This is a genomic window from Paraoerskovia marina, assembly GCF_900105445.1.
GTDB classification, from domain to species: Bacteria; Actinomycetota; Actinomycetes; order Actinomycetales; family Cellulomonadaceae; genus Paraoerskovia; species Paraoerskovia marina.
Window position 1 is genome coordinate 2,856,730 of the sequence record NZ_LT629776.1, and the last position, 57,671, is coordinate 2,914,400.

The window sequence follows — 57,671 nt, forward strand, 5'->3', positions numbered from 1 at the left end:
GGAGTCCTCCATGAGCAAGGTCTCGGCCCGCGGTCTGGTCAAGGTGTACGGCCAGGGCGACACGCTTGTCCGCGCCCTCGACGGGGTCGACGTCGACCTCGACGGCGCCCATCTGACCGCGGTCATGGGCCCCTCCGGGTCGGGCAAGTCCACGCTGATGCACTGCCTCGCGGGGCTCGACCGTGCGACCGCGGGGACGATCGTCGTCGACGGCACCGAGATCGGGCGCATGAGCCAGCGGCGCCTGACCGCGCTGCGCCGGACCCGGGTGGGGTTCGTCTTCCAGTCCTACAACCTGGTGCCCACGCTCACCGCCGAGGAGAACATCACCCTCCCCCTCGACATCGCCCGGGCGACCGTCGACCGCGCGTGGTTCGACGAGGTCGTGGCCGCCGTCGGGCTGGAGAACCGCCTGCACCACCGACCCGCCGAGCTCTCGGGCGGTCAGCAGCAACGCGTCGCCTGTGCACGGGCGCTGGTCTCCCGCCCGTCGGTGGTCTTCGCGGACGAGCCGACGGGCAACCTGGACTCGCGCTCGTCGGCCGAGGTGCTCGGGTTCCTCCGACGCTCCGTGGACGAGCTCGGCCAGACCGTGGTGATGGTGACGCACGACCCGCGTGCGGCGTCGTACGCCCACCGGGTCCTGTTCCTCGCCGACGGCCGGATCGCCGGTGACCTGATGGACCCCACGCAGCAGACCGTCCTCGACGCGCTCGGTGAGATGGCGTCATGATCCGCGTCGCGCTGCGCGGCGTGCGGGCGCACCTCGTGCGGTTCGTCCTGTCCGTGCTCGCCGTGACGCTCGGTGTTGCGTTCGTCGTCGGGAGCTTCGCGTTCCGGTCCGTCCTCTCCGCGACGTTCGAGGACATCATCGCCACGACCGTCGTCGCCGACACCTACGTGCGCGGCTCCGAGCCGCTTGCGCAGGCCCCGGCCGCCGGCGGCGGATCCGTCACCGGGTTCGGGGACCCGCGCGAGCCGGTGCCGCTCTCGGTGGTCGACGACGTCGCCGCCGTCGACGGGGTGGCTCGCGCGTCGGCCGACGCCTCGGGTCCTGTCGTCCTGGTGGGTGCCGACGGGACACCGGTGGTCACCACCGGCCCGCCCAGCACCGCGCTTCCCGTGTACGACGACGACCCTGCCCTGACGCTCTCGGGCGGGACCTGGCCGCGGGGTCCGGACGAGATCGTCCTCGAGGACTCCGCCGCCGCGACAGCCGGGCTCACCGTCGGGGACGCCACCCAGGTGGTGCTCGGCGACGCACCGCAGGACGTGACCGTCGTCGGGACGTTCTCGATCGAGGCGTCGGCCGCCGGGGCGATCCTCGTCGGCATCGACGAGGAGACCGCGCTCGCGACGTTCGCCCCCGACGGCGTCGTGCCGACGATCAGCGTCTTCGCCGAGGACGGGGTCGGCGAGGAGGAGCTGACCGCGCGGGTGGCCGAGGTGCTGCCGTCCGGCGCCGAGGCCGTGACCGGCGACGAGGCCCGCGCCGAGGCGAGCGCCGGCGTCGAGCAGATCCTCGGGTTCGTCGAGACGTTCCTGCTCGTGTTCGCGGCGATCTCCCTGGTGGTGAGCACCTTTATCATCGCGAACACGTTCTCGATGTCCGTACGCGAGCGCATGCGCGAGCTCGCGCTGCTCCGCGCGCTGGGCGCCTCCCCGCAGCAGGTCTTCCGGTCGATCCTCACGCAGGCGCTGGTGGTCGGCGTGCTCGGCGCAGGGGTCGGCATCGTGGCCGGCGCCGGGCTGGTACGGCTCATCCAGGTGGTGCTCGCCGCCCAGGGGATGGAGTTCGGCGGGACCGTCCGTCTCGGCTCGGACGACATCACCGTGGCCGTCGCCGTGGGCGTCGGGGTCAGTCTCGCCGCGGCCGCGGTGCCGGCACGCCGCGCGGCCACGATCCCGCCCGTGCAGGCGATGCGCGACGAGGTCGCCCCGGAACGTCAGACACGCGTCCTCACCGTCGTCGGCACGCTCGTGCTCGTGGTGGGAGCCGGCCTGCTCGCGCTCGCCTCGGCACTCGGTCGGTCCGTCGACGGCGTCGGCGTCTCGTTCCTCGACGACCTCGATCCCCGGTGGCTGCTCGGCCTCGGCGCCGCCGGGGTCCTGCTCGGCGCTCTGCTCGTCTCGCCCGCGCTCGCCCGCCCTGTCCTGACCACGCTCGCGTGGCCGTTGCTCCCCCTGCGCCCGCTCGGCCGACTCGCCCGCGGCAACGTCACGCGCAACCCCCGACGCACCGCCAGCACCGCGGGGGCCCTGATGATCGGCATGGCACTGGTCAGCGTCACCGGGGTGATCGCGGCCTCCACGCAGGCCTCGGTGCGCTCCATCGTCGAGAACGAGGTGGCCGCCGACTACGTCGTCGACTCCGCGACCCTCACCGTGCCCGAGGACGCCGTCGCCGCGGTCGAGAACGTCGCGGGCGTCGAGCGCACCGATCCCGTGCGGCTCGGCGGTGTCGCGTCCGACGACGGCGACGTCACCCTCGCGGGCGTCGAGCCCGGGTTCTTCTCGACGGCGCTGGACGTCGTCGTCGACGACGGCGACCCCGACGGGGCCCTCGACGCCGGAGAGGCCGTGGTGGGACGGATCGCGGCACGCGAGCGCGGCTGGGCGGTCGGCGACACCCTCACGCTCGGGCGGGAGGCCTCGACGCAGGTCACGGTCGGGGCCGTCGTGGACAGCCAGATCGTGACCACCGACCTCGTGCTGCCCCAGAGCATGGCCGACGACCTCCTGCCGCCCAGCCAGCAGACGGTGCGCGTGGTCTACGTGACGGCGGCAGACGGGACCGATCTCGCGACGCTCCGGACCGACCTGCAGACCGCCGTCGAGCCGTTCGTGGTGCTCACGGTCCTCGACAGCGAAGAGCTCGCCTCGTCGTTCGCGGACCAGGTGACCCAAGTGCTCGCGATCCTGTACGCGCTGCTCGCGCTCTCGATCGTCATCGCGCTCCTCGGGATCGTGAACACCCTCGCACTGTCGATCATCGAGCGGACCCGGGAGATCGGGCTGCTGCGCGCGGTGGGGCTCGGCCGACTACAGCTTGCGGGCGTGATCGCCATCGAGGCTGTGATGATCTCCCTCTACGGCACCGTCCTCGGCGTGGCCGTGGGCATCGCGATCGGCGCCGCGCTGCCGGGGGTTCTCGCTGACGAAGGCCTCTCGACCCTGGCGATCCCCTGGGACCAGGTGCTGGGCGTGCTCGGCGCCGCGGTGGTGATCGGGCTGATCGCGAGCGTCTGGCCCGCGATCCGGGCGGCACGCCTGCCGGTGCTCGACGCGGTCACCGTGGACTAGAGGCCGCGCCGTCCCGTTCCGTCGAGCTCGCTGAGAACTTCGAGGGCGGCGCGCCGGCCGACAGCAGCAAGCGCAGGGTTTGTCACCTCGTAGTAGTGCCATGCCCCGATTCCGAAGCAGAACGCCCACCCTCGGCCACGCGCCCACGTCCCGTCGTCCACGCCGCTGGCCGCCCGGAACACGGGCCTCGACGCAGCATCGAAGAGCGTCCACCCGGCCATCAGGTCGCAGGCAGGGTCACCGATGCCGCAGCCACCGAAGTCGATCACCGCGCTCAGCCGACCATCGAGCGTCAGGAGGTTCCCCGGCAGCAGGTCGCTGTGCAGCCACACGGGGTCGCCCTGCCACTGCGGACGTCCGAGAACGCCCTCCCAGTACGCCAGAGCCAGTTCACCGTCGATGGCGCCGCGATCCCCGAGCGAGCCGATCTCGTCACGCGTGCTGACATCCCTGGTCGACAGCGGGCCACCCCGGAACGAGGCGGGTCCACCCGTCGCCGGAACCCGCTGAAGCGCGTGAACGAACCGGCCAAGATCCTCGGCGGCCACCGCCAGGTCGTCGGGCGGTGCCACGAGGGCGTCGTCTCCGTCCAGCCACCGGTAGACGGACCAGGGCAGGGGGAACGCCTCGGTCGCGGCCCCAGCTCCTACGGGCACGGGCAGGTGCAGCGGCACGTGGGGAGCGAGGTACGGCAGCCACCGTTGCTCCTTGGCGACCTGATGCGCTGCACCGGGGACCCGAGGCAGCCTGACGACAAGGTCGTCACCGAGCCGGAACATGGCGTTGTCCGTGCCGGCCGAGGCGACACGGACCACCCGGCGCCGTCCCCACGCGGGGAACTGCTCCGCGACGAGAGAGGCGACAAGGACCTCGTCGACATCGAGCTCGTCAACGTGCATCTTCTCCACGGGACCGCGCTATTCCTTGGCCGCCGCCTTGGTCGACGCCGCCTTCTTGGCCGCGGGCTTCTTGGCGGTCGTCTTCTTGGCCGGAGCCTTCTTCTTCGCAGCAGGCTTCTTCTTGGGGCCCTGGGCCCGCTTCTCGGCCAGCAGCTCGAACGCACGCTCGGGCGTGATCGACTCGACCGTCAGCTCACGCGGGACGGTCCGGTTGGTCTCGCCGTCGGTGATGTACGCGCCGAACCGGCCGTCCTTGATGACGACGGGCTTCTCGGTCTCCGGGTCGGTGCCGATCTCGCGCAGCGGCGGTGCCGCTGTCCGGCCGCGCCCGCGCTTGGGCTGCTTGTACAGCTCCAGGGCCTCCTCGAGCGTGACCGTGAACATCGACTCCTCGTCGGGCAGCGTGCGCGAGTCCGTTCCCTTCTTCAGGTACGGGCCGTAGCGGCCGTTCTGCGCCGTGATCTCGACGTCGGTCTCCGGGTCCTTGCCGACGACGCGGGGCAGGGAGAGGATGCGCAGCGCGTCCTCGAGCGTCACGGACTCGAGCGTCATGTTCTTCAGCAGCGAGCCGGTCCGCGGCTTCGGGGCCGCGGCCTTCGCCTTCTTCTTCGCGGCGGCGGACAGGCTCGGGTCGATCTCGGGCTCCGGGAGCACCTCGGTGACGTACGGCCCGTAGCGGCCGGACTTCGCGACGATCGGGTGGCCGCTCTCCGGGTGCGTGCCGAGCTCCTTGCCGTCGTCGGCGCCCGCGGCGAGGAACTCCCGTGCCATGTCGAGCGTGAGCTCGTCGGGCGCGACGTCGTCGGGCACGGAGGCGCGCGGCGGGTTCTCCCCCTCCTTCACCTCGACGGCCAGGTCCTCGACGTACGGCCCGTAGCGGCCGACACGGAGCTGGACGCCCTCGCCGAGCGGGATCGAGTTGATCTCGCGCGCGTCGATGTCGCCGAGCTGCTCGATCAGGCCACGCAGGCCGCCGGAGTCGCGCGAGCCGCTGCCGTCGCCGCGGTAGAACTCCTCGAGCCACGCGACCCGGTCCCGCTCACCCGCGGCGATCGAGTCGAGGCCCGCCTCCATCGTGGCGGTGAAGTCGTAGTCGACGAGCCGGTCGAAGTGCTCCTCGAGCAGACGGACGACGGCGAACGCGACCCAGCTGGGGACCAGCGCCTGGCCGCGGGACAGGACGTAGCCGCGGTCCTGGATCGTGGAGATCGTGGACGCGTACGTCGAGGGTCGGCCGATGCCGAGCTCCTCGAGAGCCTTGACGATGCTGGCCTCGGTGTACCGGGGCGGGGCCGACGTCGAGTGCCCGTCGGCGGTGAGGTCCTCGCCGGTCAGCGCGTCGCCCTCGGACATCTGGGGCAGTCGCGCCTCGCCGGCCTTCTTGCCACCCTTGCCCGAGCCGCTCGTCACGGCCTCGACGGAGTCGTCGGCGTACCGGTCGACGTCGGAGGACTCCTCGTACGCCGCGAGGAACCCGCGGAACGTGATGACGGTCCCGGAGGCCGCGAACACGGCGTCCCCGTGGTCGGGCGTCGCGGCCGCCAGCCGGACGGACGCCGTCGAACCCTTGGCGTCGGCCATCTGCGAGGCGACCGTGCGCTTCCAGATCAGCTCGTAGAGCCGGAACTGGTCGCCGCTGATCTCGGAGGCGACCTGCGCGGGCGTCCGGAACGTGTCGCCCGCGGGACGGATCGCCTCGTGGGCCTCCTGCGCGCCCTTGGACTTGTTGGCGTACGTGCGCGGCTTCTGCGGCACGAAGTCCGCGCCGTAGAGCTCTGCGGCCTGACCGCGGGCCGCGTTCATGGCCTCGGTGGACAGCGCCGGCGAGTCCGTACGCATGTAGGTGATGTACCCGTTCTCGTACAGGCCCTGCGCCGTGCGCATCGCCTGGCGCGAGGTCATCCGCAGCTTGCGGCTGGCCTCCTGCTGCAGGGTCGAGGTGGTGAACGGTGCCGCCGGGCGTCGCGTGTACGGCTTGGTCTCCAGGCTGCGGACGGTGAACGAGGACCCGTCGAGCCCGGCCACCACGGCGCGGGCCGTCGCCTCGTCGAGGTGGCTCACACCCTTGGCCGACGACTTGAGCAGGCCCCGGTCGTCGAAGTCGCGACCGGACGCGACCCGGGTGCCGTCGAGCTCGACCAGACGTGCCCCGAAGGCCGTCCCCGCGTCGTCGTGCGTGGTGTCCGCGAGGGAGAACGACCCGGTCACGTCCCAGTACTCCGCGGAGACGAACGCCATGCGCTCGCGCTCGCGCTCGACCACGAGGCGGGTGGCGACGGACTGCACGCGACCCGCACTGAGGCCCTGACGGACCTTGCGCCACAGCACCGGGGAGACCTCGTAGCCGTAGAGCCGGTCGAGGATCCGCCGGGTCTCCTGGGCGTCGACCAGGTCCGTGTCCAGCTCACGGGTGTTCTCGAGCGCGCGGGTGATCGCGTCCTTGGTGATCTCGTGGAACACCATGCGCTTGACCGGCACCTTGGGCTTGAGCGCCTCGATCAGGTGCCACGCGATGGCCTCGCCCTCGCGGTCCTCGTCGGTGGCGAGGTAGAGCTCGTCGGCGTCCTTGAGGTAGCGCTTGAGCTCGGCGACCTTCTTCTTCTTGTCGCCGTAGACGGAGTAGTACGGGTCGAAGCCGTTGTCGACGTCGACGGCGAACTTGCCGTACGGGCCCTTCTTCATCTCCGTCGGCATCTCCGACGGCTGCGGAAGGTCACGGATATGGCCGACGCTGGCCTCGACGACGTAGTCGTCCCCGAGATAGCCCTGGATCTTGCGGGCCTTGGCGGGCGACTCGACGATCACGAGCTTGCGTCCTGCGGGCATCCGTTCCTGCTCCCTTGGGTTGTGCGACGGGCGTCGAGCCCGTACGCATGCTGTGGCAGAACCCGACGGTACGCCACCTGGTCCGGCCGTGTTGCCGTTCGTGGACGGCTTGCACACTACTGGTGGCGAGCCACCTGTGCCGCCGCGCCCGGATGTCCGGTCGCCTGGCGCAGCACCAGCATGAGGCCGAACGCGACCGCGGTGCACCCGATGACCCCGAACGCGCCCCCGACGTAGGCCACCGTCTGCGGCTCCTGCCACGGCGCAGCCGCGAGGACCCGCTCGAGCGCGAGACCGGCGCCCGCGAGCGCCGCGCCGCCACCGACCCAGAGCAGCACGGCGGTGGTCCAGGACCCGGCGCCGACCGTCGGCTCGGAGGGGCTGACGCGGTCCAGCCCCGAGGCGGGGGTGAAGGCGAGGACGATCCCCGTCCACGCGAGGACGACGAGCACCGCCGCGATCACGTCGCTGGGCCGGTGCCACTGCCCCACCAGCGTCGACACCCCCGTCGCGGCGGTGTAGCCGGCTCCGAGGAGCGCCGTGAGCGGGCGACCCCTGCGCGGTACGACGAGGAGGAGCGCGACGGCGACCGAGGCCGCGACGGTGGTGTGCCCGCTCGGCAGGGTGTTGCCCGAGTCCCAGGTGCCGAGGAGGTTCGTGCGGTCGAGGACGACGTGCTTGAGGAGCTGCGTCGTCACGTTGGCCCCGGCCACGAGGAAGGCGACCTGGATCGCGAGCGCCCACCGGCGTCGGACGAGCGCGATGCCCATCGCGGCTCCGACTCCGAGGACGACGAACGAGATCGAGACGACGTCGAGGACGGGCTCGGCGACGCGCCAGAGCCTGCCCTGGCCGTACGTCGCCCCCTCGAACGCGGCCCAGTCGGCGCGCTGACCGTCGTAGGTGCCGACGAAATACCTCCACACGACCCACACGAGAACGGCGGCCGCGATCCCCGCCACCCCGGCGAGGACGCGCGCCGCGACGCTTCCGGCGGCGGGCTCGAGGGGTTGCAGCGGGACGCTTCCCGAGGGCGACGCGGCTCGCTGCGGGCGCGCGGTCCCGGCCCCGGGGAGCGGGACCGTGGGTGGCAGCTCACCGGGCATGCCGTTCGACCCGGACGGGCCGGAAGGTGTGGTCATGCGATCACCGTAGGCCACCATGCTGGCTCGTCGCTGGGACACGCGACTACCGTCGTGCGAGCTCCTCGGGGAGAGGTTGCGGGTCGAACCCGGCCTCGACGACGGAGCGCGTGTCGTGCCGCAGGCAGGCCACGCGCCGGAAGGGGGCGTCCCCGGGAACGCCGGTCTCCGCCAGTTCCGGGACCACGTGAGCACAGGCGTCGTACGCGAAGGCGCACCGGGCGCGGAACGGGCATCCCGTGGGAAGGCGGGCGAGATCTGGCGGCGACCCGGGGATCCCGCCCAGCTCACGACGAGGCCCCCGCAACGGCGGGAACGAGTGCAGGAGCGCATCGGTGTACGGGTGACGGGGCCGCCGGTAGACGTCCTGGGCGGCTGCCTCCTCGACGATCTCCCCGGCGTACATGATCGCGATCCGGTCGGCGATCTCGATCAGCAGGGAGACGTCGTGGGTGATGAAGATGACGGCGAAGCCGAGACGTTCGCGCAGCTCGGCGATCTGCTCGACGATCTGCCGCTGCATCACCACGTCGAGGGCTGTCGTCGGCTCGTCCATGATCAGGACCTGCGGGTCCAGGGACAGCGCCATGGCGATCATCACGCGCTGACGCATGCCGCCCGACAGCTGGTGCGGAAAGTCCCGACGGCGGTCGGGCGAGATGCCCACCATCTCCAGCATCGCGGCAGCCCGCTCCGTCGCGTCGGCCCGGCGCATGCCCGGCGAGTGGGCGAGGATCCCGTCGGCGATCTGTCGTCCGATCCGGAAGACGGGGTTCAGGGAGTTCATGGCTCCCTGGAAGACGATCGCCATGTCCCGCCATCTCGAGGCACGCAGGGCGGCGTCGTCGAGCGCGAGGATGTCCGACCTCGTGCCGTCCCGGTCCGTGAACCACACCTGCCCGCCCGTCACGAGACCGGGCGGCGGCAGCAGCCGGGTCGCTCCGTAGGCGAGCGTCGACTTGCCGCAGCCGGACTCTCCCGCGAGGCCGAGGACCTCGCCCCGGTGAAGGGTCAGCGAGGCCTGACGCAGCACATGGGTCGGGTCGGAGCCGTACCCGTAGTCGACCGAGAGGTTCCTGATCTCGAGCACCGGTTCACCGGTGCGGGCGTCCCCCTCCCGAGGGGCTGTGCGTGGGATTGCGGACGTGCTCATGCGCGGTCCTCCTGCGCCTCGTGCACGACCGGCGTGAAGCCGACGCGCGGACGGATCTTTCGACGTCGCAGCGACCGTGCGTGCATTCCGGTGCTCCGAAGTCGGGGGTTGACGAACTCGTCGATGCCGAAGTTGATCAAGGTCAGCGCCATGCCGAGTCCTGCGATGCAGAGGCCGGCCGGGACGAACCACCACCAGGCCCCCCGCTGGAGGGCGAGGTTGTTCTGGGCCCAGAAGAGCACGGTCCCCCAGTTCCAGGTGTCGAGCGGGAGGATCCCGATGAACGAGAGCGTGATCTGCGAGAGCACCGCGAACGTCACGGTCCCGACGAAGCCGGCCGCGATGATCGCCGTCAGGTTCGGCAAGATCTCGGCCAGCACGATCCGCCACGTCCGCTCGCCGTTCGCCCGTGCGGCCTCGATGAAGTCGCGCCGTCGCAGGGAGAGCGTCTGGGCGCGCAGGACCCTCGCTCCCCACGCCCACCCGGTCGCGGCTATCACGAGTGCGACGGTCAGCCCGCCCGCCGTCGGCAGCTGCCCGGCGATGATGATGATGAGGGGCAGCTGCGGGATGACGAGGAAGACGTTCGCGAGCGCCGAGAGCGTCTCGTCGCCGACCCCGCCCACGAATCCGGCCGTGACCCCGACGACGACGCCGATGAAGGTCGCCGCGACACCGGCCACGAACCCGACGACCAGCACGCTCCGGGTCCCCACGACGAGCTGCGACAGCACGTCACGCCCGAGGTGGTCGGTACCCAGCCAGTGGGAGCCCGAGGGCGGTTGCACGAGGTCCGGCGAGATCTGGTTGGGGTCGTACGGGGCGATCCAGGGACCGACGATCGCGAGCACGGCGAAGAAGCCGAGAATCGCCAGTCCGGTGATCGCCTTCGAGTTGCGCAGGAAGAGCAGGTTCTTCTGTCGGGCTCTCTTCGGCCGTCCCGAGGTCTCGAGATCCGGGATCTGCTCGACGAGCGTCGTGTCCGTCGTCATCTCATGCCTCCTGGCGGGTGCGCGGGTCGAGTGCGGCGTAGACGAAGTCGGCGACGATGTTCGCCGCGAGCACGGAGAGCGTGATCACCAGGAAGCAGCCCTGCATCAGCGGGTAGTCCTGCGTGGATACCGCCTGGTAGAGGGTGTAGCCGATCCCCTGGTACGAGAAGACCATCTCCATGATCAGCGTGCCCCCGACGATGAAGCCGAGGGACAGGGCGAAGCTGGAGATCTGCGGGAGGATCGCGTTGCGAGCCGCGTAGCCGAACATGACCTTGCGGCCCGGGAGCCCCTTCGCGTGGGCGACGGTCACGTAGTCCTCCGACGAGACGGTCACCATCATGTTCCGCATCCCGAGGATCCACCCGGCCACGGACGCGAGGACGACGGTCAGCGCGGGGAGGAACCCGTAGTAGATGACGGACCCGACGAACTCCCAGCTCCACCCCGGGATGAGTCCCCGGTCATAGCTCCCGCTCGAGGGAAACCAGCCCAGCGTCACCGAGAACACCGTGATGGCGATGAGCCCGAGCCAGAAGTAGGGCACCGCGGAGAAGAACGTCGTGATGGGGAGCAGCGCGTCCGCCCACGTACCGCGGCGCCAGCCGATCGCCATGCCGAGGCCGGTGCCCAACACGAACGCGATGATCGTCGCGATACCGACCAGCCCGACCGTCCAGGGCAGCGACTGCCGGACGATGTCGGCGACGGGCGTCGGGAAGAACGTGAACGAGAGCCCCAGGTCGCCCTGGAAGAGCAGTCGCCAGTACTCGACGTACTGCTGCCAGACGTTCGTGTCCTGGTCGAGCCCGAAGAGCACACGGATCGAGTTCTCGGCGCTCGAGTCGATCCGACCCTGCATGCGCCCCATCAGTGCGGTGACCGGGTCCCCCGGCATCATCCGGGGAATCAGGAAGTTGATCGTGACGGCGGCCCACGCCGTGACGACGTAGAAGGCGAGTCGTCGGGTCAGGAACTTCATGACGCCGCCCCCTCTCCCGGCGACGACGTCCGGCTGCCGTAGGCCTCGAGCACGGAGCCGAGGCGGGGCCGGTCCGAGCGGTCGGAGTAGCCCCAGCAGGCCGCTGCCCGGCCGTCACCGACGTCGAGCAGCTCCGGGACCTCCTCGCGGCACAGGTCGGTCGCGAACGGGCATCGGGTGTTGAACCGGCAGCCGGGCGGCGGCGAGACGAGGCTCGGAGCCTCGCCGTGCGCCCCGCGCGCCCGCGTGCTCATGTCGTCGGGGTCCGGGGCCGAGCCCACGAGGAGCTGCGTGTAGGGATGCCTCGGGTCCTGCGTCACGGACTCCGAGTCACCGACCTCGACCACGCGTCCCGCGTACATCACCATCGTGCGGTCGGCGAAGTAGCGCGCCGACGCGATGTCGTGCGTGATGTAGAGGATCGCGATCCCCATCCGGTCACGCAGGTCCCGGAGGAGGTTGAGGATTCCCAGGCGGATCGAGACGTCCAGCATCGAGATCGGCTCGTCGGCGAGCAGCACCTCCGGGTCCGCGGCGAGCGCCCTGGCGATGGCCACGCGCTGCCGCTGACCTCCTGAGAGCTCGTGGGGGTACTTGTCGACGTACCGCTCAACGGGTGCAAGGTGCACCCGCTCGAGCAGCTCGGCGAGGGCCTCCTCGAGCGCCTCGCCCCGGAGCCTGCCTCGATGGATCCGCAGGCTCCGGGTCAGGATGTAGCGCACCGTGTGGACCGGGTTCAGCGAGCCGAACGGGTCCTGAAAGATCATCTGGACCCGGCCGACGTACCGGCGGAACGCGCGACGGCCACCGCCGGTGACGTCGCGGCCGTCCAGCTCGATCGTCCCCCCCGTGGCGGGCATCAGCCGGGCGAGCAGACGCGCGACGGTGGACTTGCCCGAGCCGGACTCCCCCACCAGCGCGACGACGCTTCCCGCATGCAGCTCCAGGTCGACGTCGTCGACCGCGTGCACGACCTTCTTCGACCGAAGGCCCCGGACGGGGAAGTGCTTCTGCAGGCCGACGACGCGCAGGGCAGGCGGGTCGACGCTGGACGGTGCGGGCATGAACATCACCTTGATCGGGACGGCCGGCAAAGCCGGCGACGGAGCGGCACCACGTGGCGCCCTGGCTGTGGTCGAGAGGTGCGGTGCGACGGCCGGGCCGTCGCACCGCGACACCCCTAGTCGGTCGCGACCTCGAGGTTCATGACGATCTCGGCGGCCTGCGGACCCGTGGGCTGCGCCTGGTTGTACGGGTCGTCCTCCGACGGCCACCCGGTGTAGTTGAGCGACGAGTACTGTGCCGTCGCCGGCCGCGACCAGATGGCGATCGCCGGCACCTCGTCGACGAAGACCTGCTGGACGGTGTCCATCGCCTCGTTGCGGGTCTCGTCGTCGGTGGCGCTGGCGTAGTCGGCGAGCGCCGCCGTCACGTCGTCGTTCTGGAAGCGCCCGAAGTTCCAGTTCGCGGGTTCGCCGAGCGGCACGTACTGGCCGCCGTCCATGATGTCGGCGTACATGTCCCACGGGGTAGCGCCTCCGTCGGTCCAGTGCAGGCTCGCGTCGAAGTTGCCCGGCGGGATGATGTCGGCGAACCAGCCGTCCTGGTTCGCCGGCTGGACGGTGGCCTCCGCACCGAGCTCCGCCGCCGCTGTCTTGATCAGGTCGAGCGCCGTCAGGTAGTCGTTCCAGCCGGCCGGGTTCGTCAGCTCGAAGGCGACCGGCTCGCCGTCGGGGTCGACGAGCGACTCACCGACGCCGGTGTAGCCGGCCTCGTCGAGGAGAGCCTTCGCCCCCTCGACGTCGACGGCGTAGTCCTGCCCCTCGAGGTCCGACGCGAGGAAGTCCTCGCCGGCCGGCATCGGCATGCCCGAGACGCTCGTCAGCGCGGGGTTCACCCCGGAGGTCGCGATGTCGACCAGCTGCTGGCGGTCGACCACCATGTTGAGCGCCCTGCGGAAGGCGATGTCGTCGAACGGCTTCTGCTCGTTGTTGAGGAAGAGCGCGTCGATCCCGAGCCCGGCGGCCGCGTACTGGTGGTAGTGCTCCGGGTCCTGGGCGATGTAGACGTTCTCGTAGTCGGCGATGAACGTCCACCCCCACTGCGCCTCGCCCGTCGTGAGCGCGGTCGTCAGCGCGTTGTTGTCGTTGTACGAGGAGTACCGGATCTCCGGGACGGCCGGGGTCCCACCCCAGTAGTCCGGGTTCGCGACGACAGTGGCGGCCTGCGGCGTCCACGACTCCAATGTCATGGGACCTGTTCCGACAGGGTCGGTGTTCTCGAACGTCGTCGGGTCCTCGACGTCCTTCCAGAGGTGCTCAGGGACGATCAGGAGGTCGTAGAGCTTGGTCTGGTTGACGAACTGCGGGGCCGAGAAGGTCACGGTCACCGTCGATCCGTCGGTCGAGACGTCCTCGTACGGCAGTGCCGCCGTGTTGAGCCCCTCGAACTCCTTCCGCAGGTTGATCGAGAAGGCGACGTCGTCCGCGGTGAACTCCTCGCCGTCCGACCACGTCACTCCCTCGCGCGGGGTGATCGTCGCCTCGGTGAAGTCCTCGTTCCAGTCGACGGACTCGGCGAGCCAGGGCTTCGGGTCGTCGGACGGGATCGCGTCGTTGACCATCATCAGCGGCTCGTAGATGACGAAGGCGTACCCGAGAGACAGGGCGGACGATCCCGTGGCGAAGGGACTCTGGTTCTCCGTCTGTGTGCCGTTGGGCATGCCGACCGTGAGCACCTCGCCCTGAGAGACGGCGCCGTCGGCGTTCGTCGTGTCGTCGGCCGACTCGTCACCTCCTCCCGAGCATGCGGTCACGGTGAACAGGGTGGTCGCCGCAGCGAGGGCGACGAGCGGCATGAGCTTGCGATTCTTCACGAGTGCCTCCTTGCACTGATGTCGTCCACGGGGTCGTCCCCGCGAGCGGTCCTACGGGTTGTTCGGGGACAGGGGCGGTACACCCACCGTCAGGCGAAGGTCTCGGACCGACCGACCGACACGAAGCGTGTGACGACCGACGGGCGTGACCCAGGTGTCGACGGACCAGACCTGGAACACACGGAGCGGAACGCGGACACGTGCCGTCGCCGACTCTCCCGGATCGACGTCGACGACCGTGAAGCCGCCGAGCCACCGCCGCGGGCGGTCGTCCTGCGACCCCGGCGGGGGCTCGACGTAGACCTGGACGACCTCTCGGCCCGAGCGCTCGCCGTCGTTGCGGATCGTGACGTCCACCGTGACGTCGCCCGGGTGATCCGGATCGACGACGAGCGTGACGCCGTCGTACGACCAGGTGGTCCACCCCAGTCCGTGGCCGAAGCACGCGGCCGGTGTCAGACCGTCGCGCTCCCAGGCGCGGTAGCCGACGTGGACGCCCTCCGCGTACTCGACGATCCCGTCGACGGGTGTCGCGTGGGGCACGGGGACGTCCGACGCTCGCGCGGGCAACGTCCACGGAAGCCGGCCCGACGGTTCGGTCTGTCCGGTCAGCACGTCAGCGAGCGCCGCACCGCCTTCCTGGCCGGGCAGCCAGGCCCACAGCACGGACGGCGCGTCATCGAGCCACGGCAGCAGGACGGGCGCCCCGGCGTTGACCACGACGACGGTGCGCGGATTCGCGGCGACGACCCGCCGGACGAGCTCGTCCTGGTTTCCCGGCAGGTCGAGCGACGTGCGGTCGAACCCCTCGGACTCCACCTCCTCGGTGGTGCCGACGACGACGACCGCCAGGTCGGCGGCCCTCGCGGCCTCGACCGCCTGCGCCATCACCTCGTCGTCGCCCGGCCCTGGCAGCCGGTGGACGAGGGCAGCGCGGACGAACGAGTCGTATCCGACCGGATGGACCACCTGGAGCTCGGCGGCCAGCACCACGTCGGTCGGCTCGTCGACGTCGATCACCACCGTGGTGGCGACCGGGTGGTTGTGACCGCTGCTGAGGATGATCTCCTCGGCGACGACGACGTCTCCGGCACAGACGAGCTGGCCGTCGACGAGGACACGGTGCACCCCGACGGTGCCGGCGCCGAGCGCGTGGCGTCCGGGCTCGGCCAGGTGGACGGAGGTCGTGAGTCGCAGGGTGCGGGCCTCCGGTACGACCTCGGCGAACCACCCGTTCCATTCGTCGTGGACGACGGACGACAGGACGTGCCCGTCGGCGGAGAGCAGCTCGATCCGTACGCCGGGCAGCCCGCTCTCGGGGTCGGTGCATCGAGCGCCGACGTCGAGCGCGGGCGGGTTCTGCCGGGCCCTGGCGCCCGGATGGACGTCGACCCGCGTCGCCGGCAGCGCCGCCTGCAGCTCGGACGGCAGGTGCGTCACGTGGTCCGGTCGGACGAAGGAGGACCCGCCGCCCTGGAGGAAGAGCTCGGCCGCGTTCGGTCCGACCAGGGCGATCCTCCGCGCGTTCCGCACACCCGTCGGGATCAGCCGCGGGTCGTCCTTGAGCACGACGACGGAGCGGGCGGTGACCTCCCTCAGGATGCTCTGCGGCGGTGGCGCAGCGTCGCACGGTCGCTCGCCGACCGCGTCGGGCCAGGCAGTGCCGGCCGGTGCCGCCGCAGCGTCGGCACCGGCCAGCGCGCCGACCCGCTCCGCGAGGAGCAGGATCCTGGAGACCTTCTCGTCGAGCTCGGCCTCGGTGACCTCGCCCGCCGCCACCGCGTCGTGCAACCCGACTCCCCACGGACCATCCGGGCCCGGCATCTGCAGATCGAGACCGCCGCGGACGGCGGGCAGGACCGACTTAGTCGCGACCCAGTCGCTCACGACCACGCCGTCGAAGCCCCACTCGTCCTTGAGGACTCCGGTCAGCAGCGGGCGGTGCTCGAGCGCCGGTGCAGCGACGCCGCCGACGTCGACGCCGGAGTACGCCCCCATGACGGACCACGCGCCCGCCTCACGGACGAGCCGTTCGAAGGGCGGGAGATACACCTCGCGCAGGGCACGCGCCTCGACCCGAGCGACGTACCTGGTCCGGTCGGTCTCGGAGTCGTTGGCGACGAAGTGCTTCACGCACATGCCCACGCCGCGCTCCTGTGCCGCGCTCACGACGGCGACGGCGATCTCGGCGGTCAGGTGCGGATCCTCCGAGTAGCACTCGAAGTGCCTGCCGCCGACCGGGGTCCGTTGGAGGTTGACCTGGGGTGCCAGGACGACGTCGACCCCGTGACGACGCGCCTCGGACGCGAAGAGCGCGCCGACACGCCACGCGAGCTCTCGGTCCCACGTCGCCGACAGCGCGCTCGGCGCGGGGAGCATCGCGGAGCGTACCGACTCGTCCGTGCTGGTCCCGCGCACGCCGACCGGACCGTCGGAGAGAGCGATCGGCCGGAGCCCGACCCTCGGCAGGCCACGGGTGGTCCACATGTCCCGGCCGACGACCAGGGAGATCTTCTCCTCGAGCGTGAGGGCGCCGAGCACCGATCGCGCAAGCAGGCCGGTCTCGGGCCTCGTCCGGGTCGACACGCATGTACTCCTTGACGTCGTTGTCTTCGGCTTCGTCCGGGCATTTGCTGACTACCCAGTAAGTGACTGTGCTCACATAGAACCACACTTACTGACGAGTTAGTAAGTTGATCTAGATCACAGTATGGTTGCGACATGGAATCGACCACAGCCGCCGAGGAGAGGCCCGCCTCAGGCACAGCCCGCGCGCGGCGCCCGCGGGCTGCGACCGCAGAACGCCGGGAGGAGATCCTCAGCGCCGCCATGCGAACCTTCGGGTCTCGCGGCTACCACAACGGCTCCCTCGCCGAGGTCGCCGAACAGGTCGGGATCACCCATGCCGGCGTCCTGCACCACTTCGGGTCCAAGGACCGCCTGCTCATCGCCGTGCTCGAGTTCCGCGACCGCGTCGACGTCGAGCACCTCGAGGGGCAGCACATTCCCGAGGGACTGGAGCTCTTCCGTCACCTCGTGCGCACCGCGCGGATGAACGAGGACCGCCCGGGTATCGTCCAGGCGTACACCGCGATCACCGGCGAGTCCGTGACCGACGGGCATCCGGCGGCCGAGTGGGTCACGGAGCGGTTCCGGGTACTTCGAGAGTCGATCGGCACCGCCCTGTCCGAGGTCGCGGCGGAGCGGAGCGTCGAGGTCGACCTCGACCGCGCGACGCTCGACCGCGCCGCGAGCGCCATCATCGGCGTGATGGACGGCCTGCAGAGCCAGTGGCTCCTCGACCCGGAGGCCGTCCGGCTCGCGGACAGCACCGCGTTCGCCATCGAGGCGATCATGAGCGCGACGCTTGCCGGCAGCGCACGGGCGACCCTCCCCCTCGCCCAACCGGAAGAGCACACAGGGGACTCATAGACCCCGCACAGGCAGACTCGATGTCGGGGGGCGACGATGGATCCGTGGCCATCGACAACCTCACCCGCCCCGACGGCAGCCCCCTGCGCGTCCTCGTCGTCGACGACGAGCCGAACCTCGCCGAGCTCCTCACCTCGGCCCTGCGCTACGAGGGGTGGGACATCTCGACGGCGCTCGACGGCCAGACCGCGGTGCGGCTGGCCCGCGAGGTGGACCCCGACGTCGTCGTGCTCGACGTGACGCTGCCCGACATCGACGGGCTGACGGTGCTGCAGCGGATGCGCGCGCACTCCCCCGACGTCCCCGTGCTCTTCCTCACGGCGCGCGACTCGGTGGAGGACCGGGTGGCGGGCCTGACGGCCGGGGGTGACGACTACGTCACCAAGCCGTTCAGCCTCGAGGAGGTCGTCGCCCGCCTCCGCGCGCTCATGCGACGGGCCGGGGCGAGCGCCGCCCGCTCGGACGCGACCGTCGTCGTCGGCGACCTCGTGATGGACGAGGACTCCCACGAGGTCACCCGCGGGGGTGAGGAGATCCACCTCACGGCCACCGAGTTCGAGCTCCTGCGCTTTCTGATGCGCAACCCACGACGCGCGCTGTCGAAGGCACAGATCCTCGACCGCGTCTGGGCCTACGACTTCGGCGGGCAGGCGAACATCGTCGAGCTCTACATCTCCTACCTGCGGCGCAAGATCGACGCGGGCCGCGAGCCGATGATCCACACGCTGCGAGGGGTCGGCTACGTGCTCAAGCCCGCGGCGACGGACACCCCGTGACCGAGCGCTCCCGTCGTGCGGTGACGCTGCGCCGCCGACTGGTCGGCGTGCTGATCGTCCTGCTGCTCGCGTTCTCCGCGGCGCTGGCGTTCGCCTCCGCGGTCGCCATCCGCGACAACCTCTACAGCCAGCTCGACAGCGAGCTGCACGCGGCGAGCGAGCGCGCCGTACGGTTCCCGCTCGACAACGCCGGGGGCGGCAACGGCGACGGCGCCGGGACACTCGGACCGCCACCCGGACAGAACGCCGGGACCATCAACATGATCGTCGTCGACGGGACCGCGAACGGCGGCTACGTGAACACGAGCGGAACCTGGGTGGCCCTGACCGACGAGCAGGCCGACGCGCTGTCCGAGGTGAGCACCGACGGCGCGGCGCACGACGTCGCGGTCCCCGACCTCGGCGACTACCGCGCCGTCGCCGAGTCCGTCGGCACCCCGGACGGAGCGGGCCCCGGCGAGGACTCGCAGGACGGCATGACGGTGGTCACCGCGATGAGCACGTCGACCGTCAGCAGCGTCGTCTCGCAGTTCGTCCTCGTCGAGGTCCTGCTCGCGGCGATCGGCGTGGTGATCGCCGGCCTCGTCGGGGCATGGCTCGTCCGCCGCAACCTGCGTCCGCTCGAGGCCGTCGCCGGCGCCGCGGCGCGTGTCTCCGAGCTTCCGCTGGACCGTGGCGAGGTGGCCGAGATCCCCCGCGTCGACGAGTCGCTCGCCGACGAGCGGACCGAGGTCGGCCAGGTGGGCGCCGCGCTCAACCGGATGCTCGACCACGTCGAGACGTCGCTGACCGCCCGCCACGACTCCGAGACCCAGGTCCGGCAGTTCGTCGCCGACGCCTCCCACGAGCTCCGCACACCGCTCGCCTCGATCCGCGGGTACTCCGAGCTCGTCCGGCGCTCGCCCGACGAGGTGGCCCCGGACACCCAGCGCGCGCTCGACCGCATCGAGTCCGAGGCGGCACGCATGGGTTCCCTGGTCGAAGACCTGCTGCTGCTCGCCCGACTGGACGCAGGGCGCCCTCTCGTCCGCGAGCCCGTCGACCTCTCCATCCTCGCCGTCGACGCCGTCACGGACGCCCACGCGGCCGGGGCGGACCACCAGTGGGAGCTCGACCTGCCCGGCGGCCCCGACGACGCCCCCGACCTCGTCGTCCTCGGCGACGAGATGCGCCTGCGCCAGGTGTTCACCAACCTCGTCGGCAACGCCCGCGTGCACACGCCGGCCGGGACCCGGGTCGTCGTCGGGCTCCGCGCCGCGGGCGACGACGTCGTCGTGACGGTCACGGACGACGGCCCGGGCATCCCCGCCGAGCAGATCCCGCACCTCTTTCAGCGCTTCAGCCGTGGCAACGCCGGCCGCACGGGGGCCACCGTCTCGACGGGCCTCGGCCTCGCGATCGCCGAGGCGGTCGTTCAGGCGCACCACGGCCGGGTCCGTGTGACGTCGGTGACCGACCCGGGCGCCGAGACCGGCACCGTGTTCGAGGTCCGTCTGCCCGCGCAGACGTAGTCCCGGACCGTCGCGAAGGACGCCGGGCTCAGGCCCGGGGATCCGCCGGAAGCGGGGCCAGGAAGCCGTCGCGGACGAGGTTCCGGACGGCGGGCAGCAGCTCCGCGGCGAGCTCGTCGGCGCGGACCTCGAAGAGCGCGGCGAGCGCGCCGACGATCTGCCCGACACCCAGCTCTCCGTCGCACACCCCGACCAGCGCGGCGAGCGGAGACGACGCGTGAATGCCGCGCCCGAGCCCGTCGCCCTGCCGCACGATCACAATGTTCGGGTCCTGGGCGCCCGGGGTCAGGTAGCGCTCCTCCGTGACGTCCCCCGCGACGACGAGGTGCGCGGCCGCCAGCTCCGCGTCGTCGCGCGCGGCGAGCCAGTCGTGCGCGGCCAGCGAGGCCGCCATGTGGGCGCCGAGCGGCTGCCGGATCGAACCCGTGTGCTGCTCCAGTCGCCGCAGCCGCCCTCCGGTCCGACCCTCGGAGGGACGGCGCAGGGTGACGATCCCGAAGCCGACCGACTCGACGTCACGGGCCGCGAAGTCGTCGAGCCACGCGCCGTAGGCGGCGTCCCACGCGGCAGGGTCTCGCTCCCGCGAGCTGCCGCCGTCGCGGATCCAGGTCTCTGCGTACTCGGCCGGGTCGAGTGCCTCGCGCTGGATCACCCAGCCGTCGAGCCCCGACTCGTCGAGCCACGCACCGACCCGCTCGGTCCAGTCCTCGCCGCGTCGCTGCTCCCAGTTGCCGAGCATCTGCGCCACGCCGCCCGGGGCCAGGACAGACCCGACGCCCGTGATCAGGGAGCGGACGACGTCGTCCCCCGCCTGACCACCGTCGCGGTACTCGTAGTCAGGGACGGCCTCTGCTCCCGACCCGCGGCCCGCGCGGGGCGTGATCACGAAGGGCGGGTTGGACACCACGAGGTCGAACAGCTCGCCGGCGACCGGCTCGAGCATCGACCCCTCGCGGAGCTCGACCACCCCCGGGTCGACGCCATCGAGCAGCGCGTTGAACCGGGCGAACCCGAGCGCGCGACGTGAGATGTCCGTTCCGACGACGTGGCTCGCGTGCCGGGAGGCGTGCAGGGCCTGGATCCCCGAACCGGTCCCGAGGTCCAGGACCCGGTCGACCGGAGTGCGCACCGTGACCTGCGCGAGGGTCGCCGCCGCCCCGCCGGCGCCCAGCACGTGGTCGGCGCGCAGACGCCGCCCCGTCTGGAGCTCGCGCAGGTCGGAGGCGAGCCACCACGACACCGGGCCCTCGGCGTCGGTCGCGGCATACGGGCGCAGCTCGACGCGGGCGCGGACCGCGTCCTCCGGGCCGCCGCCAGAGCGCTCCACCAGACCGAGCCGCACCGCGCCCTCGAGCCCCACCGAGGGCAGAGCCGTCTCGACCGTGGCGGCCGCGATGTCGTCGCCGAGGAGGAACAGCGCGGTGAGGGCCGCTTGCCGCTCGGTCCCCGACGCGCGGCCGCCGTCGAGGACGGTGCGCGTGGCCCGGCGCGCCGGCAACGGCTGCTCCCGGTCGAGCGCCGCGGCGGCGAGCGGGCCCAGCAGGGACTCGACGCCGTCGACCGTGAAGTCGGCCGAGCCGAGGTCGTCGCGCAGCGCCGCGACGAGCGCGGCGTCCGAGCTGTCGGGGACGGTGGGATCAGGAACCGGGTTGGCCATGTCTCCATCCTCCCCCGCGACGCCGCGCACCAGAAGTCACCCGAAGCCGAGACCGTCTCGTCCTGGTGCCGTGCGCCGACCCTCAGCCCCAGGGGCTGTGCTGGTGCGCGGCGTGCTGGCGAAGGTGGTCGCGCATGGAGGGCAGGGAGAACGTCACAAGTCCGTACCCGGCAGGCTCGATCACCCCAGCCTCGATGAGGCGGTTGCGGTACACGGTGACGTAGTTCGAGTCCCGGCCCAGGCGTTCGCGCACGTCGCCGACACGGGAGGGGCCGTCGTCTCGGACCATGGCTATCAGGAACGAGCGGTCGACGTTGGACAGGTCCGCCAGGGCGGCGTCGTGGACGGTCGCGCCCGGGCGTGTGAGCGCGGCGGCGATGCCCGCGCGCGCTGCGTCGGCGTCGATGTGCTAGTCGCGCGCGCGCCGCCAGACCTGGTAGCCCACGAGCTGGATCAGGTAGGGGTAGCCGCCGGTGGCTTCGACGGCGAGTTCGAGGGCGTCGGCGTCGATCGCGCGCCCGGAGGCTTCGATGGGGTCGGCCAGGGCTGCGCGTACGTCGTCCGGCGAGACCGCGCTGAGGGTGATGGGCTCGGCTCGGCGCAGGAAGGTCAGCACGGAGTCGTTGAGCACGTCGGAGACTGCGGAGGGCAGCCCGGCCAGGATCAGTGCGTGGTTGCGACCCCCGCCGGTCAGGTGCTGGAACGTGGCCGCGACCTCGCGTAGTTCGCCGAGGCGACCGCCCTGGACCTCGTCGATGGTCGCGATCAGGCCGGTGTCGTAGCGGTCGAGGGTGTCCAGGAGCCGCACGAGTGCGGTGCGCATCGTCTCGGCGGGTTGCCTGGGCGCCTCGCGATGCAATCCGATGTTCCCGGGCAGGGTGATGCCGGTGATGCGTCCGACGTCAGGATCGTGGGTGGTCGCGGCGTCACGGCGTAGTGCGGTCTCGCGCAGTCGCTCGGTCAGGCCGGGGTGGGCGGTCTCGGTGATGGTGACCCACTGCGCTTTGGTGGCGACGAGGTCGGCAATGGCGGCGAGCATCGCCGTCTTGCCGACCCCACGTGCGCCGGTCACGAGCGCGAGGCGCCCGGGCGCGCCGGGGCCGCTGTCCAGGGACTCGTCGATCAGGTCGAGGTCGTCCTGGCGTCCGGCCAGGACAGGCGGGCGTGCGCCTGCGGTGGGCTTGAACGGATTCTTCGGGGCCATGCGCCCGGTCTTTCACAGGTCTTTACATCTTTCACAGGTCTTTACATCTTTCACAGGTCCGGCCGGCCGCCCCGGCACGGCCGCACCATCCCCCGGACGCGACAGCGGGCCTGCCTACCGACCGCAGGCGCCGTGAATCCCCCACCCCGAGACCCGGTCCTGACCAGTGACCCAGGTCACCTACGATGTGCCCGTGACCGACGACGCCTCACGCCGCACCCGGCGACGCCCCTGGACCGCCGCGATCGCGGCGGTCGTCCTGCTCGCCCTCGGGCTGGCCACCGCCGTCCAGCTCTCCGGCTTCCTCGGCATCGAGACCACCGAGGTCAGCCCCGCGCCCGAGGACCCGCAGGCTGCCCCTGTGACCGCAGCGGTCCCGGCTCCCGCGGTCGAGCGGGTGGAGATCCCCGACGACAAGCACGTCCGTACCGCCGCCGACACGCTCCTCACCGTGCTCGGCGCGCGCGGCGTCACCGCGACGACCCAGACCAGCACTCCGTCGGCCGACGCCGAGCCCGACGCCGGGACCCTCCTCGTGACCATCGAGACACCGATCGAGGACCTGGCCACCGGTACGCCCGACACCTCGGGCTCGACCGAGGCCTACCGCCTGACGACCGTCGGGGACGGCTGGCTCCTCGAGTCCGCCGACGCCACCGGGGCCGCCCGCGGCATCTACGACCTCGCCGACCGCGTCCGGACCGGCGCCGACCCCGTACCCGCCGACATCGACGGCACCGTCCAGACCCCCACGCTCGACATGCGCCTCGTCTCCCTCGGGGCCACCGGCGTCGTCCCGGACGCCGAGACGTGGATGGAGGGCGACCCCTACTCCCACAACGCGGGCGGATTCTCCGACGCGGTCCTGGCGGACCCTCCGTACGTCGACACCGAGGCCCTCGCGGTCCACGCCGACGAGCTCGACACCTATCTCAAGCGGCGGCTCGCCCAGGGCTACACCGGGTTCGTCGCGGGCGGGTTCCTGGAGTACCTGACGTTCTCCGGCGTCGAGGACGGGGCGGCCGTCTACGGGCCCGACGACGAGCACGTCGCCCGCGCCGAGGCCATGCAGGCCACCTTCGGGCAGATGTGGCAGGACGCGGACGAGATCGGGATGGACGTCTACCTCGCGACCGACATGCTGGTCCTGACCACCCCCCTCCAGGAGTATCTCGACGAGAACGGGTGGGACACGTCCGACCCCGAGTTCTGGGACGTCTACTCCGCCGGCCTCGACGAGCTCTTCACCTCGATGCCCGCGATCGACGGCGTCATGGTGCGCATCGGCGAGGCCGGCAGCATCTACGACCAGGACGGCTGGGACTACTGGTCCGAGCTCGCCGTCACGGACGAGGAGTCGGTCCGCGCGATGCTCACGGCGTTCACCGACGTCGCCGAGGAGCACGGCAAGGACGTCATCTTCCGCTCGTGGTCCGTGGGCGTCGGTGCCGTCGGGGACATGCACACGAATCCCGAGTCCTACTCGGCGGTGCTCGACGGGCTCGACTCCCCCGCGCTCGTCGTCTCCACCAAGCACGTCGCGGGCGACTTCTACTCGTGGCTGCCCCTGAATCCGACCCTGGAGATCGGCGACCAGCGGCGCATCGTCGAGATGCAGTCCCGGCGGGAGTTCGAGGGCTTCGGTGCGCTGCCGAACGACCTCGGCTCGGCCTACGCGGAGGCGATGCAGCACTACCTCGAGACCAACCCGAACGTCGAGGGGGTCTGGGCCTGGCCGCAGAGCGGCGGCCCCACCAAGGCGGGCCCGATGATCTTCGACGGCAAGACCGGGTTCTGGGAGCTCTACGAGCTCAACACCTACGCGTCCGCACGTGTCGCCGCCGACCCGACGGTCGCCCCCGGCGAGATCACCGCCGCCTGGGCCTACAGCACGTTCTCCGAGGACCCGCAGACGGTCGCCGCGATCGGCGAGGCGATGGCGATGTCGCGCGACGCGATCACGGACGGGCTCTACATCGGGCCGTTCGCCCAGTACCAGACCAAGGCGCTGGGGCTCGAACCACCACCGATGATGTGGATCTTCGAGTGGGACATCCTCTCCGGGGACGCCGCGGCGCTCGACTCGATCTCCTCCGTCGTCGGCGACGACCTCGACGAGGCGCTGGCCGAGGGGCACCAGGCGGTCGCCACGTCCGAGGAGATGCGAGACCTGGTCGCGGGCACCGACCCCGCCACCTGGCGCGACGCCGAGCTCCGGGACGAGTTCCTCGCCGCTCTCGACTACCAGGTGGACCTGTTCACGGTCCTCGCGGACTACCGCGACGTCTTCCTGCAGCACGGCCGGTGGCTCGACACCGCCGACGCCGACGCCCGCGCCGCCTGGGCGCAGGCACGGGACGCGTACGAGGTCTCGCGCGCGCACCACGTCGAAACGTACGGGGAGAACGTCTACCTGCCCGCGTACACGTTCGACGCCGCGGACCTGGGGGTCGAGCGGGCCGAGCGGGACCACGCGGTGGCATGGGTCGCCCGGGTCCTGGGCCTCCTTCTCGTGCTCACTCTCGCACTCGGCACGTCCCGTGGACAGCGGCTGCTCGCACGGACGGGGCTGCCGGGCGGCGTCGGCCTGCGCGCCCTGTGGATCGGGGCCACGCGCCCGTGGCGGGTGCACGAGCTCGCCGTCGACGCCGGACGCACGGACCGCGTGCTGGTCTGGGCCGTGCCCGCGGCCGCCCTGGTGCTCAGCCGCGTCGCGTACACGTGGGCCCTGTCCTGGGTGCACCTCGCCCTCGTGCTCGGTGCATGGGCGCTGTTCGTCGGTGTCCTGTGGGCGAGCCTGCGTGGGCGGGACGCCTTCGCCCTCGCCGGTGCCGTGGGCGGCGCGGCCGTCCTGCGCACGGTGATGCTGATGGTCGCCCTCGTCCCGACCGGCCCGGGCGGCTACTGGTACGGCCTGTGGGCGGAGCCCGTCGCGCGCACCGTGTACGTCACTGTCGCGGTCGCGGCGTTCTGCTGGGTGCTGCTCGCCGCCGCGTGGGCGATGCGGGGACTGGGTATCGGCCGCGCCGGGGCGGTGGGCCGCGTACTGCTCGCCGTCGCCGCGCCGCTCGTCGTCGGAGGTGTCGCGGTGGGGGCGGTCGGACTCGAGACGACGCTGACCGCGTGGAACGACCAGATGATGATCCTGCCCTGGGGCCTGTCGCGGATCCTCGGCCTGACCGTGCACCTGGGGATCCCCGTCGGCCTCCCCTGGACGGTCGCCACGCTCGGTGCCGTGCTCGCCGGGGCGGGCGCGCTCCTCTGGGCCGCGGGGGTGCTCGTCTCACGGCGACGTCGACGGATCTAGACGGCTCGGGGCTCACACCGACGGCGTGAGCCCCGAGCCGGGTCGGTCAGGAGCAGTTCTCGGCGGTGTAGTCCTCGATGCGCTCCGCAGCGGCGTTGAAGTCGTCGGACTGCAGGCCCTCGGACGCCGCGAGTGCCGTCTCGACATAGTCCGGGTCCGCCGGGTCCATGTCGACGAGCGACGCGAACGACTCCGAGGCGCTCTCGAACCCGCCGGCGACGGTCTCCACGTCGGCGGCGATCTCCTCGGGCGCCTCGACGGACCGCAGATCCGTGGCGAGCGTGCCCAGGGCGTCACCCGTGGCACCGATGTCGGACGGGTCGACGTCGCTGAACGCGCTGGCCATCCCTCCGCCCGAGGTGCAGAACGCGGCGACGTCGATCTGCTCGGAACATCCGCTCACGGCGGTCAGGGCGGCGAGGACGCCGACACTTGCGACAATTCGTTTCATGCCGGGATCCTTCCACTAGCGCTCGGGCCGACCGCACGCGTCTCACGATGCGACGGGAGACACCCGGCCGGTGGGCCGCTCCGCTACCCCATCGTGTTGACGATCAGCCCGATGTGGGTGAAGAAGTTCATCGCACCGAACAGCAGGAAGGCGATCCCGGCCAGCAGCCATGCCCAACCGATGACGACGACGGCGCGGTGGCGGGCGGTCTCGCTGCCGCCCCGGCGCACGGCGAGCGGGAAGAGGATCGCCCCGAGGCCGACGAGCGCGATGAGGCCGGACATGAAGATCGCCTCGACGAGGGGGTACTCGGCAAAGGCGCCGGAGATCGGCTCTTCCGGGGGTGCCGCGAAGAGCTGGTAGGTCACTCCCGCGACGGCGATCGCGAGGAGACCGAGGCCCATGCCGAGGACGAAGACGGAGACGGGGCGTGCGGTCTCCCGCAGGTGCTCGACCGCGTCGTCGCGCTCGAGAGCGGCGGCCCCCCGGTGCCAGAGGAAGATCGACGCCGCGAGGAGCAGGACGCCGAACGCGAGGCTCGTCTCCCCGAAGATGATGTTGTCGAACGGGAAGCCCCCGGCCGCGAGCGGCCACGTCAGCGTCATGTGCAGGCCCGTGGCGGTGAGGATCGTCCCGAGCACGCCGAACGCAAGCGCCCATCCGGTGGTCACGACCGTCCGCGGGGAGCGCAGCAGGTCGCGGCCGAGCGCGACGAGAAGGATCAGCCCGGCGCCGACGGCCACGGACATGACGGTGTTGTACGTGGGCATCTGTGCCCAGTCGATGACGAGCCCCTGTGCGGGGATGGTCGTGCTCATGAAGTACTCCTTGATCGAGGCGCCTGCGGGTCGGGCGCGCAAGAACCATACGCGCGTATTGGTTCTGATGCACGACCCTGCGGCCACCTAGACTCGACAGGGTGACGGTGCCGAGCGAGTCCAGCCCTCAGCGCGAGCCGCAGCAGCGGCGGAGCCGCGACCGGCAGGGGGCGATGGCCGACGCCGCCGGACGCCTCCTGATCGAGGAGGGCTTCGAGGCGATCACCCACCGCCGGGTTGCCGACGCCGCGAGTGTCCCCCAGGGTTCTGCGTCGTACTACTTCCCCTCCCGCGCGGCGCTGGTCGCAGCCTCCGTCCGCGCCGCCGAGGGTCTCCGCGCCGCGTCGGCCGAGACGTTCTCCCGATCCCTCGAACCTGGACGGCGGTCATCGCCCGAGGCGGCGGAGCTCGTCATTCGGACGCTCTTCGCGCCCCGGGTCGACGACCGCGTCGTCGCCACCCGCCTCGACCCGATGCTCACGGCGCTGCGCGACCCCGCGCTGCGCCCGCTCATGGCCGAGCACCGCCCCCGGCTGCTGGGGTCGGTGCGCCGGACGCTCGAGGCGTCGGGGTACGCGACGGTGACCGACGTCGACCTGGTGGCGCACCTCGTCGACGCCTCGCTCCTGACCGCCGCGGCGACCGGCGAGGAGCAGGTGATCCGGCGCGCCGCCGCCGTGCTCGCGCGCTACCTCGACGCCGTCGGGTAGCCGCAGCCCGGCTCAGGCGACCGACGCCTCCTCGGCCTCCGTCTGCTCCCGGTCCACGCGGGCCGCCCGCAGGCGGGAGGCGATCACCGCGCCGAAGGCGATGGCTGCGGCGACGAGCGCGATGCCGATCCGGACCGCCGGATTCGCATCGGCCGGAGCGCTCATCGCCACGACCGCCGGTGCGATCAGGACGGCGACGAGGTTCATCACCTTGATCAGCGGGTTGATGGCCGGGCCGGCCGTGTCCTTGAACGGGTCACCGACCGTGTCACCGATGATCGTCGCCTCGTGGGCGGGCGAACCCTTGCCGCCGTGCGCGCCGTCCTCGACGATCTTCTTCGCGTTGTCCCAGGCACCGCCGGAGTTCGCCAGGAACACCGCCATGAGGACGCCGCAAGCGATCGCCCCGGCGAGGAACCCGGCGAGCGGACCGACCCCGAGACCGAAGCCGACGGCGATCGGGGCGAATGCCGCGAGCAGTCCCGGCGTCGCGAGCTCGCGCAGCGAGTCCCGGGTGCAGATGTCGACGACCCGACCGTACTCGGGTCGCTCGTCGTAGGTCATGATCCCCGGGTGCTCGCGGAACTGGCGGCGCACCTCGTAGACGATCGCCCCGGCGGCGCGGGTGACCGCGTCGACGGCGAGGCCCGAGAAGAGGAACACGGTGGCGGCACCGAGGATCACGCCGACGAGCGTGATCGGCGAGATGATCTCGTAGGAGAGCATCGACGAGACGAGCCCGCCGCCGATCTCCTCGACGTCCGCGAGCGCCTCCTGGACCGCGCCGGCGTAGGAGCCGAACAGTGCCGTGGCCGCGAGGACCGCCGTCGCGATCGCGATCCCCTTGGTGATGGCCTTGGTGGTGTTGCCGACGGCGTCGAGGTCGGTGAGGATCTGCGCCCCCTCCTCGTCGACGTCCCCGGACATCTCGGCGATCCCCTGCGCGTTGTCGGAGACGGGGCCGAAGGTGTCCATCGCGACGATGACGCCGACCGTGGTGAGCAGCCCGCACCCGGCGAGCGCGATCAGGAACATCGCGAGCCAGACCGAGCCGCCCGAGATCAGGAAGACCGCGCAGATCGCGGCGGCGATGATGCCCGCCGTGTAGACGGCGGACTCGAACCCGACCCCGATGCCGGAGAGCACGACGGTGGCCGCACCCGTCCGGGAGGTGGCGGCGACGTGGAGGGTCGGCTTCGACGTCGTCCCCGTGAAGTACCCGGTGATCCACAGGATCACGCCGGCGAGCACGATCCCGACGAGGACGGCGAGGCTCGCGACGACGCGGGGGTCTGCGGTGATGTCGCCGAGGTCGGCGGTCCCGGACAGCTCGGCGAACGTCGACGGGAGGTAGACGAAGGCGGCGACACCGGCGAGGATCGCACCGACGAGCGCCGAGAGGTAGAAGCCGCGGTAGATGGCCGTCAGCCCGCTCTCGGTGCCGCGGACCTTCGTGATGTAGACGCCGAGCACGGCGACGAGCGCGCCGATCGCCGTGACGATCAGCGGGAAGACCAGCCCCTCCTCGCCCATCACCGCCTTGCCGAGGATCAACGCCGCGACGAGGGTCACGGCGTAGGACTCGAACAGGTCCGCGGCCATGCCGGCGCAGTCGCCGACGTTGTCGCCCACGTTGTCGGCGATCGTGGCCGCGTTGCGCGGGTCGTCCTCCGGGATGCCCTGCTCGACCTTGCCCACCAGGTCGGCGCCGACGTCGGCGGCCTTGGTGAAGATGCCCCCGCCGACGCGCATGAACATCGCCAGCAGCGCGGCACCGAAGCCGAAGCCCTCGAGGACGGCGGGCGCGTCCCCCTCGTAGATCAGGACGACGCCCGCGGCGCCGAGAAGGCCGAGCCCGACCACGGACATGCCGACGACGCCGCCGGTGCGGAACGCGATGCGCGCCCCCTCGAGCTTGCCGTTCGGCCGCGTGGCGGCGGACGCGACGCGCACGTTGGCCCGGACCGCCAGCCACATCCCCAGGTAGCCGATCGCGGCCGAGAACCCGGCGCCGACGACGAAGGCGATCGACCGACCGACCTTGACCCCCGAGTCGCCGGGGAGCAGGAACAGGAGCCCGAAGACGATGACGACGAAGAGGGCGAGCGTCCGGAACTGGCGGCTGAGGTACGCGGACGCGCCCTCCTGCACCGCCTGGCCGATGTCGTTCATCGCGGGCGTGCCCGTGGGCTCGGCCAGCACCTGTCTGCGCAGGACCATCGCGAACACCAGGGAGAGCGCCGCGATCACGGCGATCACTCCCACGACGGTCGTGCTGGTCGACCCGAGCTCAAGCATGCGTCCTCCTCGACGGTGCCGGAACGCCCCGACCCCTGCGTCGACGCGTTGGCCCGAGTGTAGGGGTTCGTGACGTGCGTCACTACCCCATCGTCGAGGTCTGTGGACTCAGGGGTCGAACGGCTCCGGCTCCGGCGGGTGCGGCGTGGACAGCACGCAGAACTCGAGCCCCGCGGGGTCGGCCAGCACCACCCACGAGACCTCCCCCTGCCCGATGTCGACGCGGCGTGCGCCCAGCGCCTCGAGCCGTGCCACCTCCTCGTCACGCGAGGAGCCGTGCACCGGCGAGAGGTCCAGGTGGATCGGCGTCTTGTCGCGCTTGACGTCGGTCGTGCGCAGCAGCAGGAGCGTCGGGGTTCCCGGCGCCCCCTCGAGGACGACACCCTCGTCGTCCCGCTCGACCTCGCGGTACCCGAGCGCGGCGGACCAGAACCTCGCCGACGCGTCGGGGTCCGGCGAGTCGAGGGCGATCTCTCTCAGTCGCAGTCCCATGGGTCGATCGTGGCCCCGTCCGGGCCGACTCGCACCACGGCCCGGTCCTGCCCGTCGTACGACATCGGCCCCGGGACGCGCCATGATGGGCGGGTGGCTACCGAACCTCCGCCGTCCAGCGGTCCCGTCGCCGACGAGCTCGAGCTCATCCGCCGCTCGGGGGTGGCGCTGCGCACCGGCCGCCTCAGCCTCTCCGCCGGCACCGGCTCGTACCGGGTCAAGGCCTCGATGGCGCGCGTGGCCCGTGCGGTGGGCATCGAGAACCACCAGGCGCACGTGACCCTGACCGAGATCACCGCGACCTCGCACCGCGGCAGCAGCTTCCGCACCGAGGTCACGGAGGTCCGCACGGTCGGCATCAACTCCGACCGGCTCGCCGAGCTGGAACGGTTCGCCCAGCGAGCCGACCGCGCCGAACGGATGAGCGTCGAGCAGGCCACCGCGGAGCTCGACCGGATCGCCGCGAAGCCACCCCTCTACCCCGTGGCGGTCAACGCCCTGTGGGCCGCGATCGCGTGCGCGGCGTTCGCGTTCCTCAACTCGGGCGGCCTCGTCGAGGTGATCGGCGCCTTCGTCGGTGCAGGCCTCGGCCAGGCGCTGCGGCGCGTGCTCGTCCACCGCGGGTGGAACCAGTTCGGTGTCACGATGCTCGCGGCGGCGCTCGCCTGCCTGGCCTACGTGGGCACGCTCGCCCTCCTCGAGACCGCGGGCGTCGAGTCGCTCAGCCACGAGGCCGGCTACGTCTCCGCGGTCCTGTTCCTCGTGCCCGGGTTCCCGCTCCTGACCGGCGCGCTCGACCTCGCCAAGCTCGACTTCTCCGCCGGCATCGCACGGCTGACCTATGCGTTGATGATCCTGACGTCGGCTGCGCTGTCCGTCTGGGGCGTGTCCGTGATCGGCGGCCTCGCCCCGGACCCGATCGCCGCGCCCGTGCTCGGGTCGGGCGTCGAGCTGAGCCTGCGGTTCGTGGCCAGCTTCTGCGCGGCCGCCGGGTTCGCGCTCATGTTCAACAGCCCGTGGCGGATGGCGCTGTGCGCCGGCGGCATCGGGATGATCGCGAACGTCGCCCGCCTCGCGCTGGTCGACCTCGACGTCCCCGTCCAGGCAGCCGCCGCCGCCGGGGCGCTGATCATCGGCTTCCTCGCCGCCTGGCTCGCACCCCGGTTGAACATCCCGCGCACGACGGCGTCGGTGCCCGCCGTGGTGATCATGGTCCCCGGGGTCACGGCGTACCGTGCCGTCTTCCACATGTCCGAGGGGGACACGACGACGGCGCTCGCCTACGGGTTCGAGGCCGCACTGATCGTCATCGCCCTCGCGATCGGGCTGGCCGTCGCACGGATGGTCACCGACCGGACGTGGGGGCTGGAACGCTGAGGTGCGCACCGATGCCGTCGACGACGCGGGTCAGCCCGAACTCCAGCTCCGCCGTCGCCGACCACCCGGCCGCCTGCGCCTCCCCCACCGCCGCACCGACGCGGGCCGCGCGCGCGTAGGTGCTGCGCTCGCCGACCAGGGCCAGCAGTGCCGCGTTGCGCTCCCACCACGCCTCGTCGGTCTGGCCTCCGAGAGCACGGACCTGCTCGGCCTCGCGCTGGCGCCGCACCGCGTGGGTGGCGGTGGAGACCACGAGCGTGACGGCCGCGTCGAGGGCCACGTCCGAGAGCCCGGCCTCCTCCCCCGCACCGAGCTCCAGGTCGTACCTGCGCGTCTCCCCCGGGCCCAGCACGGGGCGTGAGAGATCCACGTCGAGCAGCCACGGGTGGCTCATGAGCAGTCGCCAGTTCTCCCAGCCCACGGCGAGCAGCCGGTCCCGCCAGGTGTCGCCCGGCACGACGTCGTCGGAGTACATCTCCGCGTACGCACGGTCGACGACGAGGTCCACGAGGTCGTCCTTGTTCTGCACGTAGGTGTACAACGACATGGTCCCGACGCCCAACGCGGAGGCGAGCCGGCGCATCGACAGCCCGGCCACGCCGTCGGCGTCCGCGAGCGCGACCGCGGCGGCACCGATCTCGTCGACCGTGCGCGACGGCCGCGGCCCGCGCGACGCACCGACCTCGACGCCCCAGAGCATCGCGAGCGTGCGGGCGGGGTCACGGGACGGATTCACGGCCCCATCGTGGCACGTCCCCACGCGGCACCGGTGCGAAGATGGACGGGTGACGAACGCCGAAACGCACATCGCAGACCTCGCCCGCCTCGTCGAAGCAGCACCGTCGTCGTTCCATGCAGCCGCGGAGGTGGCCCGACGCTGCGAGGACGCGGGCTTCACCCGGGTGCACGAGACCGAGGCGTGGCCGCAGGGCCCCGGCCGCTACGTCGTCGTGCGCGACGGCGCCGTGATCGCGTGGGTCGTGCCCACGGGCGCCGGCCCGCTGACGCCGTTCACGGTCCTGGGCGCGCACACGGACTCCCCCGGGTTCAAGCTCAAGCCGCGGCCGACGACCGGCCGCGATGGCTGGCTCCAGGCCGGCGTCGAGATCTACGGCGGACCGCTGCTGAACTCGTGGCTGGACCGCGAGCTCGAGCTCGCGGGCCGCGTCGTCACCCGGGACGGCACCGAGCACCTGGTGCGGACCGGCCCGATGCTGCGGATCCCGCAGCTCGCGATCCACCTCGACCGGCAGGTCAACGACGGGCTCAAGCTCGACAAGCAGCGCCACACCCAGCCGGTGTGGGGCCTGGGCGACCGCTCCGAGGCCGACGTCCTCGCCACGCTCGTCGACGGCGCGTGCTCCCCCGAGGACGTGGCGGGGTACGACGTGGTCGTGGCCGACACCCAGCAGCCGCGCACCTTCGGTGCGGACGGGGCGCTATTCGCCTCGGGGCGGCTCGACAACCTGCTCTCGGTGCACGCCGGACTGTGCGCCCTGCTCGACGTCCCGGACGACGCCGAGCGGGTGGCCGTGCTCGCGGCGTTCGACCACGAGGAGATCGGCTCCGACACGCGGTCCGGGGCCGGCGGCCCGTTCCTCGAGGACGTGCTCGGACGGGTCCAGCGCTCGCTGGGTGCCGACGCCGTGGAGCGCCGTCGTGCCCTCGCGGCGTCGCTCGTGGTCTCCTCGGACGTCGGGCACTCGGTTCACCCGAACTACGGCGAACGTCACGACGCGGCGAACCGGCCCCTCGCCGGGGGCGGCCCGATCCTGAAGATCAACGCCAACCAGCGGTACGTCACCGACGCGGTCGGCGCGGCGCTGTGGAACGGGGCGTGCGAGCGGGCGGGCGTCCCGGTCCAGGAGTTCGTCTCCGACAACACGATGCCCTGCGGCTCGACGATCGGCCCGATCACCGCCACCCGCCTCGGCATCCGCACGGTCGACGTGGGCGTGCCGATCCTGTCGATGCACTCGGCGCGCGAGCTCTGCGCCGTGGCGGACCCCTGGTACCTGCGGCAGGCGGTGGCAGCAGCCTTCGCGGGCTGAGCGTCACCCGTCGGCGGTCACCCCGCGGCGAGCGCCAGCCGGTAGCCCCGCTTGACCACGGTCTTGACGAGGGCGCGGTCCCCGGCGGCGTCCCGCACGCGGGCGATCGCGACCTCCGCGGCGTGCGCGTCACGAGACTCACCGGGGAGCGCCGCGAGGACGTCGTCGCGGCGGACCACGTCCCCGCGGGCGACGGCGAGCACGCGGAGCACGGCCAGTCCGCTCGGCGAGAGCGGGAGCACCCGGCCGTCGAGCACCGCGCTGCGCGAGCGGATCAGCAGCCGCCCGGCGACCGTCTCGATCGCGAGGGTCTCCGCGTGCTCGTAGTGCCCGACAAGGGTCCGGACCAGGGCCCCGAGCCGTCCGCGCTCGGGCTGCAGGGTCTCGATTCCTCGTGACTCGAGCGGACGTGCCGTGATGGGACCGACGGCGGCCGCCACCATGCTGCCGTTGCCGAACCGGCCCCGGACGGACGGGAGGACGCCCTCCGACTCGACGGCGCGGAGCCAGGCCTCGGAGCCCGGCGCGGAGGTGAAGACGACGGCGTCGATCTCGCCGTTCGCCGCCGCCTCGACGGAGGCCCGCAGCGCGGCCGGGTCGGGGGGCGGGCCCCAGCGGTAGACGACGAGGCTGAGGACGTCCGCCCCGGCCTCGCCGAAGACGACGTCCAGCCCGTCGGCGCCGGCACCGTGGTGCTGGACGGCGATCCGCAGCCCGTCGACCCCCTCGGAGAGCAGGACGTCGGCGATCTCCCCCGAGGTCTCCGACTCCGCGACCCAGTCGGCGGTCAGGCCCGCGGCCTGGATCGCCCCGCGCGCCTTGGGCCCCCGCGCGACGATCCGGCAGTCGGCGAGGGTGTCGAGCAGGTGGTCGGCCAGGCCGTGGGCGTCCGCGGCCTCGACCCAGGCGCGGAACCCGATCCCGGTGGTGACGACGACGACGTCGGGCGGGGTCGTGATCAGCGAGCGCGTGCCGTCGACCAGGGCGTCGTCGTCGGCGTGCGGGACCATCGTCAGCGCGGGCGCGTGCCGGACCGTCGCCCCCCGGCGCTCGAGGGCGGACGCGAGCTCCGAGGCGCGCCGGTCCGCGGTGACGAGCACGGTGCACCCGGCCATGACCTGCCCGAGCGCGGGACGTGCCGTCGTCCCCTCGTCGGCGGCCTGCGCATCCTGCGGCCCGTCAGTCACTCGCACCCTCCAAGATCTCCTCGGCGGCGACGTCGCCGACCACCACGACGGCAGGGTTGCCGACGCCCACCGCGGCCGCACGTGCGACCGCGGTGCCGATCGTCGCACGAGTCAGGCGTTGTCGCGGCGTCGACCCGTTCTCGACGACCGCGACGGGCGTCTGCGGGTCCGCCCCCGCGTCGAGGAGCTCGTCGACGATCCGTGGCAGCGCAGCCACCCCCATGAGGACGACGAGCGTGGCCGAGCGGTCCCGCACGGCCGTCGTCGCCGCGGCGCCGAGGGCCGCGTGGCCGGAGACGACGTGGAACGCCGCCACCACCCCGCGGTGCGTGAGCGGGATCCCCGCGAGCGCCGGGACGGAGAGCGCGCTGCTGACCCCGGGGACGACGTCGGCGCTCACGCCCGCCTCCCGGCACGCCACCAGCTCCTCGCCGCCACGTCCGTAGACGAACGGGTCGCCGCCCTTGAGGCGCACGACGGCGCGGCCCCGCCGGGCGTGGTCGACCAGGATGGCGTTGATCTCGTACTGGGGGACGGGGTGGTTGCCGGGCGTCTTGCCGACGTCGATCACCTCGACGCCGGGAGCGAGCTCGTCGAGCACGCCGACGGGTCCGAGCCGGTCGGTCACGACCACGTCGGCCTCGGCGAGGGCGCGCCGGCCACGGATCGTGAGCAGGTCGACCGCACCCGGCCCCCCGCCGACGAGGGTCACGTGCCCGGTCCCGGGGCGTCGCCGACGCTGGTCCCGCGCCCCCGACCGCAGGTGCTCGGCGACCGAGTCCCGCACCTCCCGGACACGGCGCGGGTCGGCGGCCACCGACCCGTCCGCCGTGTCGGTCACGACGCCCACCAGCACGTCCCCGCTGCGGGTGGTCGCCGGCGTCCGTGCGGTGCCCGCGTCCGCCTCCCCGGCGTTGACGCACCAGATCCGGCTCTCCGCGGCCCAGCGCGCGACCTCGCGGTTGGCGCGTGCGTCGTCGGTGGCGGCGTGCACGAGCCAGGCCCCGCGCAGGTCGCCCGGGCGGACGTCGCGCGGGACCCACATCACCGACTCCTCGTCCGCCGCACCCGCGAGCAGGTCGGTGACGTCCTCGCAGATCCACGGCGCGACGAACCGCACGTGGGCGCCGTCGGCGAGCAGCGCCCGTCCTCGGCGGGCGGCCACCGGACCGCCACCCGCGACGACGACCAGCCGGCCCGCGACGTCGAGCCCGACCAGGGTGGTCATCGTGCTGCCCCGACGTGCACGACGCCGCCGCGCACGTCGACCGGGTACGTCACGAGGACGGGCTCGTGCCCGGGCCGCGGCTCGTACCCGACCGGGTCAAGGCAGAGCCCGGAGCGGAGCGAGTAGACCTGCTTGTACATCGGCCCCGCCACCGTCGGCTCGCCGCCGCGGGTGCCCACGATCCCCCGCGACATCACGTTCGCGCCGCTGAACGGGTCGAGCTGCTGGACGGCGTGCACCGTGCCGTCCGCGAGCCGGAAGAGGGCGACCTGCACGTCGCCGAGCAGCGCCGCCGCGCCGCGCTCGACCGCCAGGTCCGCCAGGGGGCACACAGCCACCCAGGTCGTGTCCGCCGTCGTGGTCATACCCGCACCTCCAGGACAGGCCCGGCGATCACCGGGGCATCAGCACGCTCGTCGGCCGTCGCGGGCCGGCGCTGGCCGCGCTCGGCGACGTAGGCCAGGTCGGGGTCGGGCGTGGTCGGCGCGTTGACGAACGAGCCGAACCGCCGCAGCTTCTCGGGGTCCTCGAGGACGGCACGCCACTCGTCCTCGTACTCGCCCACGTGCCGCACCATGGCGGCGTCGAGGTCCGCGCAGATCCCGAGCGAGTCCTCCATGATCACGGCGCGCACGCCGTCGAGGCCGCCCTCGACGTCCTCCATCCACGCCGCCGTCCGCTGCAGGCGGTCCGCGGTGCGGATGTAGTACATGAGGTACCGGTCGATCGTGCGCAGCAGCTCCTCGCTGCTCAGGTCCTCGGCGAGCAGCCGGGCGTGCCGCGGCGTGAACCCGCCGTTGCCCCCGACGTACACGTTCCACCCGTTGTCCGTCGCGATCACGCCGACGTCCTTGCCGCGGGCCTCCGCGCACTCCCGGGCGCAGCCCGAGACGCCGAGCTTGATCTTGTGCGGGCTCCGCAGGCCCCGGTACCGCAGCTCGAGCTCGACCGCCATGCCGACCGCGTCCTGCACGCCGTACCGGCACCACGTCGACCCGACGCAGGACTTCACCGTCCGCAGCGACTTGCCGTAGGCGTGCCCGGACTCGAAGCCGTGCTCGACGAGCCGCCGCCAGATGTCCGGGAGCTGCTCGATCCGTGCACCGAACATGTCGATGCGCTGACCGCCCGTGATCTTGGTGTAGAGACCGAAGTCCTTGGCAACCTGCCCGATCACGAGCAGGCCGTCCGGCGTGATCTCCCCGCCGGGGATCCGCGGGACCACGGAGTACGTGCCGTCCTTCTGCATGTTGGCCATCACGTGGTCGTTCGTGTCCTGGAGCGAGGCCTGCTCCCCCGCGAGGATGTGGCCGTTGCCGAGCGACGCCAGGATCGACGCGATCGTCGGCTTGCAGATGTCGCAGCCCCGCCCGGGCCCGACGGGCAGGTCGTCGGCCGCCGCCTCCGGGACCCGCCCGAACCGCTCGATGATCTCGCTGAACGTGTGCAGGTCCGCCACCCGGACGGCGTCGAACAGCTGGGCGCGGGAGAGCTCGAAGTGCTCACAGAGCGCGTTCGAGACCTCGATCCCGGCTCGTTCGAGCTCCGCCGTCGTGATCTTCTTGACGAGCGGCAGGCAGGACCCGCAGCTCGTGCCCGCCCGCGTGCACGCCTTGACGGCGGCGAGGTCGGTGCACCCGTGCTCGGTCACGGCCCCGCGGATCGTGCCGGCCGAGACGTTGTTGCACGAGCACACGCCGGCGCCGTCGGGGAGCTCGAGCTGCGGTGCGCCGCCGCCTCCGCCCTCGGGGAGCAGGAACGCCCCGGGGTCGCCGGGGAGCTCGGCCCCCAGCATCGGGCGCAGCGACGCGAACGGGGCCGCGTCGCCGACGAACACGCCGCCGAGCAGAGTGCGGGCGTCGTCGGCCAGCACCAGCTTCTTGTACACCCCCGCGACCGGGTCGGCGTGGACGAGCTCCATCGCGCCCTCGGTGCGGGCGAACGCGTCGCCGAAGCTCGCGACGTCGACCCCCTGCAGCTTGAGCTTCGTGGCCGTGTCGGCGCCGGGGAAGGTCGCCGGGCCGCCGAGCAGACGGTCGACGACGACCTCCGCCATCGCATACCCGGGAGCGACCAGACCGATGCACCGCCCCTCGATGCAGGCGACCTCCCCGACCGCCGAGACGTGAGGGTCCTCGGTCCGGCACGCGAGGTCGACCACGGCGCCGCCCCGCTCGCCGACCGGCAGGTCGGCCGCCCGCGCGAGCTCGTCGCGAGGGCGTACGCCCGTCGCGACCACGACGATGTCGACGGGGAGCCTGCCGCCGTCCGCGAAGTCGAGGCGCGAGACGTGCCCCGAGGTCCGGTCCGCGCGCATCCGCTCGGTCGCCGACGAGCAGCGCACCGCGATGCCCTTGTCGTTGATCAGCCGCTTGAGAGCCTCGCCGCCACCGAGGTCGATCTGGACGTCCATCAGGTGCGTGCCGAACTGGACCACCGTGGCCTGGGCGCCCAGCGCCCGCAGCGCCCCGGCGGCCTCGAGGCCCAGGAGACCGCCGCCGATGACCGCGCCACGGACCGGGCGCTCCACGGTGTCGTCCGCACGCCCCGCCCGCACCTGGTCCACCCAGCCGCGCAGCGCCGCGACGTCGTCGACCGTGCGGTAGACGAACACCCCGGGAAGGTCCGCGCCCGGGATCGGCGGGACGAACGCCGACGACCCCGTCGCCAGGACCAGCTCGTCGTACGCGTGCACCCGACCGAGGCGGTCCGTGACGGTCCTCGCCTCCCGGTCGATCCCCTCGACCTTGCAGTCGCGGTGGAGCGTGACCCGGGGGTCGTCCCACATCGCCGGGTCGCCGAGGACGAGCTCTTCCGGGTCCCGCGCCGAGAAGTACGACGTGAGCGCCACCCGGTCGTACGGGAGCCGCGGCTCCTCGGCGAAGACGGAGACGTGCCAGCCCCCGGTCTCGCGCTCGAGCAGGGCCTCGACCAGTCGCTGCGCAACCATGCCGCCGCCGACGACGACGAGGTGCTGGGTTTCGGTGGCTGCTGTCATGCCCCGAAACTAGGCGGGCCGGATTTCACCCCGGTGCTCCCGCCGTTCCGGGGCCGTAACAGTTTTCTCACGGTCGCGCCGTCCCCGCCGTGAGGTCCGTGGCCGACGGCTGGGTGGCCGCCGCCCACTCGAGGATGCCGCAGACCGCCTCCGTGCAACCGCCGCAGCCGGTGGTCGCGCGGGTCTGCCGCGCGACGTCCTCGAGCGTGCCCGCGCCGGCCTCGCAGCAGTCGGTGATCTGCCCCTTGGTCACGGTGTTGCACCGGCACACCACCGCGTCGGCCGGCATCTGCGCCGGCGACGACGCCGGGGCCGTCTGCGGCGCCACCGGCGCGAGGAGCAGGTACGCCGGATCCGCGGGCACGGGAGTGCGCCGGGTGTACGCGGCCGTGAGGTCGGCGGCGACCCGCGCGTCCCCCAGGCACGTGGCCCCGACGAGAGTCGTGCCCTCGACCACCACCTCGACGTGGCGTCCGGCGCCGGGGTCGGAGAGCACGACCGTGCGGTGCGCCGGGTTCGGCTCCCGACCGGCGCCACAGACGCCCATCGTGACGGCCGCCATCCCCTTGACGGTCACGACGTCGGTACCGCGGACCCCGGGTGCGCTCACCTCGCGAGTCGCGAGGGTGGCCCCCACGCGCAGCGCGAGCGAGGGACGTCCCCAGGCACCGGGGAGCCGGGTGGTCCGGGCAGGGGCGTCCTCGGTGAGAGCCGCCAGGTGCTCGGCCACCCGACGGGCGTGGTCCCATCCCTCGGCGACCAGCCCGTGCGCGCCCTCGGGGGGCTGTGCACAGTCGCCGATCGCGAAGATCCGCGGGTCCCGGGTCGTGGCGAGCTCCGCCCCGACGACGACCCCGTGCCCGGTCTCGAGGCCGGCGCGGGCGGCGAGCCCGGTCTCCGGGACCGCCCCGGCCGCCAGGACGACGAGCTCCGCCGCGAGCACGTCCGCGCCGTCGAGCCGCACGCCGGTCACGCGACCGTCGGCGAGCAGGACCCCGGTGGGGCGGCAGCCGGTCCGGCTCCGGACGCCGGACCGACGCAGGGTGCCGGCGAGCACGCCGGCCGCCGCGGCGTCGAGCTGGCGGTCCATGAGCCCCGGGCCGCCGTGCGCGACCGTGACGTCGAGACCGCGCGCGGCGAGGCCCTGGGCCGCCTCGACCCCGAGCACCCCACCGCCGACGACCACGGTCCGTGGCACGTTGGAGGCCGCCGCCAGGATCTCGCGGGCGTCGTCCAGGGTGCGCAGCGCGTGCACCCCGGCGGGGAGCTCCGGGCCCAGGCCGTCGATCTCGGGGACCCGGGCGCGGGCGCCCGTGGCGAGGACGAGGGCGTCGTAGCGGTGGCGTCCCCCGGAGCTGTCCAGCACCGTGCGGGTCCGCCGCTCGATCGCGACGGCCTCGACCCCGCGCAGCACGCGGGCCCGGTCGCTCGTCGGGGCCGGGAGCGTGAGGGAGCCGATGTCGCTGCGGCCCGCCACGACGTCGCTCAGGAGCACCCGGTTGTAGGCCTCGTAGGGCTCGGCGCCGAGCACCGTGACCTGCGCGTCCGTACGGGCGAGCAGGTCGTCCACGAACCGCGAGCCGACCATGCCGTACCCGACCACCACCACGTTCAGCATCATCGGGCTCCGTTCGCCGTCAGGGCGGCGGACGTCTCCGCGTCCACCGGGGAGGTCGGGACCGCCGGTTCGAGGCGCACCGCGCAGACCTTGAACTCCGGCATCTTCGAGGTCGGGTCGACGGCGTCGGTCGTCAGGCGGTTGACGCTTCCCTCCCCGGCCCAGTGAAAGGGCATGAAGACGGTGTCGGGCCGGATGTCCGTGGTCCAGCGCGCCCGCGCCAGCGCCGTGCCGCGCGACGTCGTCAGGCGCACCGTCTCGCCGTCCTCGAGACCTACGCGCAGGGCCAGCAGCGGGTGGACCTCGACGAACGGCTCGGGCTGGGCGTCCTCGAGCTCGGGGACGCGGTGCGTCTGGGCACCCGTCTGGTAGTGCTGGAGCACCCGACCTGTCACGAGGTACGTCGGTGCGTCCTCGCGCACGTCGTCGCTCGGCCCGCCGTGGTCGACCGCGGTCATGCGTGCGCGACCGTCCGGTGTGGGGAACCCGTCGAGGAACATCCGCGGCGTGCCGGGGTGCGGCGCGCCCTCACCGTCGGGACAGGGCCAGTAGAGACCGTCCCCCCGCGACTCGGCCGCGTCGAGCCGGCCGTGGCTCAGCCCGCTGTAGTCCGCGGGTCCTCCCGCGGAGGCTCGGGCGAGCTCGTCGAAGACCTGCTCGGGATCGGTGGCGAGCTCGACCCCGGAGCCGAGCCGTCGTGCGAGCTCCGCCCACACCCACAGCTCCGAGCGCACCTCGCCGGGAGCGTCGACGGCGCGGCGACGACGGATGACCCGTCCCTCGAGCGAGGTCATGGTCCCCTCCTCCTCGGCCCACTGCGTCACCGGGAGCACGACGTCGGCCATCCGCGCGGTCTCGGACGGCACCACGTCGCAGACCACCAGCAGGTCCAGGGCACGCAGACGCTCGACGACCCGGTCCGCGTTCGGGGCGGAGACCACGACGTTGCTGCCGTGCACCAGCAGCGCGCGCGGACCGCCGTCGCGTCCCAGTGCGTCGAGGAGCGCGACGGCGGGCAGCCCGGGCCCGGGGATCGTCTCCTCCTCGACGCCCCAGACCGCCGCGACGTGCGCCCGTGCCGACGGGTCGGTGATCATCCGGTACCCCGGGAGCTGGTCCGCCTTCTGCCCGTGCTCGCGACCGCCCTGCCCGTTGCCCTGCCCCGTGACCGCCCCGAACCCGCTGCCCGGGCGCCCCGGAAGCCCGAGGGCGAGGGCGAGGTTGATCGCGGCCGTGACCGTCGCGGTGCCCTGCGTGGACTGCTCCACCCCGCGCCCGGTGAGGATGTAGGCACCGGCACCACCGTGCCGGCCGGACGCCGCCGCAAGCAGCCGCGCCGTCCGACGCAGGTCGTCCGCCGGGACCCCGCACACCGCCGCGGCGCGTTCCGGCCACCAGGCCGCGACCGATCGCCGCACCGCCTCGGCCCCCGTCGTCCGGGTCTCCAGGTACTCCGTGTCCGCGAGCCCCTCGGCCAGGACGACGTGCAGGAGCCCGAGCAGCACCGCGAGGTCCGTGCCGGGCACCGGCGCGAGGTGGACCCCCTGCCCGCCGTCGGCGAGCTGCGCCGTCGTGCTGCGCCGCGGGTCCACGACCACCAAACCGCCCGCGGCCCGGGCACCGGCCAGGTGCCGGACCGAGGGGGGCATCGTCTCCGCGAGGTTCGAGCCGAGCAGCAGGACCGCCTGGGCGCCCCCGAGATCCGTCAGGGGGAACGGCAGCCCTCGGTCGACGCCGAACGCCCGGTTCATGCCCGCGGCCGCGCTCGCCATGCAGAACCGGCCGTTGTAGTCGATGTTCGGCGTGCGCAGCACGGTGCGGGCGAACTTCCCGAGCGTGTACGCCTTCTCGTTCGTCAGCCCTCCACCGCCGAACACGGCGACGGCCTCAGGCCCGCTCTCCACCGCGATCCGGGCGAGCCCCCGCGCGACGACGGAGAGCGCCTCGTCCCAGGACGCGGTGCGCAGCTCTCCGTCGGCCCCGCGCAGCAACGGGGTGGTGAGCCGGTCGGGCGCGGCCAGGACGCCGGCCGACGTCCATCCCTTCTGGCAGAGCCCCCCGCGGTTGGTGGGGAACTCCCGGCCACCGACCACCACGGGCACGCCGCCGGGAACGGCGGGCCGTGCGGCGGTCAGCGACATCCCGCACTGCAGGGCGCAGTAGGGGCAGTGGGTCTGGACCGGGGTCGGCGTCGGGCTCATACGCGGGCAGCACCCATCACGGAGCTGCGGCGCTCGTACACCGTCCAGCAGACCGCGGCCATCACCGCGTACACCGCGACGAAGACCCAGAGAGCAGGCACGATGCTGCCGGTGGCGGTGGTCGAGGCGGCGAAGCCGCGCGGGATCAGGAACCCGCCGAACGCCCCCACCGACCCGGCGATGCCGATGCACCCGGCGGCTGCCTTCGTCGCCGCGAGCCGGGCCGACCGCACGACGTCGTCGCCCGCTCCCGCCGTGCTCCGTGCTGCCTCGACCTGGAACACCGCCGGGATCATCCGGTACACCGACCCGTTGCCGATGCCCGTCGCGACGAAGAGGAACATGAAGGACCCGAAGAACAGCGCGAAGCTGTGCGAGCCCAGCGCGACGACGGCCCCGACCGCACCGAGCGCCATCGCGGCGTACGACCAGATCGTGATCCGCGCCCCGCCGACGCGGTCCGCGAGGATGCCGCCCAGCGGCCGGGTGACCGACCCGACGAGCGCTCCCATGAACGCGATCGACAGCCCCACCTCGGGGAACTCGTTCTTCAGCAGCAGGGGGAAGGCCCCGGCGTACCCGATGAACGAGCCGAAGGTGCCGACGTAGAGGAACGAGATGATCCACGTGTGCTTCTGCCGGGTGGCCGCGGCGAACGAGCGCGGGTCGGCCTTCGCCTCGGCGAGGTTGTCCATGAACCGCCAGGCCAGCAGCGCCGCCAGGAGGATGAACGGGATCATCATCAGGCCGGCACGCTCCAGGGCGACACCGGCACCGACCGTGATCACGATCGGGACGGCAAACTGCACCGCGGCGCTGCCGAGGTTCCCGCCCGCCGCGTTCATCCCCAGCGCACGCCCCTTCTCCCGCTCCGGGTAGAAGAACGAGATGTTCGCCATCGACGACGCGAAGTTCCCGCCGCCGAAGCCCGCGAGCGCCGCGACGACCACCATCACGCCGAACGGCGTCTCCGGGCGTTGGACGGCGACCACGAGCGCGGTGGTGGGGATCAGGAGCAGCAGGGCCGAGACCACCGTCCAGTTGCGGCCGCCGAAGACGGGGACGGCGAACGTGTACGGGATCCGCAGCGTGGCCCCGACGAGGGCCGGTGCGGAGATCAGCCAGAAGAGCTGGTCGTTGGTGTACGTGAAGCCCGCCGCGCCGAGCTGCGGCACGACGATCGACCACATGCCCCACACGGCGAACCCGAGGAACTCGGCGAAGATCGAGATCCACAGGTTGCGGTTCGCGATCTTCTTCCCGCCGTCGTTCCAGAAGGTCTCGTCCTCCGGGTCCCAGTGGTCGATCCACCGGCCGCTGCGACGCGCGATCGCGACCTCCGGCCGGGTGGTGGCGGTCTGTGCGGGGGTGGTGCCGTCGTCGTGCGTCGTCGGTGCGGACATCTGGTCCTCCATCGATCGTGCCGGTCAGTAGGCAGGACGCTAGGGAGCCGATGTTTCGCCGCCGCGCGGGGACGGTTAATCGAGCGTAAGGAAGTTCGCACACACGACCGGCCCGGCGTGTGAGGTTTCCGGGCCCCGGCCCCTCGCACCCCGGATGGCTACAGTGACGGCATGCCCGACCCCGTCGCCCGCACCCTTGACGAGCATCGCGAGCACGCCGTGGCGATGGTGAGCCCGCTCCCCTCGCTGGACGTGCCGCTCGACGACGCCGTCGGGTCCGTCCTGGCCGCCGACGTCCGCGCACACCTGGCGGTGCCGCCCTTCGACATGGCCGCCATGGACGGGTACGCCGTCCGGACCCGCGACCTCGACGTGCTGGACGGCGTACCCGTCTCGCTCGCCGTCGTCGGCGAGGCTGCGGCCGGGACGGGGACCGGCACGGAACTGGGGGCCGGGGAGGCCGTGCGCATCATGACCGGCGCCCCGCTGCCGCCCGGCGCCGACGCGGTCGTCCCGGTGGAGCGCACCTCCACCGGCCGGTTCCGCGCCGGCGTGGCGGGCGTCGAGACCTCCGTCGCCGTACCGCGCCTCGACCGCGCCCACGTCCGCCCGCGCGGCGAGGACGTGATGCCCGGCGACCTCGTGTGCGCGGCCGGGACGGCGGTGACGGGCCCCGTCGTCGCCGCCGCGGCCTCGGCGGGCGCGACGTCGCTGCGCGTGCACCGTGTTCCCCGCGTGGGGGTGCTCGCCACGGGCAGCGAGCTCGTGGCCTCCGGGAAGCCCCCCGCCCACGGGCAGATTCCCGACTCGAACTCGCACCTGCTCGCGGCCGGGGTCCGTGCCGCGGGGGCCGTGGCCGTGCGACACCCGTCCGTCGGCGACACGATCACAGCGCTGGCGGGTGCCCTCGACGAGCTCACCGCGGACGTCGACCTGGTCGTCACGTCCGGTGGTGTCAGCGCCGGTGCGCACGACGTCGTCCGTGCACTCCTCGACTCCGGTGACGGGCGGCTCTCCGACGTGCACGTCGCCGCCGTCGACATGCGGCCCGGACGCCCCCAGGCGCTCGCCCGCTGGCGGGGAGTCCCCTGGATCGCCGTCCCCGGCAGTCCGGTGGCCGCGTTCGTCTCGGTCACCCTGTTCGCCCGGCCGACGATCCGCCGCCTGGCCGGGTGCACGACGTCGGACCTTCCCGCGGTCCCGCGCGTCGCCGCGACCGGGTGGTCGAGCCCACCGGGCCGCGTGCAGATCCTGCCGGGCAGGCACCGCCCCGACGGCCGCGTCGAACCCGCGGGCCGCGACGGTCACCTGCTCTCCGGGCTCGTCGTCGCGGACTGCCTGGTGATCGTGCCGGCCGAGGTCGACGCGGTCCGCGCAGGGGATCCTGTCCAGGTCGTGGTGCTGTAGATGACCGGACCGCGGTACGACGCGCTGGTGCTCGCCGGTGGACGGGCCGCCCGGCTCGGCACCCCCAAGCCGGACGTCGTGGTGGTCGGGCGCCCGCTGCTCGACCACGTCCTGACGGCGACGACCGGCGCCGACCAGACCGTCGTGGTCGGCCCGCCCCACCTCGCCAGGCCCGGTCTCTCCGTGGTGCGGGAGGAGCCCGCGTTCGGCGGCCCGGTCGCCGGGATCGACGCCGGACTGGCGGCGCTGGCGTCGCTGGCGTCACGGCGTCCAACCGCGGGCCCATCCGCGGCGCCGGCATGGGTGCTCCTGCTCGCGTGCGACGTCCCGCGCGCCGCGGGCGCCGTCCCCGTGCTGCTCGAGGTTGCCAGCGGTCTGGCACCCACCGAGGACGGCGTGCACCTGCGGCGGGAGGGGCGCGGCCAGTGGCTCGTCGGCCTGTACCGGCACGCGGCGCTCGCGGCGGCGCTCGACGACCTGCGGTCCGGGGCCGGGTCCGTGCACGGCATGCCGGTCAGGCACGTGATCGAGAGGCTGCGATGCCGCGCGCTCGAGGACCCCGCCGACCTGAGCGACGACGTCGACACGTGGGACGATGTAGAGCGTCTGGACCCGGGCGCCACCCGCCCCGTACCCGAGGAGCCGCAATGACAACGCTCGACGAGTGGATCGCCGAGGTATCGACACAGCTCGACATCGATCCTGCGTCGGTGGACCTCAAGGCCGTCCTCGACCTGGCGCGGGACGCAGCGCACAACGTCGAACGACCCGCGGCGCCGCTGACCACGTACATGGTGGGGTACGCCGCAGGGCTCGCCGCCGGGCAGACCCTCCCCGCCCACGCGGACCACCGCGGCGTGACCGCTCCCACGGCCTTCGCCCGCGCGACGGCGCTGAGCCTCGCGCAGGGGTCCGACTCCTGAGGTGACGCACCCGCTGCTCGACGTGCTGCTCGCCGGCGGGCGGCGCGCGGACCGGCTCACGCACGCCGCCGAGATCCCCGCTCGCGACGGAGAGTCCGCCCCGTGGCCGCACTGGGCCGACCCCGCCCTCGTGGCCGGGTACCGGTCTCTGGGCGTCGACCAGCCCTGGCGGCACCAGGTCGAGGCCGCCGAGGCGGCGTGGTCCGGACGACACGTCGCGCTCGCGACGTCGACCGGCTCGGGCAAGTCGCTCGCGTTCTGGCTGCCCGCACTGACCTCGGTACGCGCCGACACCGCGGCCACCGTGCTCGACGCGGGCCGGATCGAGTCGACGCTCGGCCGCGGGTCGGTGCTGTACATCTGCCCGACCAAGGCGCTGGCCGCCGACCAGCTCGCGGGCGTCCAGCGCGTGGTCGACGCCTCCGGCGCCCGCGACCTGCGCGTCGCCACGTGCGACGGCGACACCGGGTTCGAGGAACGCTGCTGGGTCCAGGACCACGCCGACGCCGTCCTGACCAACCCGGACTTCCTGCACTTCTCCCTGCTGCCGAACCACCGGCGGTGGGCGCGGCTCCTGCGCTCCCTGCGATACGTGATCGTCGACGAGGGGCACGCCTACCGCGGGGTGTTCGGCGCGCACGTCGCCCTCGTCCTGCGCCGGCTGACCCGGCTGGCGGCGCACTACGCGCCCGCCGGGAGCCGCCCGCCCACGGTCGTGGTCGCCTCGGCGACGACCGCCGAGCCCGCGACGACCGCCGGACGGCTGGCCGGCGTCCCGGCCGAGGAGATCGCCGTCGTGGCCGACGATGCGTCCCCCGCGGGCGCACGGACGTTCGCCCTGTGGGAGCCACCCGTGAGGCCCGGCTGGGACGCCGCACCCGTCGAGGGCGACCTCGACCCCGACGACGGCCCCCGACGGTCGGCCACGGCCGAGACCGCCGACCTGCTGGCCGACCTCGTGGTGCACGGGGCGAGAAGTCTCGCGTTCACGCGCTCGCGCCGCGGCGCGGAGACCGTGGCGACCGTGACCCGGGAGCACCTGCGTCAGGTCGACCCGAGCCTGGCGACGCGCGTCGCGGCCTACCGGGGCGGCTATCTGCCCGAGGAACGACGGGCCCTCGAGGAGGCGCTGCGCGGCGGAGAGCTGCGGGCGCTCGCCACGACCAACGCGCTCGAGCTCGGTGTCGACATCTCCGGTCTGGACGCCGTGCTGATCGCGGGCTGGCCCGGCACCCGCATGTCGGTGTGGCAGCAGGCAGGCCGCGCGGGGCGCGCCGGAGCCGACGGCCTCGTGGCGTTCGTCGCCCGGGAGGACCCGCTCGACACGTACCTCGTGCGTCATCCGGAGGCACTCCTCGACGCACCGCTCGAGGCCACCGTCTTCGACCCCACCAACCCCTATGTCCTCGCCCCGCACCTGTGTGCGGCCGCCGCCGAGCTGCCGGTCCGCACGGAGGACCTGCCGTCGTTCGGCAGACCGGCGGACGTGCGCTCCGTCCTCGAGGTCCTCGTCGCCCGGGGCGCGCTGCGACGGCGGACGAGCGGCTGGTACTGGACGCACGCCCAGGGCGCGGCCGGACTCACGGACCTGCGCGGCACGGGCGAGGCGCCGGTCCGGGTCGTCGAGTCCGAGACCGGCCGGGTGCTGGGCACCGTCGACGCCGGCTCGGCCGACGGCCAGGTTCACGACGGCGCCGTGTACGTGCACCAGGGCGAGACCTACGTCGTCGAGCACCTGGACCTCGACGACCACGTCGCGCTCGTGCAGCGGCGCGGCGTCGACCACGGCACGTGGTCGCGCGACGTCACGAGCATCCTGATCGCCAACCAGCAGGAGCACGTGCCCGGCGGCGGCCCCGCCGAGGAGCTCCCGGCCACGACCCGACGATCCTGGGGACCCGTCGACTGGGGAGTCGGGCCGGTCGAGGTCACCTCCCAGGTGGTGGGCTATCAGCGGCGCCGCCTGCCCGACCTCCAGGTGCTCGGCACCGAGTCCCTGGACCTGCCAGAACGTACGCTCCAGACCACCGCGGTCTGGTGGTCCGTCCCCGCGGAGGTCCTCGACGCCGCCGGCCTGGACGCCGCACGGGTACCCGGCGCTCTGCACGCCGCCGAGCACGCGTCGATCGGGATGCTGCCGCTCCTGGCGACGTGCGACCGCTGGGACCTCGGCGGCGTCTCGACCGACATGCACGTCGACACCGGCCGCGCGACCGTCTTCGTCTACGACGCGTACCCGGGCGGCGCCGGATTCGCCGAGCGCGGGTACGACGTCGGCGCCACCTGGCTGCGGGCGACGCGCGACGCGATCGCCGGCTGCGCATGTGCGGACGGCTGCCCCGCCTGCGTCCAGTCGCCCAAGTGCGGCAGCTTCAACGAGCCGCTCGACAAGGCCGGGGCGGTCGCGCTGCTCGACGCGCTGCTCGCGCACGCCCCCGGCTGACGGCAGACCGCCGGTCCCGCCCTGGCCGTGGCGCGCGCTGTGCCGACCGGCAGCGCGCCGACGTCCGCCTCGATCACCGCCTCGACCTCGACGACACCGCGCCCGTGCACGGCGCACCCCGTCATGGCCGCCCCGTTCCGCACGACGGTCTCACCGGCGACGGCGCACCCGTCTCCCCCGGCCCGGACAGCCTGCGCACCGGCGATCGCGCCGAGGTCCGCGGAGACCTGCGCGACTCCCCGGGCATGCTGCGCCGCCGCGAGCGCCCCGATCCCGAGCAGCAGGGCGAGAGCCACGGCCATCAGACCGACCACCAGCACCGTGCCGGACCCGCGCTGCCTCACGGCTCGCTGCGCGCGACCGCGCTCCCGCTCGCGCGCAGCGGTGCCCCGGCGAACCATCTGCCGACCACCGGCGCGCTCACCTCGACCGTGATCCAGTCCTCGCCCGGGACGACCGCCAGCTCAGCGCCGTCGCCCGCGGTCGACCGCACCGCCTCCCGGACCGAGGCCTCGTCGTCGCCGAGCGCGATCGCCCGTGCGGCGACCCTCGCCGCGTCCACGCACCGCATCTGGGCCGTGGCGGACGCGGCGAGCGTGAGGACGGCGACGAGCAGCACCACGAGCGCGGGCAGCGCGATCGCGAACTCTGCCGTGACCGAGCCGCGCTGTCCCGCCGGTCGGTCCGCCGCCGTCCGTGCCATCAGATCGTCAGCGCTCCCTGGATGATCGACAGCAGCATGCCGCGCACCTCGTCGCTGCTGAGCAGGGCGATCAGCAGGCCGGCGAACCCCACGGCGGCGACCGTCGCCACGGCGTACTCGGCGGTCGCCAGACCGTCCTCCCCGTGCGCCCGCAGGTGGGCGACGCGCTCGGTCAGTGTGCGGTGCAGTCGGATGGTCATCAGGTTTCTCCTCTTCTCGGCCCGCCCGGTGCGTGCCGTACGACGAGACTGGACCGTGCGGGCCGGGGCCCCGGCGGCACGCGCAGATCTGTGGGAACCCCTGGGGCCTCGGCCCGCCTGTGGATCAGCGGAGGCACTCCGGTCTCCACGCCGCGCCTGCGTGGGCATCGCCTCAGACGAAGGCACGGGCGCCGAACGAGAGCAGGACCGGCACGACGCCGACCAGGACGAACGCGGGGAGGTAGCAGACACCCAGCGGCAGGACGAGGTGCACACCGAGCCGGCCGGCGGCGGCACGGGCCTCGGCACTCGCTGCCCGACGCGCCTCGGCCTGCGCGACCCGCAGGGCGTCCGCGGGCGCGGCACCGTGCTCCCAGGCGGGGCGCAGTGCCTCGGCGACGACCGCGAGCGCCGCGGATCCCGTGGCGTTCCTGTCCCACGCCTCGGTCCACGAGCCACCGCGCATGAGGACCGCGGCGACGTCCGCGAGATCCTCACCCTCCGGTCCGCCGACCGCCCCGCCGACCGACTCGAACGCACGGGGCAGACTCGCCCCCGCGCGCAGCGCCGCACCGAGCAGCTCGAGCAGCACGCCGACGTCGGGGCCGGACCCGGTCGGGCGCGGAGCACCGAGAGCGGCCGCGCGACGGACGACGCCGCGGGTTCGGAGCCACCACGGGCACGTGCCGAGCCACACCAGGCCCGCCACGACCAGCGCACTCATGCGGCGCCGGCCGCACGGGCGCGCCGGACGAGGACGCCCGTCCACCGGTAGCCGACGACGAGCAGGACCCCACCGCCGACGAGCGCGGCGGTTCCCAGGCCTCCTCCGAGCAGGACCCCGAGCGGCTTCGCCCCGAGGGCGGCCCCGAGCACGAGGCCGAGCGCCGGGAGCCACGCGAGCACCCGGGCGGTGGTTCGCGGCCCGGCCAGCGCCGCCTCCCGGTCGTCGTCGGCCTCGGCCGCGGCGGCGAGCGCCTCGCCGACCTGTCCGAGCACCGGGGCGAGCGGCGCCCCGGTGTCGGCCGCGACGAGGCAGCCCGCGCGGACGGCTCGGGCCGTGGAGGCGTCGGGCACCGCGGCGTGGATCGACCCGAGGAGCGGGACCCCGAAGGCGTCGGTGTCGACACCGACACGCGCCCAGGCGGACGCGGGCGGCGCCCCCGCACGAAGATGTCCACAGACGCGCGCGAGCGTGAGCGGAGCGTCGGCCACCGGGCGCCGGTCGGTCGTCGACCGCAGCACTGCTCGTCGCCGCGGGCGGGACGTCGCCACCCAGACCGCGGCGCCCAGCAGCACCGCCGCGAGGATCGTCACGGGGTGCCCGCGACCGGGGCCGCGGACGGTGCCCAGCGTTCCCAGAGCGACGACCAGGCGTCGGGGTCGAGCACCGCTCCCGCGACGGGACCGCGTCCGTCCGTGCCGCCCGCGCCGTGGTGGACCGCCGCCGCGGCGATCACGAGACGCCCGTCCGCCCCTCGTCGGGCGGTGGCGATCTCGGCGACGTGGCGGCGGCCACCGGTCCGGCGCAGGTGCATCACGACGTCGATCGCGCCGACGGTCTGCGCCGCGACGGTGTCCCGGTCCATGCCCGCCAGCGCCCCGAGGGCCTCGAGCCGGGCCGGGACGTGCGCCGCCGTGCTGGCGTGCAGCGTGGTGAAGCCGCCGTCGTGACCGGTGTTCATCGCCATCAGGACGTCGCGGACCTCCGCGCCACGGCACTCTCCGAGGACGATCCTGTCGGGCCGCATCCGCAACGCCGCGCGCACGAGCTCGTCCAGGCCGACCGCCCCGGAGCCCTCGACGTTGGGCCGGCGGGCGGTGAGCGGGACGACGTGCGGGTGGTCCGGGTCGAGCTCGCGCGCCTCCTCGACGCAGACGATCCGTTCGTCGTGCGGGACGAGCCCGACGAGCGCGGCCAGAAGGGTCGTCTTGCCGGTGCCGGTGCCGCCCGCGACGAGGATTCCCGCACGACGACGCACCATCCCCGCGACGAGCGGCGCCCACGCGGCGGGCAGCGTCCCGCCCGCGACCAGCTCGTCGAGGGTCATGGTCCGGCGGCGCGGAACCCGCAGAGAGATCACGGCACCCTGCGAGCAGACAGGTTCGACGACGGCATGCAGCCGTACGCCGCCCGGCAGACGGGCGTCGACGAGCGGGCTGGCGTCGTCGAGCCGTTGCCCACCGGCGGCGGCGAGCCGGACCGCGAGTGCACGAACGTGCGTGGCGTCGGAGAACCGGACCGGCACGGGCTGGACCCCGTGGCCGCGGTCCACCCAGACCTCGTCCGGCCCGTTGACGAGCACGTCGGTGACTCCCGGCTCGTCGAGGTAGCGCTGCAGGGGCCCCGCGCTCATGCCCGCGTCCCGCAGAGGGCGGCGAGCGGCCCGGTCGACAGCTCTTTCGCGGCCCAGGCCCCGAGCCGGTCCCGCCGTCCGACGGGTGGCCCGGCCCCGGCGTCGACCGCCTCGGCGAACCCTCGCACGTCGGGCACGGAGCCCCACCCGACGCGGCCGAGCGCGTCGGAGACCTCGGTCCGCCCGAGCGGACCCCCGACGCGGTCGACGACACCGACGCGGCCCCGGTCCTCCACCGCGCGAACAGCAGCGATGGCGCCGGCGACGCCCTGGACGGTGCGCGGCACGACCACGACGATCCCGTCGCACGCGTCGAGGCCGCTGACCGCCCCCGGAGCCGGGGCCCGGCCCGCGTCGACGAGCACGAGCTCCGCCGCGGCGGCGAGCGCGTCCAGCACGGCGCGTGCCCGCGCTCCTCCGTCGGCCCCCGGGTCGCACGGTCGCAGCCGGTCGGCGCTGAGCACGTCGACGCCGCGCCACCGCACCAGGTCGTCGACCGCGACGGCCGGGTCGCCCGGGGCCAGGAGGTCGGGCCAGCGCCGGCCCACGCCCTGTTCCACGCCGAGGAAGACGTCGAGCCCGCCACCCGCCGTGCCGAGCTCGGTCAGGACGACGCTGCGCCCACGACCACGGGCACCCACAGCCAGCGCGGCCGTCAGCCCGCTGGCTCCGGCACCGCCGTGTGCTCCGACCACCCCCACCACTGCCATGTCGCCACTCTGGCGTCGCGCGCCCACCCGCGCCGTCGGCCCTCACCCGGGGCTGTGGAGAACGCGGCCCGGCCAACCTGTGCACAAACGTGCAGGCCCGTGGTGCGGACGTTCGGCGCGGACCTCGATACGCTCGGCCCATGACCGCGACCCCACCTGCCCGGCGCGTCGCGGCCTTCTTCGACCTGGACAAGACGATCATCGCGACGTCGTCCACCGCCGCCTTCTCCCGGTCCTTCCTGCGCGGCGGGCTCCTGACGCGCGGCGACGTGCTGCGCAGCGCCTACGCCCACCTGCTGTACCTGATGGGCAGCGCCGACGCCGCCCAGACCGAGCGGATGCGCGCACACCTGTCCAGCCTCGTCACCGGCTGGGACGTCGCGACGGTCTCGCAGATCGTCGCCGAGACCCTGCACGAGCACATCGACCCCGTCGTGTACTCCGAGGCGGTCGACCTGATCGTCCGGCACCACGAGCAGGGGCACGACGTCGTCATCGTCTCGGCCTCCGGCGAGGAGGTCGTGGAGCCCATCGCGGCGGCGCTCGGGGCCGACCACGCGATCGCGACCCGCATGGGTGTCGCCCAGGGCCTCTACACCGGCGACATCGAGTTCTACGCCTACGGCGAGCACAAGGCGACGGCGATCCGCGAGCTCGCCGACCGGCACGGGTACGACCTCGACGCCTCCTACGCCTACTCGGACTCGATCACCGACGCCCCGATGCTCGGCGCCGTGGGGCACGCCGCCGTCGTGAACCCGGACCGCACGCTGCGCCGGCTGGCGGCCGAGAAGGGCTGGGACGCGCTCACGTTCACCCGGCCCGTGCGGCTCGGGATGAACCTGCACCCCGTGCGGACGGGGACGGTCCTGCTCGGGGTGGCCGCGCTCGCCGTCGGGATCGCGTGGGCGGCCCGTCGACGCCGTGCCAATATCGGACGCTGAACCCATACTGGGCACCATGTCTGCCCCGTCCGTCTCCTCGTCCATCACCGCCCGCCTCGACGTCGAGGCCCGGCCCACCGCCGTCAGCGAGCTCACCACCCTGATCGAGAAGCACGGCGGACTCGTGACCGCGCTCGACGTGCGCGAGTCGGGGCAGGCCCGCATGACGGTCGACGTGACCGTCGCGACACGCGGTGACTCCCACGCCGAGGAGATCTCGACCGCGCTGCGCGAGGTGCCCGGCGTCAACGTCGGACGTATCTCGGACCGCACCTTCCTGCTCCACCTCGGGGGCAAGCTCCAGATCGAGTCCAAGGTCCCCATCCGCAACCGTGACGACCTGTCGATGATCTACACGCCCGGCGTCGCGCGGGTGTGCGAGGCGATCGTCGAGCGGCCCGACGACGCCCGCCGCCTGACGATCAAGCGCAACACGGTGGCCGTGGTCACCGACGGGACGGCCGTCCTCGGCCTGGGCGACATCGGCCCGCTCGCCTCTCTGCCCGTGATGGAGGGCAAGGCGGCGCTCTTCAAGCGGTTCGCCGACATCGACGCGTTCCCCATCGCCCTCGACACGAGCGACGTCGACGAGGTGGTGCGCACGGTGAAGGCCATCGCGCCCGTGTTCGCGGGGATCAACCTCGAGGACATCGCCGCACCGCGGTGCTTCGAGATCGAGAACCGCCTGCGCGCCGAGCTCGACATCCCCGTGTTCCACGACGACCAGCACGGCACCGCGATCGTCGCGCTGGCCGCCCTGACCAACGCGCTGCGCGTCATCGGCAAGGACCTCAAGACGGTGCGGATCGTGCTCTCGGGGGCCGGCGCGGCGGGGACGGCGATCCTCAAGCTGCTGATCGCGGCCGGAGCCGGGGACGTCGTCGTCGCAGACGTCGACGGGGTCGTCCACCGCGAGCGCCCCGGCCTGTCCCCGGCGCTCGCCTGGACCGCGGTGCACACCAACCCGCGCGACCTCACCGGGGCGCTGCGGGACGCGGTCGCGGACGCAGACGTCTTCATCGGGGTCTCGGCCCCGGACGTCCTGACCGGTGACGACGTCGCGACGATGGCGGACGACGCGATCGTCTTCGCGCTCGCCAACCCGCGTCCCGAGGTCGACCCGGCCGAGGCGGCACGGCACGCGGCGATCGTCGGGACCGGGCGGAGCGACTTCCCCAACCAGATCAACAACGTGCTCGCGTTCCCGGGCGTCTTCCGCGGGCTGCTCGACGCACAGTCGCGCACCGTCAACGACACCATGCTGCTCGCCGCGGCGAACGCCCTGGCCGCGACGGTGTCCGACGACGAGCTGAACCCGACCTACATCGTCCCCTCGGTCTTCCACGCCGACGTGACGACGAAGGTGGCCGAGGCCGTCGAGAAGGCCGCCCGGGAGCAGATGGAGCTCGACGAGGCGGCGGCAGGGCCCGCCGCCCCGTAGACCGGGGCAGTCTCAGCGCGCGGCGTACGGCGCCCGCGCGTACTGGGTCTGGGCCGGCAGGTCCCCGCCGAGCTCGGCGGCCACGCGCAGCGGCCACATCGGGTCGCGCAGCGCCTCGCGCCCCACCATGACCGCGTCGGCGGCGCCGTCGACGAGCGTCTGCTCGGCCTGCTGCGCGCTCGTGATCAGCCCGACGGCGCTGACCGGCAGCCCCGACACCTCGCGCACCCGGCGCGCGGCGGGGACCTGGTAGCCCGGGCCCACCGGGATCGTCGCGGGTGCGTTGCCTCCGGACGAGACGTCGACGAGGTCGACCCCGTGGTCCGCGAGCACCCGGCTGACGTGCGCGACGTCGTCGACCGTCAGGCCGCCCTCGGTCCAGTCGGTCGCCGAGAGGCGGACGAGGACCGGCCTGCCCTCGGGCCAGACGGACCGGACAGCGTCGACCGTCTCCACGAGGAGCCGCGAGCGCCCCTCGACCGTCCCGCCGTAGGCGTCGGTGCGGTGGTTGCTCAGCGGCGAGAGGAACTGGTGGAGGAGGTACCCGTGGGCGGCGTGGATCTCGACGACGTCGAACCCGGCGGCCTCGGCGCGACGCGCGGCGTCCGCGAACTGGCCCGGCACCGCGGCGATCTCGTCCTCGGTCATCTCGGCCGGGTCGTCGTACCCGGGGTACGGGACCGGGGAGGGCCCGAGGGTGGTCCACCCGCCGTCCGAGGCCGGGACGCTGCCCCGCGCGTCGGCCCACGGCCGGTACGTGGACGCCTTGCGGCCCGCGTGGGCGAGCTGGATCCCGATCGTCGAGCCCTGGCCGTGAACGAAGTCGGTGATCCGCGCCCAGGCGCGCTCCTGCTCCTCGTTCCAGATCCCGGCGTCCTGCGGAGAGATCCGTCCCTCGGGCACGACGGCGGCCGCCTCGGTCAGGATCAGACCGAACCCGCCGGAGGCGCGCGCCCCGAGATGGACGAGATGCCAGTCGCCCGGGACGCCGTCGACGGCCGAGTACTGGCACATCGGCGCCAGCCAGAGACGGTTGGGGATCGTCAGGTCACGGAGGACGAGGGGTTGCAGAACGTGGGTCACAGGGTCGGCAACCGAGCGGGCACGACGGCTATTCCGGGGCACGGGCGGCCGGACCGACTCCCGGGCCGGCCCCCTCGGGCAGGGCTGCGGCCGAGACGTGGCCGAGCGGGCGCCACAGCAGCGCGAGGGTGAGGCCGGCGCCGACGAACGCGAACCACATCGGTGCCGTCAGCCCCCAGACCTCGGCGAGCACGCCACCGACGAGCGTTCCGCCGACGAGCCCGCCGTAGGTGCAGATGCCGTAGACCGAGGCGACGCGCCCCTGGAAGGCCTCGGGCACAGCACGCTGGCGCAGCGTGCGCGAGAGCGTGCCCCAGACGAAGGTGTAGACGCCGAACACGAAGAGGATCGCGACCGCCTGCCATCCCTCCGTCGCCAGCGCGAGCGCGAGGTGGAAGAGCACCTCCAGCGTGAGGGCGGTCCGCATCAGCCCGGTCGGCGAGAACTGGCGCTCGAGGCGACCGTAGACCAAGACACCGAGGACACCGCCGACCGCAGCCGCCGCGAGGAGCAGGCCGTACCCGACCTCGCCCATCCCGAGGTGGTCGGTCGAGTACTTCACGAGGATG

47 protein-coding genes and 1 pseudogene (1 of these 48 running past the window's edge) are annotated in these 57,671 nt (G+C 73.1%); 15 read left to right on the forward strand and 33 right to left on the reverse strand.

Translation table 11 applies throughout. The features are described from left to right. Positions 1-10: 10 nt before the first annotated feature. Positions 11-733, forward strand: coding sequence for an ABC transporter ATP-binding protein (locus BLU20_RS12985; RefSeq protein WP_029252028.1), 723 nt, complete (start codon positions 11-13; stop codon positions 731-733). Further along, positions 730-3,303 (forward strand): ABC transporter permease, encoded by a 2,574-nt coding sequence (locus BLU20_RS12990; protein WP_083372781.1) that lies wholly within the window; start codon positions 730-732, stop codon positions 3,301-3,303. Before BLU20_RS12985 ends, BLU20_RS12990 begins: the two co-directional genes overlap by 4 nt. Here the strand turns inward: BLU20_RS12990 and BLU20_RS12995 are convergent. From BLU20_RS12995 to BLU20_RS13035, 9 genes are all read right to left on the reverse strand, one after another. Then, positions 3,300-4,202 (reverse strand): aminoglycoside phosphotransferase family protein, encoded by a 903-nt coding sequence (locus BLU20_RS12995; protein ID WP_083373071.1) that lies wholly within the window; start codon positions 4,200-4,202, stop codon positions 3,300-3,302. The two genes, BLU20_RS12990 and BLU20_RS12995, sit on opposite strands and share 4 nt — an antisense overlap. 18 nt (positions 4,203-4,220) lie before the next feature. Continuing rightward, positions 4,221-7,028 (reverse strand): type I DNA topoisomerase, encoded by a 2,808-nt coding sequence (gene topA / locus BLU20_RS13000; RefSeq protein ID WP_083372782.1) that lies wholly within the window; start codon positions 7,026-7,028, stop codon positions 4,221-4,223. Between the two features lie 116 nt (positions 7,029-7,144). Further along, positions 7,145-8,170, reverse strand: coding sequence for a phosphatase PAP2 family protein (locus tag BLU20_RS13005; RefSeq protein WP_231959225.1), 1,026 nt, complete (start codon positions 8,168-8,170; stop codon positions 7,145-7,147). Positions 8,171-8,216: 46 nt separating this feature from the next. Next, positions 8,217-9,323, reverse strand: a complete 1,107-nt coding sequence (locus BLU20_RS13010; RefSeq protein WP_083372783.1) for an ABC transporter ATP-binding protein — start codon at positions 9,321-9,323, stop codon at positions 8,217-8,219. After that, entirely contained in the window at positions 9,320-10,315 is a 996-nt protein-coding gene (locus BLU20_RS13015) for an ABC transporter permease (protein ID WP_029252022.1), read from the reverse strand. The genes BLU20_RS13010 and BLU20_RS13015 overlap by 4 nt, the downstream gene beginning before the upstream one ends. Before the next feature lies 1 nt (position 10,316). Further along, entirely contained in the window at positions 10,317-11,297 is a 981-nt protein-coding gene (locus BLU20_RS13020; protein WP_029252021.1) for an ABC transporter permease, read from the reverse strand. After that, positions 11,294-12,361 carry an ABC transporter ATP-binding protein gene (locus BLU20_RS13025; protein ID WP_083373073.1) on the reverse strand — a complete coding sequence of 356 codons (1,068 nt, stop codon included), beginning with the start codon at positions 12,359-12,361 and terminating at the stop codon, positions 11,294-11,296. Before BLU20_RS13025 ends, BLU20_RS13020 begins: the two co-directional genes overlap by 4 nt. A gap of 116 nt (positions 12,362-12,477) precedes the next feature. After that, positions 12,478-14,172, reverse strand: coding sequence for an ABC transporter substrate-binding protein (locus BLU20_RS13030; RefSeq protein ID WP_052366797.1), 1,695 nt, complete (start codon positions 14,170-14,172; stop codon positions 12,478-12,480). 51 nt (positions 14,173-14,223) lie between these two features. Next, positions 14,224-16,758 carry a beta-d-glucosidase gene (locus BLU20_RS13035; protein ID WP_231959226.1) on the reverse strand — a complete coding sequence of 845 codons (2,535 nt, stop codon included), beginning with the start codon at positions 16,756-16,758 and terminating at the stop codon, positions 14,224-14,226. A 135-nt stretch (positions 16,759-16,893) separates the two neighbouring features. Between BLU20_RS13035 and BLU20_RS13040 the strand changes: the two genes are divergently transcribed. The 3 genes from BLU20_RS13040 to BLU20_RS13050 are packed head-to-tail and all read left to right on the forward strand — an operon-like array spanning position 16,894 to position 19,891. Continuing rightward, on the forward strand, positions 16,894-17,604 hold the full coding sequence (locus BLU20_RS13040; protein ID WP_083372784.1) for a TetR/AcrR family transcriptional regulator: 711 nt from the start codon (positions 16,894-16,896) through the stop codon (positions 17,602-17,604). A gap of 20 nt (positions 17,605-17,624) precedes the next feature. Further along, positions 17,625-18,380: a response regulator transcription factor gene (locus tag BLU20_RS13045; RefSeq protein ID WP_083372785.1), complete on the forward strand. Its 756-nt coding sequence runs from the start codon at positions 17,625-17,627 to the stop codon at positions 18,378-18,380. Beyond that, positions 18,377-19,891, forward strand: coding sequence for a sensor histidine kinase (locus tag BLU20_RS13050; protein WP_231959228.1), 1,515 nt, complete (start codon positions 18,377-18,379; stop codon positions 19,889-19,891). Before BLU20_RS13045 ends, BLU20_RS13050 begins: the two co-directional genes overlap by 4 nt. Positions 19,892-19,919: 28 nt before the next feature. On the opposite strand, the gene BLU20_RS13055 is transcribed toward BLU20_RS13050, so the two are convergent. From BLU20_RS13055 to BLU20_RS13065, 3 genes are all read right to left on the reverse strand, one after another. Further along, positions 19,920-21,548 carry a DUF7059 domain-containing protein gene (locus tag BLU20_RS13055; protein WP_083372786.1) on the reverse strand — a complete coding sequence of 543 codons (1,629 nt, stop codon included), beginning with the start codon at positions 21,546-21,548 and terminating at the stop codon, positions 19,920-19,922. 82 nt (positions 21,549-21,630) lie between these two features. Next, positions 21,631-21,837 carry a hypothetical protein gene (locus tag BLU20_RS13060; protein ID WP_083372787.1) on the reverse strand — a complete coding sequence of 69 codons (207 nt, stop codon included), beginning with the start codon at positions 21,835-21,837 and terminating at the stop codon, positions 21,631-21,633. Positions 21,838-21,957: 120 nt separating this feature from the next. After that, entirely contained in the window at positions 21,958-22,752 is a 795-nt protein-coding gene (locus tag BLU20_RS13065) for an ATP-binding protein (protein WP_083372788.1), read from the reverse strand. A 193-nt stretch (positions 22,753-22,945) separates the two neighbouring features. Between BLU20_RS13065 and BLU20_RS13070 the strand changes: the two genes are divergently transcribed. After that, positions 22,946-26,059, forward strand: a complete 3,114-nt coding sequence (locus tag BLU20_RS13070) for a hypothetical protein (RefSeq protein ID WP_157270495.1) — start codon at positions 22,946-22,948, stop codon at positions 26,057-26,059. A 46-nt stretch (positions 26,060-26,105) separates the two neighbouring features. Here BLU20_RS13070 and BLU20_RS13075 read toward each other — a convergent pair whose 3' ends face one another. After that, positions 26,106-26,510, reverse strand: a complete 405-nt coding sequence (locus BLU20_RS13075; RefSeq protein ID WP_083372790.1) for a hypothetical protein — start codon at positions 26,508-26,510, stop codon at positions 26,106-26,108. A gap of 83 nt (positions 26,511-26,593) precedes the next feature. Continuing rightward, a complete protein-coding gene (locus BLU20_RS13080) occupies positions 26,594-27,328 on the reverse strand; it encodes a DUF981 family protein (protein WP_083372791.1) in 735 nt (244 codons plus the stop codon). A gap of 101 nt (positions 27,329-27,429) precedes the next feature. On the opposite strand from BLU20_RS13080, the gene BLU20_RS13085 reads away from it, so the two are divergent. Then, entirely contained in the window at positions 27,430-28,038 is a 609-nt protein-coding gene (locus tag BLU20_RS13085) for a TetR/AcrR family transcriptional regulator (protein ID WP_157270497.1), read from the forward strand. A gap of 12 nt (positions 28,039-28,050) precedes the next feature. Here BLU20_RS13085 and BLU20_RS13090 read toward each other — a convergent pair whose 3' ends face one another. Then, positions 28,051-30,336 (reverse strand): sodium-translocating pyrophosphatase, encoded by a 2,286-nt coding sequence (locus tag BLU20_RS13090; RefSeq protein ID WP_029252008.1) that lies wholly within the window; start codon positions 30,334-30,336, stop codon positions 28,051-28,053. A gap of 108 nt (positions 30,337-30,444) precedes the next feature. Next, positions 30,445-30,828 carry a VOC family protein gene (locus BLU20_RS13095; protein ID WP_083372793.1) on the reverse strand — a complete coding sequence of 128 codons (384 nt, stop codon included), beginning with the start codon at positions 30,826-30,828 and terminating at the stop codon, positions 30,445-30,447. A gap of 93 nt (positions 30,829-30,921) precedes the next feature. Between BLU20_RS13095 and BLU20_RS13100 the strand changes: the two genes are divergently transcribed. Next, positions 30,922-32,205, forward strand: a complete 1,284-nt coding sequence (locus tag BLU20_RS13100; RefSeq protein WP_029252006.1) for a threonine/serine exporter family protein — start codon at positions 30,922-30,924, stop codon at positions 32,203-32,205. On the opposite strand, the gene BLU20_RS13105 is transcribed toward BLU20_RS13100, so the two are convergent. Further along, positions 32,174-32,941: a TetR/AcrR family transcriptional regulator gene (locus BLU20_RS13105; RefSeq protein WP_231959229.1), complete on the reverse strand. Its 768-nt coding sequence runs from the start codon at positions 32,939-32,941 to the stop codon at positions 32,174-32,176. The genes BLU20_RS13100 and BLU20_RS13105 overlap by 32 nt on opposite strands. Before the next feature lie 49 nt (positions 32,942-32,990). Here BLU20_RS13105 and BLU20_RS13110 point away from each other — a divergent pair, with 49 nt between their 5' ends. Continuing rightward, positions 32,991-34,256: a M18 family aminopeptidase gene (locus BLU20_RS13110; RefSeq protein WP_083373077.1), complete on the forward strand. Its 1,266-nt coding sequence runs from the start codon at positions 32,991-32,993 to the stop codon at positions 34,254-34,256. Positions 34,257-34,273: 17 nt separating this feature from the next. Here BLU20_RS13110 and BLU20_RS13115 read toward each other — a convergent pair whose 3' ends face one another. From BLU20_RS13115 to BLU20_RS13145, 7 genes are all read right to left on the reverse strand, one after another. Beyond that, on the reverse strand, positions 34,274-35,371 hold the full coding sequence (locus BLU20_RS13115; RefSeq protein ID WP_043109476.1) for a uroporphyrinogen-III synthase: 1,098 nt from the start codon (positions 35,369-35,371) through the stop codon (positions 34,274-34,276). 64 nt (positions 35,372-35,435) lie between these two features. After that, positions 35,436-36,671 (reverse strand): uroporphyrinogen-III C-methyltransferase, encoded by a 1,236-nt coding sequence (cobA, locus tag BLU20_RS13120; RefSeq protein ID WP_083372794.1) that lies wholly within the window; start codon positions 36,669-36,671, stop codon positions 35,436-35,438. Beyond that, entirely contained in the window at positions 36,668-37,036 is a 369-nt protein-coding gene (gene nirD / locus BLU20_RS13125; protein WP_029252002.1) for a nitrite reductase small subunit NirD, read from the reverse strand. Before nirD ends, cobA begins: the two co-directional genes overlap by 4 nt. After that, positions 37,033-39,669, reverse strand: coding sequence for a nitrite reductase large subunit NirB (nirB, locus tag BLU20_RS13130; RefSeq protein ID WP_083372795.1), 2,637 nt, complete (start codon positions 39,667-39,669; stop codon positions 37,033-37,035). The genes nirD and nirB overlap by 4 nt, the downstream gene beginning before the upstream one ends. 67 nt (positions 39,670-39,736) lie before the next feature. Continuing rightward, positions 39,737-41,290, reverse strand: coding sequence for an FAD-dependent oxidoreductase (locus tag BLU20_RS13135; RefSeq protein WP_083372796.1), 1,554 nt, complete (start codon positions 41,288-41,290; stop codon positions 39,737-39,739). Beyond that, positions 41,287-43,488: a molybdopterin oxidoreductase family protein gene (locus BLU20_RS13140; protein WP_083372797.1), complete on the reverse strand. Its 2,202-nt coding sequence runs from the start codon at positions 43,486-43,488 to the stop codon at positions 41,287-41,289. The genes BLU20_RS13135 and BLU20_RS13140 overlap by 4 nt, the downstream gene beginning before the upstream one ends. Then, positions 43,485-44,891, reverse strand: a complete 1,407-nt coding sequence (locus BLU20_RS13145; RefSeq protein ID WP_083373078.1) for an MFS transporter — start codon at positions 44,889-44,891, stop codon at positions 43,485-43,487. Before BLU20_RS13145 ends, BLU20_RS13140 begins: the two co-directional genes overlap by 4 nt. A gap of 171 nt (positions 44,892-45,062) precedes the next feature. Here BLU20_RS13145 and BLU20_RS13150 point away from each other — a divergent pair, with 171 nt between their 5' ends. Genes BLU20_RS13150 through BLU20_RS13165 form a run of 4 tightly spaced genes read left to right on the forward strand, consistent with a single transcriptional unit; the run spans position 45,063 to position 49,664 of the window. After that, positions 45,063-46,298, forward strand: a complete 1,236-nt coding sequence (locus tag BLU20_RS13150; RefSeq protein ID WP_083372798.1) for a molybdopterin molybdotransferase MoeA — start codon at positions 45,063-45,065, stop codon at positions 46,296-46,298. Continuing rightward, positions 46,299-46,949, forward strand: a complete 651-nt coding sequence (mobA, locus tag BLU20_RS13155) for a molybdenum cofactor guanylyltransferase (protein ID WP_083372799.1) — start codon at positions 46,299-46,301, stop codon at positions 46,947-46,949. It begins immediately after the preceding gene. Beyond that, the gene (locus tag BLU20_RS13160; protein ID WP_083372800.1) at positions 46,946-47,221 is read left to right on the forward strand and encodes a DUF6457 domain-containing protein; all 276 of its coding nucleotides are present in this window, start codon (positions 46,946-46,948) and stop codon (positions 47,219-47,221) included. The genes mobA and BLU20_RS13160 overlap by 4 nt, the downstream gene beginning before the upstream one ends. Position 47,222: 1 nt before the next feature. Further along, positions 47,223-49,664, forward strand: a complete 2,442-nt coding sequence (locus tag BLU20_RS13165; protein ID WP_083372801.1) for a DEAD/DEAH box helicase — start codon at positions 47,223-47,225, stop codon at positions 49,662-49,664. A gap of 23 nt (positions 49,665-49,687) precedes the next feature. Here the strand turns inward: BLU20_RS13165 and BLU20_RS14315 are convergent. The 7 genes and pseudogenes from BLU20_RS14315 to BLU20_RS14235 all read right to left on the reverse strand — a co-directional run. Further along, positions 49,688-50,065 (reverse strand): annotated as a pseudogene (locus BLU20_RS14315) (Rv3654c family TadE-like protein); the annotation flags it as partial. Beyond that, positions 50,005-50,367, reverse strand: a complete 363-nt coding sequence (locus BLU20_RS13175; RefSeq protein WP_083372802.1) for a TadE family type IV pilus minor pilin — start codon at positions 50,365-50,367, stop codon at positions 50,005-50,007. The pseudogene BLU20_RS14315 and the gene BLU20_RS13175, both read right to left, overlap by 61 nt. Further along, positions 50,367-50,567 carry a DUF4244 domain-containing protein gene (locus tag BLU20_RS13180; RefSeq protein WP_029251991.1) on the reverse strand — a complete coding sequence of 67 codons (201 nt, stop codon included), beginning with the start codon at positions 50,565-50,567 and terminating at the stop codon, positions 50,367-50,369. Before BLU20_RS13180 ends, BLU20_RS13175 begins: the two co-directional genes overlap by 1 nt. Positions 50,568-50,739: 172 nt before the next feature. After that, positions 50,740-51,291, reverse strand: a complete 552-nt coding sequence (locus tag BLU20_RS13185; RefSeq protein ID WP_083373079.1) for a type II secretion system F family protein — start codon at positions 51,289-51,291, stop codon at positions 50,740-50,742. Continuing rightward, positions 51,288-51,884 (reverse strand): hypothetical protein, encoded by a 597-nt coding sequence (locus BLU20_RS13190; RefSeq protein WP_231959230.1) that lies wholly within the window; start codon positions 51,882-51,884, stop codon positions 51,288-51,290. Before BLU20_RS13190 ends, BLU20_RS13185 begins: the two co-directional genes overlap by 4 nt. Beyond that, positions 51,881-52,924 (reverse strand): TadA family conjugal transfer-associated ATPase, encoded by a 1,044-nt coding sequence (locus tag BLU20_RS14230; RefSeq protein ID WP_157270501.1) that lies wholly within the window; start codon positions 52,922-52,924, stop codon positions 51,881-51,883. The genes BLU20_RS13190 and BLU20_RS14230 overlap by 4 nt, the downstream gene beginning before the upstream one ends. Then, positions 52,921-53,634, reverse strand: coding sequence for a pilus assembly protein FlpE (locus tag BLU20_RS14235; RefSeq protein WP_157270503.1), 714 nt, complete (start codon positions 53,632-53,634; stop codon positions 52,921-52,923). The genes BLU20_RS14230 and BLU20_RS14235 overlap by 4 nt, the downstream gene beginning before the upstream one ends. A 140-nt stretch (positions 53,635-53,774) precedes the next feature. On the opposite strand from BLU20_RS14235, the gene BLU20_RS13200 reads away from it, so the two are divergent. Then, positions 53,775-54,578, forward strand: coding sequence for an HAD family hydrolase (locus BLU20_RS13200; RefSeq protein WP_083372804.1), 804 nt, complete (start codon positions 53,775-53,777; stop codon positions 54,576-54,578). Between the two features lie 16 nt (positions 54,579-54,594). Then, positions 54,595-56,019 (forward strand): NAD-dependent malic enzyme, encoded by a 1,425-nt coding sequence (locus BLU20_RS13205; protein WP_083372805.1) that lies wholly within the window; start codon positions 54,595-54,597, stop codon positions 56,017-56,019. Between the two features lie 12 nt (positions 56,020-56,031). On the opposite strand, the gene BLU20_RS13210 is transcribed toward BLU20_RS13205, so the two are convergent. Both BLU20_RS13210 and BLU20_RS13215 read right to left on the reverse strand, forming a co-directional pair. Continuing rightward, positions 56,032-57,102, reverse strand: a complete 1,071-nt coding sequence (locus tag BLU20_RS13210; RefSeq protein ID WP_083372806.1) for an NADH:flavin oxidoreductase/NADH oxidase — start codon at positions 57,100-57,102, stop codon at positions 56,032-56,034. A 28-nt stretch (positions 57,103-57,130) separates the two neighbouring features. Then, positions 57,131-57,671, reverse strand: partial view of an MFS transporter gene (locus BLU20_RS13215; RefSeq protein WP_157270505.1) — the end only. Its footprint extends 740 nt past the window's final position; 541 of the gene's 1,281 nt are visible here — the last part of the coding sequence; its start codon lies beyond the right edge, outside the window — the gene reads right to left on this strand; its stop codon occupies positions 57,131-57,133.

What these genes read in the sequence shown, in the direction of transcription:
- BLU20_RS12985 (WP_029252028.1), top strand. Translation starts at nt 11, where the DNA reads ATGAGCAAGGTCTCGGCCCGCGGTCTGGTCAAGGTGTACGGCCAGGGC.
- BLU20_RS12990 (WP_083372781.1), top strand. Translation starts at nt 730, where the DNA reads ATGATCCGCGTCGCGCTGCGCGGCGTGCGGGCGCACCTCGTGCGGTTC.
- BLU20_RS12995 (WP_083373071.1), bottom strand. Translation starts at nt 4,202, where the DNA reads ATGCACGTTGACGAGCTCGATGTCGACGAGGTCCTTGTCGCCTCTCTC.
- topA (WP_083372782.1), bottom strand. Translation starts at nt 7,028, where the DNA reads ATGCCCGCAGGACGCAAGCTCGTGATCGTCGAGTCGCCCGCCAAGGCC.
- BLU20_RS13005 (WP_231959225.1), bottom strand. Translation starts at nt 8,170, where the DNA reads ATGACCACACCTTCCGGCCCGTCCGGGTCGAACGGCATGCCCGGTGAG.
- BLU20_RS13010 (WP_083372783.1), bottom strand. Translation starts at nt 9,323, where the DNA reads ATGAGCACGTCCGCAATCCCACGCACAGCCCCTCGGGAGGGGGACGCC.
- BLU20_RS13015 (WP_029252022.1), bottom strand. Translation starts at nt 10,315, where the DNA reads ATGACGACGGACACGACGCTCGTCGAGCAGATCCCGGATCTCGAGACC.
- BLU20_RS13020 (WP_029252021.1), bottom strand. Translation starts at nt 11,297, where the DNA reads ATGAAGTTCCTGACCCGACGACTCGCCTTCTACGTCGTCACGGCGTGG.
- BLU20_RS13025 (WP_083373073.1), bottom strand. Translation starts at nt 12,361, where the DNA reads ATGCCCGCACCGTCCAGCGTCGACCCGCCTGCCCTGCGCGTCGTCGGC.
- BLU20_RS13040 (WP_083372784.1), top strand. Translation starts at nt 16,894, where the DNA reads ATGGAATCGACCACAGCCGCCGAGGAGAGGCCCGCCTCAGGCACAGCC.
- BLU20_RS13045 (WP_083372785.1), top strand. Translation starts at nt 17,625, where the DNA reads ATGTCGGGGGGCGACGATGGATCCGTGGCCATCGACAACCTCACCCGC.
- BLU20_RS13055 (WP_083372786.1), bottom strand. Translation starts at nt 21,548, where the DNA reads ATGGCCAACCCGGTTCCTGATCCCACCGTCCCCGACAGCTCGGACGCC.
- BLU20_RS13060 (WP_083372787.1), bottom strand. Translation starts at nt 21,837, where the DNA reads ATGGTCCGAGACGACGGCCCCTCCCGTGTCGGCGACGTGCGCGAACGC.
- BLU20_RS13065 (WP_083372788.1), bottom strand. Translation starts at nt 22,752, where the DNA reads ATGGCCCCGAAGAATCCGTTCAAGCCCACCGCAGGCGCACGCCCGCCT.
- BLU20_RS13075 (WP_083372790.1), bottom strand. Translation starts at nt 26,510, where the DNA reads ATGAAACGAATTGTCGCAAGTGTCGGCGTCCTCGCCGCCCTGACCGCC.
- BLU20_RS13080 (WP_083372791.1), bottom strand. Translation starts at nt 27,328, where the DNA reads ATGAGCACGACCATCCCCGCACAGGGGCTCGTCATCGACTGGGCACAG.
- BLU20_RS13090 (WP_029252008.1), bottom strand. Translation starts at nt 30,336, where the DNA reads ATGCTTGAGCTCGGGTCGACCAGCACGACCGTCGTGGGAGTGATCGCC.
- BLU20_RS13095 (WP_083372793.1), bottom strand. Translation starts at nt 30,828, where the DNA reads ATGGGACTGCGACTGAGAGAGATCGCCCTCGACTCGCCGGACCCCGAC.
- BLU20_RS13115 (WP_043109476.1), bottom strand. Translation starts at nt 35,371, where the DNA reads ATGGCCGGGTGCACCGTGCTCGTCACCGCGGACCGGCGCGCCTCGGAG.
- cobA (WP_083372794.1), bottom strand. Translation starts at nt 36,671, where the DNA reads ATGACCACCCTGGTCGGGCTCGACGTCGCGGGCCGGCTGGTCGTCGTC.
- nirD (WP_029252002.1), bottom strand. Translation starts at nt 37,036, where the DNA reads ATGACCACGACGGCGGACACGACCTGGGTGGCTGTGTGCCCCCTGGCG.
- nirB (WP_083372795.1), bottom strand. Translation starts at nt 39,669, where the DNA reads ATGACAGCAGCCACCGAAACCCAGCACCTCGTCGTCGTCGGCGGCGGC.
- BLU20_RS13135 (WP_083372796.1), bottom strand. Translation starts at nt 41,290, where the DNA reads ATGATGCTGAACGTGGTGGTGGTCGGGTACGGCATGGTCGGCTCGCGG.
- BLU20_RS13140 (WP_083372797.1), bottom strand. Translation starts at nt 43,488, where the DNA reads ATGAGCCCGACGCCGACCCCGGTCCAGACCCACTGCCCCTACTGCGCC.
- BLU20_RS13145 (WP_083373078.1), bottom strand. Translation starts at nt 44,891, where the DNA reads ATGTCCGCACCGACGACGCACGACGACGGCACCACCCCCGCACAGACC.
- BLU20_RS13150 (WP_083372798.1), top strand. Translation starts at nt 45,063, where the DNA reads ATGCCCGACCCCGTCGCCCGCACCCTTGACGAGCATCGCGAGCACGCC.
- mobA (WP_083372799.1), top strand. Translation starts at nt 46,299, where the DNA reads ATGACCGGACCGCGGTACGACGCGCTGGTGCTCGCCGGTGGACGGGCC.
- BLU20_RS13160 (WP_083372800.1), top strand. Translation starts at nt 46,946, where the DNA reads ATGACAACGCTCGACGAGTGGATCGCCGAGGTATCGACACAGCTCGAC.
- BLU20_RS13175 (WP_083372802.1), bottom strand. Translation starts at nt 50,367, where the DNA reads ATGGCACGGACGGCGGCGGACCGACCGGCGGGACAGCGCGGCTCGGTC.
- BLU20_RS13180 (WP_029251991.1), bottom strand. Translation starts at nt 50,567, where the DNA reads ATGACCATCCGACTGCACCGCACACTGACCGAGCGCGTCGCCCACCTG.
- BLU20_RS13185 (WP_083373079.1), bottom strand. Translation starts at nt 51,291, where the DNA reads ATGAGTGCGCTGGTCGTGGCGGGCCTGGTGTGGCTCGGCACGTGCCCG.
- BLU20_RS14230 (WP_157270501.1), bottom strand. Translation starts at nt 52,924, where the DNA reads ATGAGCGCGGGGCCCCTGCAGCGCTACCTCGACGAGCCGGGAGTCACC.
- BLU20_RS14235 (WP_157270503.1), bottom strand. Translation starts at nt 53,634, where the DNA reads ATGGCAGTGGTGGGGGTGGTCGGAGCACACGGCGGTGCCGGAGCCAGC.
- BLU20_RS13200 (WP_083372804.1), top strand. Translation starts at nt 53,775, where the DNA reads ATGACCGCGACCCCACCTGCCCGGCGCGTCGCGGCCTTCTTCGACCTG.
- BLU20_RS13205 (WP_083372805.1), top strand. Translation starts at nt 54,595, where the DNA reads ATGTCTGCCCCGTCCGTCTCCTCGTCCATCACCGCCCGCCTCGACGTC.